Source organism: Streptomyces sp. NPDC104381, assembly GCF_055583745.1.
Genome location: NZ_JBVJNK010000007.1, coordinates 454233 through 510954 on the forward strand (window position 1 = coordinate 454233; position 56722 = coordinate 510954).

The following is a 56722-nucleotide window of genomic DNA, read 5'->3' on the forward strand; positions in this document are numbered from 1 at the left end:
GGCCGCGCAGGTAGTCCTGGTTCGCCGCTCCGGCGGTGCCGATCACCGCGATACCGCGGTGGCGGGCGATCTGCAGCACCGCTGATCCGACGCCGCCGGACGCGCCGCTGACCAGGAGCGTCTGCCCGGGCCGGACCCCGACCTCGCGGATGACGCGCAGCGCGGTCTCCACCACGGAGGGATACCCGGCCGCCTCTTCGAACGTCAGCCCCTCGGGCATGCGGGCCCAGGCCGACAGCACGGCGAACTCGGCGTACGTGCAGGCCCCTTCGCCGAAGACATGGTCGCCGACAGCGAGGCCCTCGACGCCCTCGCCGATCTCGTCCACCACCCCGGCGGCGTCCTGCCCGACTCCGGAGGGAAGGACCGTCGGATGGGCGCCGAGGACCTGGCCTTCGCGGATCCTCCAGTCGACCGGGTTCACGCCGGCGGCCCGCACGGTGATGCGTATCCGGCCGGGGCCTGCATGGGGCTCCTCGGCGTCCACGAGTCGGAGGACGTCCGGGCCGCCGAACTCGGCGAAGCTCACTTTTCTCATGTCGGCGACCGTAGCACTAACGGTTAGCGTTTTGGAACGGTTGTTATTTTGTATTTGGTAGCCTCATGGCATGACCGTGCCGACGACCGGACGCCGTGAGCGCAAGAAGGCCGCGACCCGCCAGAAGATCGCTGACACCGCTCTGCGCCTCTTCCTGGAACGCGGGTACGGCGCGGTGGGTATCAGGGACGTGGCCGCCGAGGCCGACGTGGCCGTCACCACGCTCTTCTCCCACTTCGCCTCGAAAGAGGCCCTGGTGTTCGAGCGCGACGACGACTTCGAGCAGCGCCTCACGCGTGCCGTCACCGGCCGGGCACCGGGCGAGCCGCTCATGCCCGCGCTGCGCCGTGAGATCCACGCGCTGGTGAACCATTGCCTGGCCGACAGTGCCGCTCCTGTCCGGCGGATGATCGACGGGTCCCCAGCCCTGCGGGAGTACGAGGAATCGATGCGGCTGCGTCATGCGCAGTCGCTGGCGGAGACGCTCGTCGACGCCCCTGATCTGCCCCGGAGTTCGACGGCCTGCCGCACGATCGCGAGATTCGTGATCGATGCCTACGCGCTGGCTCGCGAGGCGGCCGACCCCCGGGCCGCGGTGGATGAGATCTTCGAGATGATCGAGGCCGCCTGGGAGGTCGCCTCCCGGTCGCCGGGCGGCCGTCCGGATGACCGGAGCGGGGTCGGCGCGTAACCGGCACGAGGAGGTGAGCGGGGCGTGCCGCCCGGATCCTTCGTGGGGGCCGGAGGATCAGCTCAGGGTCGCGGCCTTCTCCGTGCGCCGGGCGAAGACGTCCTCACGACGGGCCTCCATCTGCCGCAGCGCTTCCTTGCGGTCCCGCTTGGAGAGGCGGTCCAGGTACGTGTGCCCGGCGAGGTGATCGGTCTCGTGTTGGAGGCACCGGGCGAAATAGCCCCGTCCTTCGATGACGAGAGGACTGCCGTCCTGGTCGAACCCGCGGACGACGGCGCGATCGGTACGGGGGACCGTCATCGTGGCGCCCGGCACGGACAGGCAGCCCTCGCCCTCGTCGACGAGCCGGCGAGTGCCGGGGTCGGGCAGATCCAGCACCGGATTGATGAGGTGACCGACGTGCCGGACCCCGTCGTCGTCCGGGCAGTCGTACGCGAACAGCCGCAGGTCGACGCCGACCTGATTGGCGGCCAGTCCGGCCCCGTCGGCCACGTACATCGTCAGGAACATGTCGTCGATCAGCGTGGCCAGCTCGGCGGAGCCGAATGCGGTGACCTCCCGGCACGGCCGGCGCAGGACCTCTTCTCCCACGACCGTGATCCGGCGCACCGACCCCCGCGGGACTTCGGGCGGCAGATCCGGATACGAGTCGACGGGCCGGCCCTGCACCTGGACCCGACGGTCGACGGGACGGGACCGCTCATGACCTACGGACATGGCCATCTCCTTTTTCTGCGTGCCGGGGATCGCGGTGTGCCAAGGGGTGCTGCTTGCCAAGCGCTTTGCAAAGTAGCAGACTTTGCAAAGTGACTGAAGATGACCTCACCGCCCCGCACGGCCGGGCAGACGGCGGCTCCGGTGCGGAGCTGCGCGAGCACGAGGTCCGTACGGCCCTCCTGGATCTGCTCGCCGAAGTCGGGACCCTCACGGCTACGGAAGCCGCCGCCCGCCTGGGCTACAGCTCCGGGCTCTGCTCCTTCCACCTGCGGCAGCTCGCGCGCCATGGATACATCGAGGAGGCGCCCCACAGCGGGGGCCGCGCACGCCCCTGGCGTCTGAGGCAGGGCGACCGGGTTCTCGGTGGAGCCACGGACGAGCAGTTCGGCGACCTGGCCCGAGGGCTGGAGGACGAGAGCTGGCAGCGGTGGCTGAGCCGGCGGGACGAGGCGCCGTCGGAGTGGCGCCGTGACGAAGCGTTCAGCGCGGTCGCCTACCTGACACCCGAGGAGATGGCCCAGGTGGCAGAGGTGGTGCGACGGGCGCTCGCGCCCTTCCAGGACCGCGAACAACGCCCCCTGGCCCGCCCCCACGGGGCCCGGCCGGTAGCTCTCATCACCCGGCTCTTCCCCTTGCTGCCCCACACGCCGGACCGGACGGAACACGACTGAGCAGCCTCGGCAGGCCTCCTGCGCAGCCAAATGGGTTCGTCAGGCCCCGAGGTGCGGGTCATCCTGGAGCATGACTTCTTCCGACATCCTGCTCCCCGGTACCCGGCGCGCCCTGCTGCACCGTGTCGCCACCGCGCAGTCCGAAGGCCGGACCCCTTCCCTCGTCGCCGCGGTGCAGCGGGACGGGCAGATCGCCTGGAGCGGTGCCCGTAGCTGTGTGGACGGCCATGAGCCCAATGGCGATACGCAGTTCAGGATCGGCTCCATCACCAAGACGTTCACCGCCGTGCTGGTGATGCGCCTGCGCGACGAGGGGCTGCTGGACCTGGACGATCCTCTGGAGAAGCATCTTCCGGGCACCGACGCGGGGCAGCTGACCGTCTTCCAACTGCTCGGCCACAGCGGCGGCCTGGGAGCCGAGACCCCTGCTCCCTGGTGGGAGAGGACTCCTGGCGCCCTGCGCCCCGAGCTGTCGGATGTGCTCGGGGAGCGACCCGCCATCCACCCTTCCGGCCACCGGCATCACTACTCGAACCCGGGATACACACTGCTCGGCTCGCTCGTGGAGGAGCTGCGTGGCGATTCCTGGGCCGAGGTGCTTCGCCGGGAGATCCTCGAACCGCTGGGGATGGACCGTACGGCTCCGCAGGCGAGCGCCCCGCATGCGGGCGGCTGGGCCGTCCACCCGTGGGCGGACGTCATGCTGCCCGAACCGGCCGAGGACCTCGGGCTGATGGCACCGGCCGGTCAGCTCTGGTCGACGACCACCGATCTGCTCCGCTTCGCGGCCTTCCTGGCGCAGGGCGACGAGCGAGTGCTGCGTGCTTCCTCGGTGGAGGAGATGCGCGCTCCCGCAGCTCCGGCCGAAGCGGGTGACTGGGCGGGGACGTACGGCCTCGGCCTTCAGGTCGTACGGCGCGGAAACCGTACGCTCCTCGGGCACACGGGATCGCTGCCCGGCTTCCTGGCCACGCTGTGGTTCAGCGTCGAGGACGATGTCGCGGCCGTGGTGCTCGCGAATGCCACCTCGGGCCCCCTGGTGGGGACGGTCGCCGCGGATCTCCTGCAGATCGTCGCCGACGCCGAGCCGAGGATCCCGGAGCCCTGGCGCCCGCTGCCCGAGGTCGACAAGGAGCTGCTGGCTCTGACCGGCCCCTGGTACTGGGGCACACAGGTCCACGCCCTGAAGCTGCTCGCGGACGGCGGGATCGAGTTCCAGCCGTTGCGGGGTGCCGGCCGGGCCGCCCGCTTCCAGGCGCGTCCCGACGGAACCTGGACCGGTCTCAACGGCTACTACGCGGGGGAGACGCTCCGGGTCGTACGCGCGGCTGACGGCACGGTGGACCATCTCGATCTGGGGTCGTTCGTCTTCACGCGGGAGCCGTACGACCGGAGCGCGGCCATCCCGGGGGGCGTGGACGAGGACGGCTGGCGAGGTCTCGCCCTCTGACGAGTGAGGGGCGGCGTTTCACGTGAAACACGCTCAGGCCGTCAGCTCGCGTTCCAGAGGCGTGCGGAAACGCGGAGTGATCCGGGCGTCGCCCACCCAGGCGGACAGCCGGGCAGCCTCTGCCTCGATGAGCTGTGAGGCCTCCCGGCCCACGTCGGACAGCAGACGCCACACCGGTTCGCCGTCCGCGCGCTGAGCCCAGCCCCCGACGACCGTGCCGTTCCACCACACCGTCGGCCCGATGTTGCCCGCACGGTCGAACAGGGCGGCACGGTGATCGGCGGGCAGGTGGAAGCCGCGGTCGGCCCAGCCCATGGCGCTCGGATCGAGACCGGGCAGCAGGGCCGCCCAGGGCTCCGGAGCGGGTTCGTCGGCGAGGTCCCCCGGGGCGACCCAGCCGACGGCCCCGTTGCCGAGGAGGACCTCCTCGGCGCCGGCGGCTGCCAGGGCCGTACGCGTCTCACGCACGCCCCAGCCCGTCCACCACTTCAGATCGCCTTCGGTCGCGGGGCCGTAGGACAGGAGCCAGCGTCCGGCCAGTTCCGCGCGCGCCTGCGCGGGGTCCGACGGGGGCCATGGCTCGGCGGCCGTCCAGCGGAACTGGCTGGAGGTCCATGAACCGCGCGGTCGGTCCCGCCGGATGCGCCCGTCGGCGGCCAGTACCCGGATCACCCGGGAGGCGACACCCTGCACCGTCTCCTGCCTCGTCCCGGGGAAGACGGTGATCTTCGTGCGCAGCGCGGGTACGGCGGTCGACAGCTCGCTCCCCGTGGCCTGGCCCCGAGCGGTCAGAGCGGCGAGCGTCTGCCTCTCGGTCTCGGCGAGCCAGCGCTCGTCCAGCCCGTTGCCGTCCTCCCGCAGATGCTTGAGGAGCTTTCTGCGCTCCTTGGCCGCCACGGTCCGCGCGCTCGACGCGTCCACGGAGGGTGCCACCTCCGTGGACACGGTGAACAGGGTGTTCCGCATGGAGAGCAGCCGCACCAACGAGACGTCCTCGTAGAGCGCCCGCTCCACCGCTCCGGATCCGGGTTCGGCCAGCCGCGCGCAGACGGAGAGGAAGACCGTGGCGGCATCGGTCGCGTGCAGGGCGACGAGGGAGTCCGCCACGGCGACGGCGGACGCGGCCCGTGCCGAGGGGGCCAGCAGATGGCGTCGGCCGAGCCTGGCCCGGCGCTGATCGTCATCGACGCGGTGCACGTGATGCCTCCCGGAGTACGGAGTACGGCGGCCTACGGGGCTGAGCGGAACGCGCGCGTTCAGAGGGTGAGCTTGAAGCCCACATGGCTCGCGGTGAAGCCGAGGCGCTCGTAGAAGCGATGGGCGTCCGTACGCGTGGCGTCCGACGTCAGCTGCACCAACTGGCAGCCCTGACGCCGGGATTCGTCGACCGCCCACTGGATCAGCTGGGTACCGAGGCCGCTGCCGCGCTCGTCCGCGTGGACACGGACGCCCTCGACGATGGAGCGGGTCGCGCCACGCCTGGACAGCCCCGGCACGATCGTCAGCTGGAGGGTGCCCACGACCTTGCCCTCGCGCACCGCCACGGTCAGATGCTGATTCGGGTCGTCGGCGAGGCGCCGGAACGCGGCGAGGTACGGGTCGAGATCATCCGGGGATTCGCGCCGCGCGCCCAGCGGGTCGTCGGCGAGCATGGCCACGATGGCGGGGATATCGGTGGGCGCGGCGGGACGTATGTCGAGATCGCTCATGATCGGCAGACTACGCAACCCATCGGCTCAGGCGGGGACCTTCAGGGCCTCGACCGTCCGGACCAGCGGAGCGAGCTCCGGGTTCTCGGCAGCCTCGTCGAGCGCGGCGCGGAGCGCGGTGTCGTTGGTCGGCCTGGCCTCGCTCAGCAGCGCGAGCCCCGCTTCGGTGACGTCCGTGTAGATGCCTCGCCGGTCCGTGTCGCAGAGGTACCGGGTGAGCAGGCCGCGGTCCTCGAGCCGGGTGACCAGCCGGGTGGTGGCGCTCTGGCTCAGCACCACGGCGTCCGCCACCTGCTTCATCTGCAGGTGGCCGCCCGTGCCGCTGTGCTGGCGGCTGAGGACGTCGAGCAGGGAGAACTCGCGCGCGCTGAGGCTGTGGTGGGACTGCAGGGCCCGTTCGATGCGGGCCTCGATCTTCCCGTGGAGCAGGGAGAGGGCGCACCAGCTCTGGGCGAGGGCCGTCAGGGCGGGGTCTGTCGCTGTCATGTTCTCTCCTCCGTACGGGAGCGGCTTCCCTCCAGGATAGGGCACGTACGCAATAGCCCGCGCTTGCAATTAATGAGCGTCTGCAATTATTGTGGACGCTCGTAAGACGCAGGCGCACACTTCAGGGAAGGTGGCATCCATGCCGCTCGCGCTCCTAGCCCTCGCCATCGGGGCATTCGGTATCGGCACCACCGAGTTCGTGATCATGGGGTTGCTGCCCGATGTCGCTGCGGACTTCCAGGTCTCGATCCCGACCGCAGGCTTTCTGGTCACCGGCTACGCCCTGGGCGTGGTTCTCGGTGCTCCGCTGATGACGATTCTGGGCACCCGCGTGACCAGGAAGCGGATGCTGATGCTCCTGATGGGGCTGTTCATCGTGGGGAACGTCGTCTCCGCACTCGCTCCCGTCTTCGGCGTGATGCTGGCCGGACGGGTGGTCGCCTCGCTCGCGCATGGTGCCTTCTTCGGTATCGGGTCGGTCGTGGCGGCGGACCTGGTCGCTCCGGAGAAGAAGGCCAGCGCCATCGCCATGATGTTCACCGGGCTCACCGTCGCCAACGTCGTAGGCGTTCCGCTGGGGACCTTCATCGGCCAGAGCCTCGGCTGGCGCGTCACGTTCTTCGTCGTGGCGGGGCTCGGTGTCCTGGGCCTCCTCGGAGTGGCGAAGCTCGTACCTGAGCAGCCGAAGCCCCAGGGCGTACGGATCCGCCACGAACTGGCCGCGTTCCGCAATGTCCAGGTGCTGCTCGCCATGGCGATGACGGTGCTGGGCTTCGGTGGCGTCTTCGCGGCGATCACCTACATCACCCCGATGATGACGGAGACCGCCGGCTTCGCGACGTCTTCCGTCACCTGGCTGCTGGTCCTCTTCGGCCTCGGCATGGTCGGAGGGAATCTGCTCGGAGGGAAGTTCGCCGACCGTCATCTGATGCCGATGCTGTACGTGGCGCTCGGTGCCCTCGCCGTGGTCCTGGCCCTGTTCACGCTGACCGCGCACAACAGGATCGCCGCCGCTGTGACCATCGTCCTCATCGGAGCTCTCGGCTTCGCGACCGTACCGCCGCTCCAGAAGCGCGTACTCGACCAGGCGGCGGGCGCGCCCACCCTGGCCTCGGCCGTCAACATCGGGGCCTTCAACCTCGGCAACGCGCTCGCGGCGTGGCTGGGCGGCATCGTCATCGCGGCGGGCTTCGGCTACACCGCACCCAACTGGGTCGGCGCCGCGCTGGCGGCCTCGGCGCTGGTGCTGGCGGTGCTCTCCGGTGCGCTCGAGCGCCGGACCGTCACCGCCGGCCGGCTGGTTGCCGCGCAGGCTGCTGAGCCGGTCGTAGCCGCCAGCCACGGCGAGTCGGCCCCCACGGCTTCAGTACCGATATCGCGGTGATGAAGAGGTACGTGGCCGTGGCCACCGAGGGTGCGATCACCAGATCGATGCCGGTCGCACCCCGGGCCGCGGCTTCGTCGATGCCGGGGCGGAGCGAGAAGACCGAGAGCCCTGCGGTGATGAGCGTCAGCCAGAACTTCGTCCAGACCCAGCGGTGCCGGGCCAGACCCCAGGGGGTGCCGAGCGCCAGCACCAGACCGCTGAGCAGCGAGAGCAGAGCGACCGGTACGACGAGCCAGTCGCCGAAGACCTTCATGGAGCGGGTGGCGGCCTGAGCCAGCGAGGCGTCGTGGGTGAGGAACGCGGTGAGGCCGAGAGCCAGCAGGCCCACGGTGAGGCCCAGCCAGCTCACGGACACGGCTACGTGGGCGACGAGGATGCTGCGGCGCACAGGACGCTTGAGTGGTTTCACGTGAAACACGGTGCCAAGCGCGCGGTGTCCGGGCATCTGACAGCGGGAGTATCCCCGGATACGCGCCTCGGCGTAGGTGCCGTACTCCTGACCGTGAACCCGCTGAGCCCGTCGCGGTCCTGGGGCTCAGCCCAGATCGGGTGCGTGCAGCGCCCGTACACCCTCGATGTTGGCGTCCAGATAGTGCCGGAGGGACAGGGGAACGAGGTGTACGGCCGCGATTCCGACGCGGCTGAAGGGCACCCGGACGATCTCGTACTCCCCGCAGGGTTCGTCGATCTCGGGGCCGTGCCGACGCGAGGGATCCATCGAAGCCAGATGGCAGACGAAGAAGTGCTGCACCTTCACGCCTTTGACGCCACCGCCCGCGATGTGTTCGACGGTGTCGACGAAGCAGGGCACGATATCGACGATCTTGGCGCCGAGCTCCTCGTCGATCTCGCGGTGCAGTGCGTCGACGACGCTGGCGTCCTCCGGCTCGACGCCCCCACCGGGCGTGAGCCAGTACGGGTCGACGCCGGGCTTGGTGCGCTTGATCAGGATGAGGTCATCGCCGTCGAGCAGGACGGCGCGTGCTGTGCGCTTGACCACCGGGCGTTCGGTCATGGCAAGAGAGTGGCCCAGGAAACCCGATCTGAAACTCCTGTCGGCCGACCGGTCACCAGTCCACGGCAGCGCGCACCAGCCACTCGTGTGCCCGCGCGATGTGCGGAAGGCCGAGTGTGCCGGTCCGCGCCACCAGGAAATACGTGCGCAGCGGGGGGATCGGAGGGTCCAGCAGGGCCACGACCTCACCCCGTTCCAGCGCACCCTCGCAGAGATAGCGCGGCAGCACGGCCAGGCCGGCGCCCGCTGCCGCGCACCCCAGAACCGTGCGGAGATCGGGTGCGATGACGGCGGCGGACGCGGCGGGCCGGCTGTCGAAGACCGACGCCCAGTAGCGGGAGACCAGCGGGAGGCTCTCGTGCACCTCGACCACCGGTAACTGCTCCAGCAGGACCGAGCCCTTGTGCCGCAGCGCCCCGGGCCCCAGACGCCCTGCCCAGCGAGGCGAGGCGACCAGGACGTGCTCCTCGTCGCAGAGGGTGGTCGACGTCAGCAGCCCGCCCCGGGGACGGGCGGTGGTGATGGCCAGATCATGATGTCCGGCGGACAACCCGTCGAGGGTCTCCTCGGTCTTCGCGACGAAGCTGCTGCGCAGTGCGAGACCCTGGGAGACCAGCGGGGTCAGGGCGGGCAGCGCCCGCAGCGAGGTGAACTCCGGGGGGCCGGCCAGGTGCAGGGTCCTCGTCCCCGACTCCTCGTCGAGCCCCACCTCGACGATGTCGACCAGCGCGTCCAGATGCGGGGCGGCCCGCTGGGCGAGCTCGTCGCCGACGGTGGTCGGGGTCACCCCACGGGCCCTGCGCAGGAAGAGCGGCCGGCCCAGTTGCCGCTCCAGAGTGCGTATCTGCGAGGTGACGGCGGGCTGGGAGAGTCCGAGCAGGGCGGCGGCCCGGGTGAACGATCCGGCCCGGTGCACCGTGACGAACGTGCGCAGCAGGGCCAGGTCCATCGTTCGCCCCCTCCCCCTCGCGGACGTGGCGCCGTCCCGCACCGCCCTTTGCAACCGCCTCAACTATAAATATGTCGATAGGTCTCTGTCGCTACTGTGATTGGACACTGACGCACAGTCAACTAGCCTTGTCCAGGCGGTTCTCGGCGCAGGAACCGGGGCGGTCCGAGTCACGAGGGGGGAGGCTCGGGCCGCTCGTCCCGGGCGGGACCGGTCCGGTCGACGGGGACGCCTGTCCCGGACCGGTCCTGCCAGGACCGAGGGGGAGGACTCAGCGCGCGGCCGCGTCCAGCGCGCGTTCCACGTCCGCCAGCAGATCCTCGGGGTCCTCGGCGCCGACGGAGAACCGGACGAAGCCCTCCGGCACCGCGTCCCCGCCCCAGCGGGCCCGGCGCTCGGCCGTGGACCGCACTCCTCCGAAGCTCGTCGCGTCGTCGACCAGGCGCAGCCCGTCCAGGAAGCGCTCGGCGGTGTCCTTGTCCGCCAGCACGAACGAGACCACGGAGCCGAAGCGCCGCATCTGCCGGACGGCCGTCGGGTACGAGGGGTCGCCGGGCAGCCCCGGATAACGGAGCCCCGCCACGTCCGCACGCTTGGACAGGGCCTCGGCCAGCGCCAGCGCGGTCGTGCACTGGCGGTCGATCCGGAGCTGCAGTGTCGCCAGCGAACGGTGCGCGAGCCAGGCCTCCATGGGACCGGGAATGGCACCGACCACCTTGCGCCAGCGGCGCACACCGGCGCCGAGCTCCGGGTCCAGGCAGCTGACATGGCCGAGCAGGATGTCCCCGTGCCCGGTCATGCCCTTGGTGTCGCTGGCCACCGAGAAGTCCGCTCCCAGCTCCAGGGGGCGCTGACCGATCGGAGTGGCCAGGGTGTTGTCGACCGCGACCAGGACCCCCTTGGCGTGCGCGGCCTCCACGAGCCTGCGGACGTCACAGACGTCGAGGCCCGGGTTGGAGGGGGTCTCGATCCACAGCAGCTTCGCCCCGTCGAGCAGGGCGAGCTGGGCGTCCCCGCCGGTCGGGGCGGTCCGCACCTCGACGCCGTACGCCTCCAGCTGCTCCCGCAGGAGCGGAAGGGCCTGGTAGCCGTCGTCGGGCAGCACCACGGCGTCGCCGGTGCGTGCCTGGGAGAGCAGTACGGCCGAGATGGCGGCCATCCCGGAGGCGAAGACCGTGGTCGTGACCTGCTCCCCCGGTGCCTCAAGCTCGCCGATGGCGCGCTCCAGGTGGGTCCAGGTCGGGTTCGTCTCCCGCCCGTACGTATAGGGGCCGACCGGTTCGCCCGACAGATGGAAGTGCGCGGCGAAGACCGGACCGGGAAGGGTGGGTTCGTACTGCTCGGGTTCGGGCAGTCCCGCCCGTACGGCCCGTGTTCCGTCGCCCATGGTGCTCATGTCGTCTCCTCGTCTCTCCCCGGCGTGCACCGGTCCGTTCCGCACTGTGTCATCGAGGGACGGATCAGTCCTCGTCGGGGAGCACCACATTGAGCGCCCAGGACACGACGGAGATGATGAGGCCGCCCAGGACTGCCGTCCAGAAGCCCTCCACGTGGAAGCTCACATCGATGACGCCGGCCAGCCAGGAGGTCAGCATCAGCATCAGGGCGTTCACCACCAGGGTGATCAGCCCGAGGGTCAGGATGAACAGGGGGAGTGTGAGCAGCTTCACCACCGGCTTGACGATGAAGTTCACCAGACCGAAGAGCAGCGCCACCACGATCAGTGTGAGCACCTTGCGCCCGGTGCTGTCCCCGGTGAGCGTGATGTCCTGGAGCAACCAGATGGCCACCGCCAGCGCACCCGCGTTGGCGATCGTCTTGACTACGAAATTCTTCATGTGTCTGATCGTGGCAGACATGATCGGTGGGGAACACCGGCGGTACTGACCGGCACGGGTGCGAGGGGCGGACGGACGATGAAGGCATTCAGACTGGACGAGCTGGAGGCGGAACGTGCCGCCAACGACGGTGCGTATCTGCAGTTCGTCCGGGAACGCAACATGTCCGTCGGCCTGTACGCCCTGGACGCCGGCGCTCTCGACCCCCAGCAGCCGCACCAGCAGGACGAGGTGTACTTCGTCGTGAGCGGCCGGGCCTCGATCACGGTCGGCACCGAGACCACCCAGGTCGGGCGGGGGAGCGTCGTCTACGTACCGGCGGGGACCGCCCACAAGTTCCACCACATCACCGAGGACCTCAGGGTGATGGTGGTCTTCTCCCCGCCCGAGGGCTGACCGGCCCTCCCAGGGTTTCCACCCGCGCCGGGCCCCGGCGGACCCCGGGTTCCCTAGGGGATCGCTCAGGGGACTACAAGGGCTCCCGGGCCCCCGTCGGCCGTTCCGCGCCTCTAGCATCGAAGCAGGAACTCACAGAGACGAGGTAACGGCGATGGCGGTGCGGGAGATTTTCGCGGGGATGCCCTGGTGGGTGAAGTGGGTCGCGGTGCCGCTCATCGCGATCGTCGTGTTCGGCGGCCTGATCGCCAGCGTGGTCGGGTTCGTCATCGGACTGCTGTTCAAGGCGTTGGTGTTCGTCGTGCTCGTGGGCGGTCTGATCTTCGTCGTACGGAAGTTCATGTCCTCGTCGGAGCGCAGCGACTGGTAGAGCGACCGGGCGGATGCCGGGTGCCCGTGGTGCCCGGAGTCCGCGTGACGGGCCGCGAGTTCCGGCGATTAGCCCAGCTGAGCTAAGTCGCAGTCGAAACCTTACTCGTGACAGAACGTGCCGATACAGTGGCGTACCGCTGCCGCCAGCTGGGAAATGACGGCCCGTCACCATCCTGCCCAGTGGTTTGTGCGACCGTCCGGTCTCCGGACCCCAGGCTCGCGGCGGGCCCGTGGGGGCGGCCCCCGCGGGAGGGCTGAGAGCCCGTCACCATGCCTGGGGGTGACCTGTGACCACGGCATCGCGTACCGCTGTCCCGACGTTGATCGGTTCGGTTCAGCGGGCGTTGAGACTTATGGAGGCTGTGGGCACCCATCGGGACGGGGCACCGGCCAAGCAGCTCGCCCGGGAGGCCGGGCTTCCCCTCCCCACCGCCTATCACCTGTTGCGGACCCTGACCCATGAGGGATATCTCCGCAGGGAGAACGGCGTCTTCCTGTTCGGGGCCGCGGCCGAACGCCTGGGCGGGGGCCCGGCGACGCCGCGTCCCGGTGTGATCGTCGAATCGCTCGCCCACTGGGCCGACGCCATCGGCGCCCCCGTGTACTGCGCCCTGTACAAGGACGGCGAGATCGAGATGGTCGCCGTCGCCGACATCCCCGCCGTTCCCGCGGTCCACGAATGGGCTTCCTTCCGTGAGACGGGCCATGCCCACGCCCTCGGGCAGTGTCTTCTCGGGCAGTTGGACGAGCGTGCGCGCGAGGACCACCTGGACCGGCACCCCGTCCGTCCGCTGACGCGTTACTCCGTCAGGGACCGCCAGGCGCTGCTCGACCGACTGAGAACGATGAAGCACACGGAACCCGTCGTCGAGCGGCAGGAGTACGCCCTGGGGACGGTCTGCGCGGCCATTCCGATCACTGTCGGTTCCGCCGTCGCGGCCATGGCTGTATCTCTCCCCCTCCACCAAGAAGAACGGTTGCTCCCCGCAGTCGAACAACTACGCTGCGAAGTGACCACTCTCTTGCGCTCGTTCGTGTTCTCTATCAGTATCTGAAAAATCACTCCTTGTGATCTGCTATCGCGTGCATCACGATGGCGTCAATAGGGCCATGGGGGATCATTCCTGGCCAGTTTCATCTACTGCGGGGTTGAACGATGCGCGAGTCGGTTCAAGCAGAGGTCATGATGAGCTTCCTCGTCTCCGAGGAGCTCTCCTTCCGTATTCCGGTGGAGCTCCGGTACGAGGTCAGTGATCCGTATGCGATCCGGATGACCTTCCACCTGCCGGGTGACGCCCCCGTCACCTGGGCATTCGGCCGTGAGCTGCTGCTCGACGGCCTCAACAGCCCCAGCGGTGACGGCGATGTGCACATCGGCCCGATCGAGCCCGAAGGGCTGTCGGATGTACACATCCGGCTTCAGGTCGGCGCGGACCGGGCGCTCTTCAGGGCCGGCACCGCGCCTCTGGTGGCATTTCTCGACCGGACGGACAAGCTGGTGCCGTTGGGACAGGAGCACACGCTGGGTGACTTCGACGGCAATCTGGAAGAGGCGCTGGGCCGCATCCTCGCCAAGGAACAGAACGCCGGCTGAACAGAAGATCCGGCTGAACACCGATCACCGGGAGCCCGGGGCCATGTGTCCGGTGCCCCGGTTCACGCCTTGCGGCGGCGTCCCCTCCCGGTCCGTGCGGGTGCAGGAGCTCCGGCTTCCGCGCCGAGCCCCGTACGGTCCGCGGAGACCACCAGGGCCGCGAGCGCCGTCGTCACCGGCACCGAGGCGACCAGCCCGATCGATCCGACCAGCGTGCGGACGATCTCCTCGGCGACCAGCTCGCTGTTGGCCACCGTGCCCACACTGCTCTGCGCGATCGAGAACAGCAGCAGCAGGGGAAGCGCCGCGCCCGCGTAGGCGAGGACGAGTGTGTTGACGACCGAGGCGATGTGGTCGCGCCCGATGCGGATACCCGCCCGGTAGAGCTGTCGTGCGCTCATCGTCGGGTCGGCCTGGTGCAGCTCCCAGACCGCTGATGTCTGGGTCACGGTCACATCGTCGAGCACACCGAGCGAACCGATGATCACACCGGCGAGCAGCAGGCCGCTCATGTCGATGTCCGGGTACAGCCCGTGGATCAGGCCGGTGTTGTCGTCCGTGTTCCCGGACAGGCTGGCCCAGCCGATGAAGAGCGAGCCCAACAGCCCGATCAGCAGCAGCGAGATGAGTGTGCCGATGACGGCCACGGAGGTGCGGGCCGTCAGCCCGTGGCACATGTAGAGGGCGATCAGCATGATGGCGCTGGCCCCGATCACCGCGACGACCAGGGGGTTCGAGCCCTGGAGGATCGCCGGCAGGATGAACAGCGTCAGTACGGCGAAGGAGACGGCGAGAGCGATCAGCGCCATCAGTCCGCGCAGCCTGCCCACGACGACGACCGCGAGGGCGAAGATCCCGGCGAGCAGGGCCATCGGGAACGAGCGGTCCACGTCGGTCACCGAATACTGCAGGTCCCGGGGCGCGTCGGGGGCGTACGCCACGACCACCCCCTGGCCCTCGCGCAGTTGCCGCGGGGCGTCCGGCTGGACGACCTCGACGAACGTACGGCCCTTGTCCTCACCCGTGGTGACTTCGACCGTGGCCTTCTTGCACTGCCCCGTCTGCTCGTTGACGGCCTCCCGCCCCGACGGCGTCGAGGTGTCTCCAGTCGCCGGCACCTGGGAGGCGTTGACGTCCGCGCAGTCGACCGACACGACCTTCGTGACCCGTCCGTCCTGGGTCTGCCGGTCGAAGCCGACACCTGTGCGCTCGTGGGCGGGGGCGCCTCCTGGCCAGAGCACCGCGAGGCCCACCAGGACCGCGGTGGCGAAGGGGATCAGCACGGCCGCGATGACCTTGCGCAGATGCTTGGACACGGGTGCGGCCGGTCCGTGGCTGTGGGTGTGGCCGTGCGCATGACTCTGCGTGCTGCCTGATGCGGGACCGGTGGGTTCGGGGGCGCTTCCGGGGGACGTCACCCGCCGATCATCCCAAGAACGAGGGAGGCCCTCTGGCCAGCACGCCAGAACGGAGGTTAGCGTGGAGGCACATCTGTACACGCGGGAGCTCGGAGCACCGGGCTGAGAGGGCGCTGACCTCCGTACATCCGTACGGGACACGCTGCGCCGACCGCCGAACCTGTTACCGGGTAATGCCGGCGTAGGGAGTAGGTCTCATGACCACAGCGGACGCACGCACGCCTGCCTCGACGCGGAACGCGCCGAACGCGCACCTCGCGACGGACACCGCGGACACCGCCGTCGACGGCGGCGCGGGGAGCGACGAGGCCGGGAAGTCCATCGGCTGGCACAAGGGGTATGTCCAGGGCTCACGCCCTGATCTCCGGGTGCCGGTCCGTCAGGTGCACCTCACCAACGGCAAGGACGTGACGCTGTACGACACGTCGGGGCCGTACACCGATCCCACCACCGACACCGATGTACGCCGGGGGCTCGCCCCGCTCCGGGAGAACTGGATCATCGCCCGCGGCGACACCGAGGAGTACGCGGGCCGTCCCGCGCGCCCCGAGGACGACGGGCTCAAGCACACGTCGCCACGGGGTGGTCTGCGCAATCTGGACGCGGTCTTCCCCGGCCGCCCGCGGCAGCCCCGCCGGAGCCGTGACGGCCGGCCCGTCACCCAGCTCGCGTACGCCCGCCGGGGGGAGATCACCCCGGAGATGGAGTACGTCGCGATCCGGGAGAACGTCGAACCCGAGGTCGTGCGCGAGGAGATCGCCGCGGGCAGGGCCGTGCTGCCGGCCAACGTCAACCATCCGGAGATCGAGCCGATGATCATCGGCAAGCGGTTCCTGGTGAAGGTCAACGCCAACATCGGCAACTCCGCGGTCACCTCGTCCATCGAGGAGGAGGTGGACAAGATGACCTGGGCCACCAAGTGGGGCGCCGACACGGTCATGGACCTCTCCACCGGCCGCAACATCCACACCACCCGAGAGTGGGTCCTGCGCAACTCCCCCGTGCCGATCGGCACCGTCCCCCTCTACCAGGCACTCGAGAAGGTCGACGGCCGGGCGGAGGAGCTGACCTGGGAGATCTACAAGGACACGGTCATCGAGCAGGCCGAACAGGGCGTCGACTACATGACGGTGCACGCCGGGGTCCGGCTGCCGTACGTCCCGCTGACGGCCCGCCGCAAGACCGGCATCGTCTCGCGCGGCGGGTCCATCATGGCGGCGTGGTGCCTGGCCCACCACAAGGAGTCGTTCCTGTACGAGCGCTTCGAGGAGCTCTGCGAGATCCTCGCGGCGTACGACGTGACGTACTCGCTCGGTGACGGGCTGCGCCCCGGATCCATCGCCGACGCCAACGACGAGGCGCAGTTCGCCGAGCTCAGGACGCTGGGCGAGCTCAACACCGTCGCCAAGCGGTTCGGGGTGCAGACGATGATCGAGGGCCCGGGGCACGTCCCGATGCACAAGATCAAGGAGAACATCGACCTCCAGCAGGAGATCTGCGAGGAGGCGCCGTTCTACACGCTGGGCCCCCTCACCACGGACGTCGCGCCCGCGTACGACCACATCACCTCGGGTATCGGCGCGGCGATGATCGCCTGGTGGGGGACGGCGATGCTCTGTTACGTCACGCCCAAGGAGCACCTGGGGCTGCCCAACCGTGACGACGTGAAGACCGGGGTCATCACGTACAAGATCGCGGCGCACGCGGCGGATCTCGCCAAGGGGCACCCGGGGGCGCAGGAGTGGGACGACGCCCTGTCGGACGCCCGGTTCGAGTTCCGCTGGGAGGACCAGTTCAACCTGGCGCTCGACCCCGACACCGCGCGGGAGTTCCATGACGAGACGCTGCCGGCCGAGCCGGCGAAGACGGCTCACTTCTGCTCGATGTGCGGCCCGAAGTTCTGCTCGATGAAGATCTCCCACGACATCCGGCGTGAACACGGGGACGAGCAGGCCGAGATCGAGGCGGGGATGGCCGAGAAGTCCAGGGAGTTCGCGGCGAGCGGCAACCGCGTGTACCTGCCGCTGGCGGACTGACCGGGCGGCCGTGGCGGGGGCTCCGGAGAGGCCCCGCCACGGCGGAGGCCGGACCGGCAGGCAGCCGGTCCGGCCTCCGCCGTTTCGCGTGCGGGGGCCGGAATCCGTGCTGCCGGGATCACTCCGGCCGGTGATCCGGGCCGCCGAAGTCCGGGCTGGTGAAGTCGGGGCTGGTGAAGGTCGGGCGCGGACCGGCCGAGGGGCCGTCCTCGGGACCGGAGAAGTCCGGCCTGCTGTAGCCGATCTTCGGGATGCGGTCGGCCGACCGGTGCGGCGTCCGTGAGGCGGGGCCGGCGGTCGGGTCGGCCAGCGCGTCGCGGAGGAAGGGCAGAATGCCGCGCTCCAGCAGGGCGTGGCGCCAGGCCTCCCGGGCGCGCGCCACGTCCTCCGGGAGTTCTTCCTCCTCGTCCACCGCCGGGAGCGCCGTGGCTCCGTTGCGCAGGGCGGTGACGAGGAGCCCCACTGCGGCGACGAGGATGGCGGCGGCGGCGACGGCCGCGAAGAACCACCCGGCGGCGACCATGGTCCCGGCGAAGGCCGGGGCGGGGTTGAGCGCCTTCAGGGGGTAGCCGACCACCAGGAATATCAGCGCGGCCGTGCCCGCGAGGACGGGCGCCAGCACGGCGATCACCGCGAGGGTGCCCGCGCCCGCCGGGTCGGGCTCGGCCACGGGCGCGAGGACGGAGGTCTCGGCGTCCGGGTCCCCCGGCCCGCGCAGCTCGCCGCGGACCTTCACGTAGTGGTCGTACTCGGTGGCCGCCGCCGCGGTGATCAGGGGCGTGGCGTTGAGAGCCATCGTCCGCAGCTGTTCCGCGTTGAGACGGTCGCCGACTCCGTCCAGATCCGGTCGTTCGTGAGCATGACGCAGCGCGTCGGCAAGGATCCGCTCGTACTCGGGGCGGTCCTCGGCCAGCAGGTGCGGAGCGCTTTTCATGTGCATCCCCCGATGCTCCGTAGGGCCTGACCGACCGTACGGGCCGGGCGATCGGGCGGAAACGGAGGAGAGCCTGCGACTGGTACGCCGATGGTAGAGCGCCTACGGCACGGCGTGACAGGGTGTTTCCGGAAATAGGCCCAGCCGCTGACGGTGTCGGGTCGTGATGCGTCTTCCCCGGCGAAGGTCAGTCATGCAGGGGGAGTTGGACCACCAACAGCTTTCCGGCCATGGTCACCCCGCCGTCCATGGCGATGGCGAGCCCCTCCGCGTAGACGTGCGGACCGTCCACCACGGGCCGTGCCACGTCCTCACCCTCCTCCGATCCGACCTCGCCGAGCAGGTACGGAATGGGGCTGTGACCGTGGACGACGCGCTGTCCGCCGTACGTCGTCATCAGTTCGCGGACGGCCTGTGCGCCCTCGTCGCGGAAGGCGAACCGCTTGGTGAGCTTGCGGAAGAGGTCCCAGCACTCGTCGGCGTCGTTCCGCGTCAGAATGGCGTGCACCGTGTCGTTGACGTCCTCGATGGTGGATCCGTAGTCGAGGTAGGCGGTCGTGTCGGAGTGCATCAGCAGATGCCCGTCCTCCTCGACGACGGCGTCGAGCCGGGCCATCCACTGGAGATGGACGTCCTGGAGCCGCTCCATGTCCGTCTTCTGGCCGCCGTTGAGCAGCCAGGCGGCCTGGAAGGTCGCGGTTCCCGCGCCGGAGTTCACCGGGGTGTCGCCGAACCTCTTCGCGCCGAGCAGCAGCAGCTCGTGGTTGCCCATGAGGGCCTTGCAGTACCCGCCGGCGGCCGCGGCCTCCGCGGAGAGGCGCATGACGAGGTCGATGACCCCGATGCCGTCCGGACCGCGGTCGGTGAAGTCGCCGAGGAACCAGAGCCTGGCGTTGCCCGCGGCCCACCGGCCGTCGGCGTCGACGAGGCCCTGCTCGCGCAGGGCGGCCAGGAGCTCGTCCAGGTAGCCGTGGACGTCGCCGACGACGTACAGCGGCCCTCGGCCGGACCCGGCGGCGGGCCGGGGCTCCGGCACCGCTTCCACCTGGACGGTGTCGCCGCGGTTGATCACCGGAAGATCGCGCTCGGTGGGGGTGTACCCCTCCGGCGGTTCGCCGCCCGGCGCGGCGTTGCCGGGGTGCGGCAGAGGCGCGGGCATCGGCACCTGCGCATACGGCGGTACGCGGAAGTCACGCAACGTCGCTGTCCGCACCACGGGTTCCTGACCGGCCCCCTGAGTCATCGACCCCTCCACCACCGTCGCGCCTCCGTACACCTGACGGGCCCTGCCTGGTAGAGGTGGTCCGCGGTGTCGTGCGCCCATCATAGGAATGCGGATCGTGCTGTGTGACGCACCAGGGGTGGTGAATCCGTGCGAGCATCCGGTCCATCGGCCGTTTGGTCCGGATTAATCCGATCAGTCCCCGGCCGGTGATCGCGGAGCGCTGACCGTGGTGCGTGGCGGACGCCGTTGCGAGGACGTCCGGACGATGAGCTCCGTCGGTATCACCTGCTCCACCGGACCGTCGTGTTCGACCCCTTCGATGGCGTCGATGAGGAGCTGGATGACCGCCGTGCCGATTCTGCGCGGCTTCAGCGAGAGCGTGGTGATCGGCGGCTCGGTGGACGCGTACACCGTGGACTCGCTGCAGCAGACCAGCAGAAGGTCCTCGGGGACCCGCAGGCCGTAGCGCCGGGCGGCGGCGAGCAGATCCGTGCCGTTGGGGTCGAAGAGCCCGTAGACGGCGTCGGGGCGGTCGGGACGGGCGAGGAGGCGGTCGGCCGCGACGGCGCCCGCGCAGGGGTCGTGGGCCGGGTAGGACTCGTAGACCGGATCCTGGCCGACCCGCTCGCACCAGTGGAGGTAGGCGGTGGTCGAGAGCCGTGTGTACGTGTCGGTGGTGGTGCCGGTGAGCAGACCGATCCGGCGCGCTCCGGCGGCCGCGAGGTGGTCCAGGAGGTCGAGGACGGCCGCCCGGTGATCGTTGTCGACCCAGGCCGTGACCGGGAGCGTGCCCGCCGGGCGGCCGTCGGAGACGACGGGCAGGCCCTGGCGCACGAGTTCGGTGACCACCGGGTCCTGGTCGGAGGGGTCGATGACCACCGTTCCGTCCAGCGCGACGTTGGACCACACGTCGTGCCGGGAGGTGGCCGGGAGGATCACGAGGGCGTAGCCACGGGCGAGCGCGGCCGATGTGGCGGCTCTCGCCATCTCCGCGAAGTACGCGAACTCGGTGAAGGTGAAAGGTTCATCCCCGTACGTGGTCACGGTCAGGCCGATGAGCCCCGACTTGCCGGTACGGAGGGTTCGGGCCGCCGCGGACGGGCGGTAACCCAGCCGTTCGGCGACCTCGCGGACATGGCGGCGGGTGGCGTCCGGGAGCCTGCCCTTGCCGTTGAGGGCGTCGGACACGGTCGTGATGGAGACCCCGGCCGCCGCGGCGACGTCCCGGATCCCCGCCCGTCCCGACCGGCCGCTGCGGCGGGGCGTCTCTGTCCGGCTTACCTGGTGCTTCCCTGCTGCTGTCATGGCGAGCCGATAGTAGGGCTCTGACGCCTGGTCAGGCCGGTCGCATATGCCCACGTCGACAGGCACGTTTCTGCATGATCATAAACTGTTAAATGCCTTGTGATGCAAGGGCGTTGGTCCTGTCGGGAGTGATGTGTCATGCGTCGAGCCGCAGGAACCTGCTGAATGGCCCATGTCTCGAAGAGGTCTCAACTCACCTGTTCGAGGGATGCGCGCCACGGAGTGAGCGACCGGCGCGCGGCGGGATCCGCAGCGCTCCCCCCTCTCGGGGCCTTCCGTCGCCGTGAGCGGCAGGCGTTTCCCGCCGGGGCGGGCGATTTCGGGTCCTGGCCGTTCGCACGGGTGCCCAATCCTCATAAGGTGAGCAGTATTGAACTGTACGGACGGTCGAGGAGGACCTGCGGTGAGCGAGACGAGCCCCAAGCTGCGCGCCGAGCTGGACGGCGTCCCTGCGTATGTGCCGGGCAAGCCGGCGTCCGCGGAGGGACCGGTGGCCTTCAAGCTGTCCTCCAACGAGAACCCGTATCCCCCGCTGCCCGGCGTCATGGAGTCCGCCCTGGCCGCGGCCGCGAGCTTCAACCGGTACCCGGACATGGCCTGTACCGGCCTGATGAACGAGCTGGCCGACCGGTTCGCCGTGCCGGTCTCCCACCTGGCCACCGGCACGGGCTCGGTCGGTGTCGCCCAGCAGCTGCTCCAGGCCACCTCGGGCCCGGGTGACGAGGTCATCTATGCCTGGCGCTCGTTCGAGGCGTACCCGATCATCACGCAGGTCAGCGGCGCCACGTCGGTCAAGGTTCCGCTGACCGACGGCGAGGTGCACGACCTCGACGCCATGGCCGGCGCGGTCACCGACCGCACGCGGATGATCTTCGTCTGCAACCCCAACAACCCGACCGGCACGGTGGTGCGCCGGGCCGAGCTCGAGCGGTTCCTCGACCGCGTCCCGGACGATGTCCTGGTCGTGCTCGACGAGGCGTACAAGGAGTTCATCCGGGACGCCGACGTGCCGGACGGCATCGAGATCTACCGTGAGCGGCCCAATGTCGCGGTGCTGCGGACCTTCTCCAAGGCGTACGGCCTCGCGGGCCTGCGGGTCGGCTTCGCGGTGGCGCACGAGCCCGTGGCGGCCGCGCTGCGCAAGACGGCCGTGCCCTTCGGTGTCAGCCAGGTCGCGCAGGACGCTGCGGTCGCCTCGCTGCGTGCCGAGGACGAGCTGCTCGGGCGGGTCGGATCGCTGGTCGTCGAGCGGTCCCGGGTGTACGACGGGCTCGTGCGGCAGGGCTGGACCGTTCCGGAGTCCCAGGCGAACTTCGTCTGGCTGCGGCTGGGGGACCGCACGCTCGAATTCGCCGGGGTCTGTGAGCGGGCGGGTGTGGTCGTCCGGCCGTTCGCCGGCGAGGGGGTGCGGGTCACGATCGGGGAGGCCGAGGCCAACGACGTGTTCCTGAAGGTGGCGGAATCCTTCCGCCAGGAGCGGTAGCCGCACGACTGCTCCCGGACCTCCGGCGGCCCCGGACCTCGGCGACCGAGGTCCGGGGCCGCCGTGTTCTCCCTGCTCCGACGGCCCCCGCCCGTGCCCGGAGGCCTGTCCGGTTTCGGGTGGCTCGGCCGGGTCGGCCGGAAAGCACCCCCCACTCGATGGGCTCGAAGGCATGTGCGCCATAATTGCTTGTGAATGTGAACGCGTTCACAAGCGCATCCCGTTTCCTCCCGTGATCGGGTGGTTCGACGGGCGGCCCGTGGGTGTGATCGCGGCGACGTAAGGAGAAGAGTCGTGGACCTGGCTCTGGCACCAGAGACCCTGGCGCGCTGGCAGTTCGGCATCACCACCGTCTACCACTTCCTGTTCGTCCCCCTGACGATCTCTCTTGCCGCGCTCACCGCCGGCCTGCAGACCGCCTGGGTGCGCACGGACAACGAGAAGTACCTCAGGGCCACCAAGTTCTGGGGCAAGCTTTTCCTGATCAACATCGCCATGGGTGTGGTCACCGGCATCGTCCAGGAGTTCCAGTTCGGGATGAACTGGTCCGACTACTCGCGGTTCGTCGGCGACGTCTTCGGCGCCCCGCTCGCCTTCGAGGCGCTGATCGCGTTCTTCTTCGAGTCCACCTTCATCGGGCTGTGGATCTTCGGCTGGGACAAGCTGCCGAAGAAGATCCACCTCGCCTGCATCTGGATGGTGTCCATAGGCACCATCCTCTCGACGTTCTTCATCCTGGCCGCCAACTCCTGGATGCAGCACCCGGTCGGCTACCGGATCAACGAGGAGCGCGGGCGCGCCGAGCTGACCGACTTCTGGCACGTGCTCACGCAGAGCACCGCGCTCGCCCAGTTCTTCCACACGATCACCGCCGCGTTCCTCGTGGGCGGCGCGTTCATGGTCGGTATCGCCGCCTTCCACCTGGCGCGGAAGAGGCACATCCGTGTGATGCGGACCTCACTGCGGCTCGGACTGGTCACCGTCGTGATCGCCGGCCTGCTGACCGCCGTCAGCGGTGACGTCCTCGGCAAGGTGATGTTCAAGCAGCAGCCCATGAAGATGGCCGCGGCCGAGGCCCTGTGGGAGGGCGAGGACGGAGCACCCTTCTCGCTCTTCGCGGTGGGCGACGTCGCCAAGGGGCACAACACCGTGGAGATCTCGATCCCCGGCGTGCTGTCCTTCCTCGCGGACGACACCTTCACCTCGTACATCCCCGGCATCAACGACATCAACAAGGCGGAGCAGGAGAAGTACGGCCCTGGCGACTACCGGCCCAACATCCCGGTCGCGTTCTGGAGCTTCCGCTGGATGATCGGCTTCGGCATGGCCTCCTTCAGCCTCGGCATCCTGGGGCTCTGGCTGACCCGGAGAAAGTTCATGCTCCCGGAGGCGATGCGCACCGGCGAGGACGACGTACCGAATCTGGTGCTCTTCAAGAACAAGGCCCTGAGCCCCAAGCTCGCCAGGCTCTACTGGATCACCGCCCTCTGGACCATGCTCTTCCCTTTGATCGCCAACTCCTGGGGCTGGATCTTCACCGAGATGGGACGCCAGCCCTGGGTGGTGTACGGCGTCTTCCAGACCCGCGACGCGGTCTCCCCGGGCGTCTCACAGGCGGAGGTGCTCACCTCCATGATCGGCTTCACGGCGCTCTACGCGGTGCTCGCCGTCGTCGAGGTCAAGCTCCTCCTGAAGTACGTCAAGGCCGGACCGCCCGAGCTCACCGAGGCCGACCTCAACCCGCCCACCCGGATCGGCGGTCACGACCAGGACGCCGACCGGCCGATGGCCTTCTCCTACTGAGAGCAAGCGGAGCTGAGAGATGGAACTCCACGACGTCTGGTTCGTGCTCATCGCCGTCCTGTGGACCGGCTACTTCTTCCTGGAGGGATTCGACTTCGGCATCGGGGTCCTCACCAAGCTGCTGGCCCGCGACCGCAAGGAGCGGCGGGTCCTGATCAACACGATCGGGCCGGTCTGGGACGGGAACGAGGTGTGGCTGCTCAGCGCGGGCGGCGCGACCTTCGCGGCCTTCCCGGAGTGGTACGCCACCCTGTTCTCCGGTTTCTACCTGCCCCTGCTGCTCATCCTGCTCTGCCTGATCGTGCGCGGGGTGGCCTTCGAGTACCGGGCGAAGCGGCCCGAGGAGCGGTGGCAGACCAACTGGGAGCACGCGATCTTCTGGACCTCGCTGATCCCGGCCGTCCTCTGGGGCGTGGCCTTCGGGAACATCGTCCGCGGCGTGAAGATCGACGCCGACATGGAGTACGTCGGCAACCTCTGGGACCTGCTGAACCCGTACGCCCTCCTCGGCGGGCTGGTCACGCTGTTCCTCTTCACCTTCCATGGCGCGGTGTTCGCCGCGCTGAAGACCGTCGGGGACATCAGGGCGCGTGCCCGGGGTCTGGCCCTCAAGCTGGGCCTGGCCACCGCCGTACTCGTACTGGGCTTCCTGGCCTGGACCCAGGCGGACAACGGCAACGGCTGGAGCCTGGCCGCGATGATCACGGCGGTGGTGGCGCTGGTCGTGGCCATCGGCGCCATCGCGGCGGGACGCGAGGGCTGGTCGTTCGCGTTCTCCGGGGTGACCATCACGGCGGCGGTGGCCATGCTCTTCCTGACGCTCTTCCCGAACGTGATGCCCTCCTCGCTGAACGACGCCTGGAACCTGACGGTCTCCAATGCCTCGTCCAGCCCGTACACCCTCAAGATCATGACGTGGTGTGCCGGGATCGCCACCCCTGTGGTGCTGCTCTACCAGGGCTGGACGTACTGGGTGTTCCGCAAGCGCATCGGTACGCACCACATCGCCGACGCGCACTGAACGAGCGAACGACATGAGTCCACTGGGGAGCTGTTTCACGTGAAACCGATCGACCCGCGCCTGCTCCGGTACGCCCGGGCCACCCGGTTCTTCCTTGCGGCCGTGGTGGCGCTGGGTCTGGTCGGGGCGGGCCTGGTCATCGCCCAGGCCATGCTCGTCGCCGAAGTGGTGGTGGGCGGGTTCGAGGACGGCCTGACCGTTTCCGGGCTCCGCACACCCCTGCTTCTGCTCGCCGCTGTCGCTCTGGGGCGGGCGCTCGTGGCCTGGCTGACCGAACTGGCCGCGTACCGGGCGAGTTCCGCGGTCAAGTCCGAGCTGCGTGGGCGGCTCATGGAACGCGCCTCGGGCCTGGGGCCGGACTGGCTGGGCGGGCAGCGCACGGGTTCGCTGATCGCTCTGGCCACCCGGGGTGTCGACGCCCTCGACGACTACTTCTCCCGCTATCTCCCCCAGCTCGGCCTCGCGGTCGTCGTACCGGTGGCCGTGCTGGCCCGGATCGTCACCGAGGACTGGGTCTCGGTGGCGATCATCGTGGTGACGCTGCCGCTGATCCCGCTCTTCATGATTCTCATCGGATGGGCCACCCAGTCCCGGATGGACCGTCAGTGGAAGCTGCTGTCACGGCTCTCCGGGCACTTCCTGGACGTGGTCGCCGGACTGCCGACGCTGAAGGTGTTCGGGCGGGCGAAGGCGCAGGCGGAGTCGATCCGCAGCATCACCTCGCAGTACCGCAGGGCCACGCTGAAGACGCTCCGGATCGCCTTCCTCTCCTCCCTCGCCCTGGAACTGCTGGCGACCCTCTCGGTGGCCCTGGTCGCGGTGACGATCGGGATGCGGCTCGTCCATGGCGAGCTCGACCTCTACACGGGCCTGGTGGTCCTCATCCTGGCGCCGGAGGCGTATCTGCCCATCCGCCAGGTCGGCGCCCAGTACCACGCGGCCGCGGAAGGGCTCTCGGCCGCGGAGGAGATCTTCGCGGTGCTGGAGACCGAGCCCGCGGCCGGCGGATCCCTGGACGTACCCGCGTCCCTCCGGCTGGAACTTGAGAGCGTGACGGTCCGGCACGAGGGCAGGACCGAACCCTCGCTGGACGGGGCCTCGCTCGTGGTCGAGCAGGGCGAGACCGTCGCCCTGGTCGGCCCCAGCGGCATCGGCAAGTCCACGCTCCTCGGCGTGGTGCTGGGGTTCACCACGCCCGACGAGGGTCGGGTCCGGGTCGGCGGGGCCGATCTGTCCGCCCTCTCCCCCGAACGCTGGCGCGAGCAGATCGCCTGGGTGCCCCAGCGCCCCCACCTCTTCGCGGGGACGATCGCGGAGAACGTGCGCCTGGCCCGCCCGGACGCGGACGACGCGGCCGTCATGGCGGCGCTGCGGGAGGCGGGCGCGTACGACTTCGTGGCAGCGCTGCCGGACGGTGCGGAGACGGAGCTGGGCGAGGAAGGCGCCGGGCTCTCCGCCGGGCAGCGCCAGCGCCTCGCGCTGGCGCGGGCCTTCCTCGCCGACCGGCCTCTGCTGCTGCTCGACGAGCCGACGGCGAGCCTGGACGGCGAGACGGAGGCGGGCATCGTCGAGGCGGTCCGGAGGCTGGCGGCGGGGCGTACGGTGCTGCTGGTCGTGCACCGGCCGGCGCTGCTCGCGGTCGCCGACCGGGTGGTGACGCTGGAACCCGTACGGGCCGGGCGGCAGACGGCGGATGGCGGAGCGGCTGAGGGTGCCCACGCAGCACCGGGCGGGCCGGAGAGCGTCGAGCCCGGTGCTCGGCACGGCGCCGGGCGCCCGCCCGCGCTGTCCCCCGCGCTGTCCCCCGTGCTGTTCAGGGAGACCGCGCCCAGGGCCGGGGGCCGGGTGCTGGCCCGGGTGCGGGAGGCCGCGGGGTCCCAGCACGGGAAGCTCGGCCTGGCGCTGCTGCTGGGCAGCCTCGCCGTGGGGTCGTCGGTCGGCCTCATGGCCGTCTCCGGCTGGCTGATCTCACGCGCCTCCGAGCAGCCCCCGGTTCTGTATCTGATGGTCGCGGTCACCGCGACCCGGGCCTTCGGCATGGGCCGGGCCGTCTTCCGCTACGCGGAGCGGCTGGTGTCCCACGATGCCGTGCTCAGGATGCTCGCCGATCTCAGGGTGGCGGTGTACCGCGGCCTGGAGCGGATCGCGCCCGCCGGCCTCCGGGCCACGCGGCGGGGCGACCTGCTGTCCCGGCTGGTCTCCGACGTGGACGCGTTGCAGGACTACTGGCTGCGCTGGCTGCTGCCCGCCGCGACCGCGCTCCTGGTCGGGACCGGGGCTGCCGCCTTCACCGGCTGGCTGCTGCCGGAGGCGGGCGCGGTCCTGGCCGCGGGGCTGCTCCTCGCGGGCGTGGGCGTGCCGTGGCTGAGCGGCGTCTGCGCACGTCGTGCCGAGCGCCGGCTGGCGCCCGCCCGGGCCGCGTTGGCCGTACGCGTCGCCGATCTGCTCGGCGGTACCGCCGAGCTGACCGTCGCCGGTGCGCTGCCCGCCCGCAAGGAGGAGGTGCGTGCGGCGGACGGCGTCCTGACACGGATCGCCTCGCGCGCGGCGACCGCGACCGCGCTGGGGGGCGGGCTGTCCGCCCTGGTCTGCGGGCTCACCGTCGTGGGCGCGGCGATCGTGGCGCTGCCCGCGGTGGCGGACGGACGGCTGGCCGGGGTCGAACTCGCCGTGGTCGTCCTCACGCCCCTGGCGGCGTTCGAGGCCGTGACGGGACTCCCGCTGGCGGTGCAGTACCGCCAACGGGTCCGGCGGAGCGCGGAGCGGGTCTACGAGGTGCTGGACGCTCCCGTGCCGGTCGTGGAACCGGCGGAGCCCGCCGAGGCGCCCGCCTCGCCCTTCCCGCTCGACGTACGAGGGCTGTCGGCCCGGTACGAGGGCGCGGAGCGCGACGCACTGCACGCGGTCGACCTGACGCTCCACGCCGGCAAGCGGGTCGCCGTCGTCGGCCCGTCCGGTTCGGGAAAGACCACGCTCGCCCAGGTCCTGCTCCGCTTCCTGGACGCCCGGGAGGGGACGTACCGTCTCGGCGGTGTCGAAGCGGCCTCGCTGGACGGCGACACGGTCCGGACCTTCGTGGGACTGTGCGCCCAGGACGCCCACGTCTTCGACAGCTCCATCCGCGAGAACCTGCGGCTCGCCCGCACCGACGCGACGGACGGACAACTGCGGGACGCCCTGGCCGCCGCCCGCCTGCTGGACTGGACCGAGGCGCTGCCCCACGGTCTCGACACGCTGGTGGGTGAACACGGGGCCCGGCTGTCGGGCGGCCAGCGGCAGCGGCTGGCGCTGGCCCGCGCGCTCCTCGCCGACTTCCCCGTGCTCGTGCTCGACGAGCCCGCGGAACACCTGGACCTGGCCACGGCGGACGCGCTGACCGAGGATCTGCTGGCCGCCACCCAGGGGCGTACGACCGTGCTGATCACCCATCGGCTGGCGGGCATCGAGGCGGTGGACGAGGTCCTGGTGCTGGACGGGGGCCGGGTGGTGCAGCAGGGGCCGTACGCCGCCCTCGCCGCGCAGGACGGGCCGCTGCGCGGGATGCTCGCTCGTGAACAGGAGCCGGTGGGCACGGAGCCGGCGCGGACGCGGCCGGTGGAGGCGGTGGCTGCGCCGGCCTGAGCACGACGAGCGGCACTGATCCCGACTTTCCGGACCATTGCGCACTTATTAGGCTCAGGCCATGGCAGAGCAGGAGCCGCAGGACCCGGAAGGTGCTCCCGAAAACGCGCAGCAGCGCGCCGGGCCCCTGCGGGGGCTCTCGGCGGAACTGACCGCGCGGGTGCCGCAGCTGCTGGAAGCCACCAGGTCCGTCGGCACGGGCCTCGAACTGCACTCCACGCTGGAGCGCATCTGCGAGACCGCGGCGGAACTCGCCCACGCCCGCTACGCGGCCATCGGCGTCGTCGAACGGCCCGGTGAGAGTCTCTGCGACTTCATCACCCACGGGGTGCCCGACGACGTCGCCCGGGCGATCGGCCGGCCGCCCGACGGGCACACGGGTCTGCTGGGCGCACTGATCGAGGACGGTGTGCCGATCAGCCTGGAGGATCTGGCGGCGGATCCCCGCTTCGCCGGATTCCCGGCCGCCCACCCGAAGATGCGCACGTTCCTGGGGGTCCCGATCCGGGTCCAGGGGAAGATCTTCGGCAACCTCTATGTGATGGAGAAGCACGGCGGGGGCGCGTTCGGCGACGACGAACTGCACATGCTGCGCGTGCTGGCCACGGAGGCGGGCATCGCCATCGGCCACGCCCGGACGTACGACGCCGCGCGGCAGCGGGAACAGTGGATCGACGGTTCGGTGGCCGTCACCACCGCCCTGCTCTCGGCCGGGGACGCCGACGAGGCGCTCGGTGTCGTCGCCGAGCAGGCGCGCCGCCTCGCCGACGCCGCGGCCGGGATCGTGCTGCTGCCGGCCGCGGAGGGAGGCCTGGAGATCGTCGCCGTCGCCGGGGACAAGCCGTCCGCGTCCCTGGGCGTCATCATCCCGCCGCAGAGCCCTGTGGTGGCGGCGCTCCTGAGGGGTGAGGAGGTCTTCCTGGACGACTCGGCGACCGATCCCCGCATGCTCACCAGGCTGGCCGACCGGTTCGGCCCGCACATGCTGCTCCCCCTGCGCAGCGGCGGCCGGGTGCTCGGGGCGCTGTCCATCCCGCGGGTCCGGGGCGGCCGGCCGTTCACACGGGCGGAGAGGACGCTGGCCAGCCACTTCGCCGCGCAGGCAGCCCTGGCGCTGAAACTGGCCGAGGCGCAGCGCGCACGGGAGAGGCTCGCCGTCTACGAGGACCGCGACCGTATCGCCAGGGACCTCCACGACCTGGTCATCCAGCGGCTGTTCGCCACCGGCATCATGCTGGAGGGCGCTCAGCGACGCTCACCGGTCCCTGCCGTGCAGGCCGGCATCGGGCGGGCCGTGGACGAACTGGACGTGACCATCCAGGAGATCCGTACGGCCATCTTCGCGCTCCAGCAGGAACCGTCGGAGGCGCCCTCGGGGTTGCGGACCCGGGTGATGCGGGAGATCAACATGGCCGCGGTGCCTCTGGGGTTCATGCCCTCGCACCGTTTCCTGGGGCCCGTCGATTCGCTGGTGGGGGAGCTCGCCGGCAAGAACCTCATCGCGGCTCTGCGCGAGGCCCTGTCCAACACGTTCCGTCACGCGGGGGCCTCGCGCGTCGAGGTGACGGTGGACGCGACCGCCGTGCTGCCGGACGGGCGGGACGCGGTCCGGCTGACGGTCGCGGACGACGGGGTGGGGATCCCGGACGGAGGCAGGCGCAGCGGCCTGCGCAACCTGGCGCGGCGTGCCGAGTCGCTCGGCGGTGCGAGCTGGTTCGGGCCGGGGCCCGGTGAGGGGGCCGGCGGCACGACGGTGACCTGGCAGGTTCCGCTCTGACGCGGGTTCCGGCAGTCCCGACCCCGGCGGCGTACGTCCTCGGAGCCCGCTCAGCGCGCTGCGAGGATCCGCTCGATGACGACCGCGACGCCGTCCTCGTCGTTGGTGAGGGTCACACCGGACGCGGCGGCGACGGCGGCTGGGTGGGCGTTGCCCATGGCGAACGAGGCGCCGGCCCAGCTCAGCATCTCCACGTCGTTGGGCATGTCCCCGAACGCGACGACCTCACCGGCGGTGATGCCGCGTTCCGCGCAGCAGGCGGCGAGCGTACGGGCCTTGGAGACGCCGAGTCCGCTGATCTCCAGCAGTGCGGTGGGGCTGGACCGGGTGAACGACGCCTGGTCCCCCGCCAGTTCGCGAGCCAACGTGAGGAAGGCGTCCGGGGCCAGTTCGGGGTGGTGCGCGAGGACCTTCAGGACCGGCGTACCGCTGCCGGGGACCTCCTCGTGGAGCAGCTTCTCCGCGACGGCGACCGTGGCACCCGGGTCCATGTGGAACGGGGGGTAGGCCGGTTCGTAGTGGATGCCGGTGGCGAGCTCGACGGCGAAGGACACCCCGGGCGCGGACTCACGCAGGATGTCGACCACGGCCAGGGCGATCCCCCGGTCCAGCGGGTGGACGTCGAGCAGCGTCCCGTCGTGGAGATCGACGACCGCGGCTCCGTTCGCGCAGATCGCCATGCCGTGGCCCTGCACATGGGGGCTGACGACCTCCATCCAGCGGGCGGGCCTTCCGGTGACGAAGAAGACCTCGATGCCGGCCTCCTCGGCGGCTGCCAGGGCGGCGATCGTACGGTCCGACAGGGTCTTGTCGTCCCGTAGGAGGGTGCCGTCCAGATCGGTGGCGATCAGCCGGGTCACGGCAGGCAGAGGCGAGTCGGTAGCTGAGGTCACGCGCCCATTCTCCCGTACGGAGTCGCACGGGCGTGCAGAGGGGCGCCCATCTGAGAGCGCGAGTCCGTGAGCTGCGGAACATGCCGCAGGCATATGCCTAGGGCTCCCGGAGCGAGATCGCCCAGGCCGGAGGGTCGGAGCGCTCTTCCCTCCGGGCCGGCGACGGCGGCCGAGTGGTCAGCCGAGCTGCGCCAGGGCGTCGGTGGCGATCCGTTCGAACAGGTCGGTGTCCATGGCGAAGACCGAGTCCGGCACCGGCCAGTGGACGACGATCTCGGTGAATCCGAGGTCGAAGTGCGTCCCCGCGAAGTCCACGAACGCGTCGAAGGACCGCAGCGGCCGGCCGGGGGTGAAACCGGTCAGAAGGATCTTGTCCAGCTCGGAGACGTCCCGGCCGGTCTCCTCGCAGGCCGCGCCGAGCCGGCTGATCTGCCCGCGGACAGCGGCCACGGACTGCTCGGGGGTGCCGTTCTCGTACAGCTTCGGGTCACCGGTGGTCACCCATGCCTGGCCGTACCGTGCCGCGAGCTTCAGGCCGCGCGGCCCGGTGGCGGCGACCGCGAAGGGCAGCCGGGGGCGCTGTACGCAGCCGGGGATGTTCCGGGCCTCGTTCGCGGCGTAGAAACGGCCCTCCTGCGTCACGGACGGCTCCCGGAGCAGCCGGTCGAGCAGCGGGACGAACTCGTCGAAGTGGTCGGCGCGTTCACGGGGTGTCCACGGCTCCTCGTCGCTCCCGCGCAGTGTGGTGGCGTCGAAGCCGTTGCCACCGGCGCCGATTCCGAGGGTGATCCGGCCGTCGGAGACGTCGTCGAGGGTGATGAGGTCCTTGGCGAGTGTCACCGGGTGGCGGAAGTTGGGGGAGGTGACGAGCGTGCCCAGGCGCAGCCGCTCGGTGGCCGCGGCGGCGGCCGTGAGCGTCGGAACGGCCCCGAACCACGGGCCGTCGCGGAACGTCCGCCAGGACAGATGGTCGTAGGTGTACGCCGCGTGGAATCCCAGCTCCTCGGCGCGTACCCACAGGGGCCGGCCGCCGTCGTGCCAGCGACGGATGGGCAGGATCACGGTGCTCAGTCGACGGGAGGAGGTCATGGCCCCGACTCTACGGCGATGTCTCCGGGGCTCCGTAGGACACCTGCGGCGGGGGCGACGGGAGGAACGTCAGAGGCCCGGGCGACCTGTGGGAGGTGTCATTCCCGCAGGCGCAGGAAGGCCGGCGGGACGGCGTCGGTGAGCCACACGCCGTTCGCGCTGACATGGAAGAGGTACCCGGCCCGGTGCATCGCTCCCGCGTCCACGGCGAGGACGACCGGGGCGCCCCGCCGGGCGCCGACACGGACCGCGGTCTCGCGGTCGGGCGAGAGGTGGACATGGTGGCGGTTCATGGGCCGGAGCCCTTCGGTGCGGATCGCGTCGAGCACCCGCGCCACGGTGCCGTGATAGAGGTACGCCGGCGGCTCGGCCGGTGGCAGGCCGAGGTCGACGGTGACGGAGTGGCCCTGGTTCGCGCGGATGCGGTCGCCGTCCAGAGTGAACCGCTGCTTGTCGTTGACCGCGACGACGTGGTCGAGGTCGTCGCGGGTGAGGGTGAAACCGTGCCGGGCGCAGGCCCGCAGCAGTTCGTCGACGGCTACCCAGCCGTGAGGGTCGAGACTGATCCCGATCCGGCCGGGTTCATGCCGCAGATGCTTCGAGAGGTACTTGGACACCTTGACGGTGCGTCGTTCGTCCATCGCGCCAGAGTGCCTGTGCCTCTCCTCCCGACGCACCTCGATTTCATCCGGCGTTCGCTGCGTCCATTGGTGTGAACAGGTTTGATCCACAGCCAACTCATGTTATCCACAGGTAGTTTGGCGATTCTGTGGACAAGTCCTGTCGCATATGCGGTATTTGTCCAACTGGGCGGCCTGCGAAGCCTTTTCATATCCACAGAGGGCGGCGGCAGGTCGAACGAGCCTGAAGGACAAGGGACATGGGCAAGTGAGCTGCTGGCTATGGGCAGTTCAGCAAAGCGGTCGCGCGCCGGGGGCGTTGGGAGATTCACACCCTCAACGCCCCGCGCTACAGCGGTGGCTTCACCCGCGCGAGTCCGCGCAGGAGCCGAGGGCTGAGCGATGACAGCAGTCGGGCCCCACGCGCCTCCGGTGTCACCGGCACCACCGCGCGGTTGTGCACCACCGCCCCGAGGATCGCCTGAGCCACCTTCTCCGCAGGGTAGTTGCGCAAGGAGTAGAGCCGGGCGGTCCGCTTCCGGAGACGGGCTTCCTCCGCCTCGTCGACCCCGGCGAAGTGCGCGGTGCCGGTGATCCCGGTGTTGACGACACCCGGGCAGATGGCGCTGACCCCGATGGACTGCTCGGCCAGTTCGGCGCGCAGGCATTCACTGAGCATCAGCACCGCTGCCTTGGAGGTGCTGTACGCGGGCAGCACGCGTGAGGGCTGATAGGCGGCAGCCGAGGCGACGTTGACCATGTGGCCGCCCTGACCACGCTCGGCCATCTGCCGGCCGAAGATCCGGCAGCCGTGGATGACACCCCAGAGATTGGTGTCGAGGACCTTCCTCCAGTCCTCGCTCGTCGTGTCGAGGAAGGCACCGGACAGTCCGACACCCGCGTTGTTCACCAGGACGTCCACGACGCCGAGTTCGGCGGCGACCTTCGCGCCGAGCTTCTCCATCGCCTGTTCGTCGCCGACATCCACCACCTCTCCCCACGCGGCGGGTGCACCGGCGAGGAGGGCGTCTTCCACTGTCCGGGCAACGCCCTCGGCGTCCAGGTCCACGGCGATCACCCGCGCGCCGGCCTCGGCGAAGGCCAGCGCCGTCGCGCGCCCGATGCCCGAGGCGGCACCGGTCACCAGGACCAACTGCCCGCCGAAGCGGTCCGCATGGGCGCCTGCGGCCACCGCCACCGGTGCCGCCGAGCCGTCGGAAGCGTCCAGGCCGCCGGACTCCACGCCGTCGGCGAACTCACCGATCCAGGAGGCCAGCTGATCCGGCCGGGTGCGCGGGACCCAGTGCTTCGCGGGCAGGGTGCGTCGCACCAACCGGGGCGCCCAGGTGTCCAGTTCGTCGTAGAGGGACGGCGAGAGGAAGGCGTCACCGGTCGGCGTGATCAGCTGCACCGACACATGGGCGTGCGCGTCCGGACGCGGGTGGCGCAGACGGGAGCGGATGTTGTCGCGGTAGAGCCAGGCCCCGTGGGACGCGTCCCGGGGGAGCGACGCCGTCGGATAGCCGTCCGCCGGCACCTTCTCCATCCGCTGCAGAATCCGCGGCCACCGCCTGCCCAGCGCCCCGCGCCAGGCCATCTCGGGCAGGGCCGGTGTGTGCAGCGCGTACACGTACCAGGACTTGGCGCCCTGGCCGAGCAGCTGCGCCACTCCACGCGGGTCCGGGTGGGCCACGCGCCGCTTGATCCAGTGCCCGAAGTGGTCGAGGGAAGGGCCGGACATCGATGTGAACGAGGCGATACGGCCCTGGGTCCGCTCCACCGTCGCGAACTCCCAGGACTGGACCGAACCCCAGTCGTGGCCGACCACATGGACGGGCCGGTCCGGGCTCACGGCATCCGCGACGGCCAGGAAGTCATCGGTCAGCTTCTCCAGCGTGAAGCCTCCACGCAGCGGCTTGGGCGCCGTCGACCTGCCGTGGCCCCGGACGTCGTAGAGGACCACGTGCCAGCGCTCGGCCAGCCGTCCCGCGACCTCCGACCAGACCTCCTTGCTGTCCGGATAGCCGTGCACCAGCACGATCGTCGGCTGTGCGGGATCGCCCAGCTCGGCGACACACAGCTCGATCCCGCCCGTACGAACCCAGCGCTCACGCGCGTCTCGCAGCTCCACGCCGCCTCCTCGTCCAGTGCCGGCGTTGCGGTACGCGTCCGTAACGTGACACCGCTGAATGTGGCAACCGACGTACGACCGCGTCAAGGGGTGCCCCGGACCTGTGGACAACCGTGTGTGGACCGACCCCCTTCGGGAGGGGCCCCTACGGGTCCGTACACCTGGAGGCTGACGTGGATACAGCCGTCTGGTCTGACGACTCCTGTGGCGCGCGCCACTACCGTCGAGGACGTGACTGTGATCGCAACCGAAAGCCTGAGCAAGCGGTTCCCGAGGGTGACCGCGCTTGACCGGCTCTCCTTGGACATCGGACCGGGCGTGACCGGCCTGGTGGGTTCCAACGGGGCCGGCAAGTCCACACTGATCAAGATCCTGCTGGGTCTGTCCCCCGCCACCGAAGGCCGGGCCGCGGTGCTCGGGCTCGACGTGGCGACCGAGGGCGCCGCCATCCGGGAGCGGGTCGGGTACATGCCCGAGCACGACTGCCTGCCCCCGGACGTCTCGGCGACCGAGTTCGTGGTCCACATGGCGCGGATGTCCGGGCTGCCGCCCACCGCGGCGCGCGAGCGCACCGCCGACACCCTGCGCCACGTCGGGCTGTACGAGGAGCGCTACCGCCCCATCGGCGGCTACTCGACCGGCATGAAGCAGCGGGTGAAGCTGGCCCAGGCCCTGGTCCACGACCCGAAGCTGGTCCTCCTCGACGAGCCGACCAACGGTCTGGACCCCGTCGGCCGGGACGAGATGCTCGGCCTGATCCGCCGTGTCCACAGCGACTTCGGCATCTCGGTGCTGGTCACCTCGCACCTCCTCGGAGAGCTGGAGAGGACCTGCGACCACGTCGTCGTCATCGACGGCGGCGCGCTGCTGCGCTCCAGCTCCACCAGCGACTTCACCCAGATCACGACGACTCTGGCGGTCGAGGTGACCGACAGCGACACCCATCCTGACGGCACGGACGCCCTGCGCCGGGCTCTCACCGGGGCCGGGGTCAAGCTCGTCGGGCACGACGGCCTCGACGCCGCGGGGCTGCCGGGCGCCGGCCACATCCTCCTGGTGGAGGCGACGGGCGAGGAGACGTACGACGTGGTGCGTGACAGCGTCGCCGGCCTCGGACTGGGGCTCATCCGGATGGAACAGCGGCGCCACCACATCGCCGAGGTCTTCCGTACCGAAGAGGCACCGCGGGCGGCCGTCGCCGCGACCGCGGGTGTCGGACAGCAGAAGGGGAGCGGTCGCGATGAGCACTGAGACCGGGACCGTGGCCGGGAGCGACACCTCCCGGATCCACAACATCGGGTACCGCTCCTACGACGGCGTGCGCCTGGGCCGGGCCTACGCCCGCCGGTCGCTGTACTCGCAGACCCTGCGGGGTTCGTTCGGACTGGGCAGGTCCGCCAAGTCCAAGGTGCTGCCGATGCTGCTGTGCGGGGTGATGTGCCTGGTGTCGCTCATCCTCGTCGCGGTCGCCATCGCCACCCCCGGCATGACGAAACTCCCCATCAAGTACACGGACTTCGCGATCTATCTGCAGGCCGTGATCGGTCTCTTCATCGCCTCCCAGGCGCCGCAGGCCGTGTCCAGGGACCTGCGCTTCAAGAGCGTGCCGCTGTACTTCTCACGGCCGATCGAACGCGTCGACTACGTGCTCGCCAAGTTCACGGCCATGACGTCGGCCCTGCTCATCCTGACCGGGCTGCCCCTGGTCATCCTCTTCGTGGGCGCGCTGCTGGCCAAGTTCGACTTCGCCGATCAGGCCAAGGGCTTCGGACAGGGGATGGTCTCGGTGGCACTGCTCTCCGTGCTGTTCGCCGGGCTGGGACTGGTGGTCGCCGCGCTGACACCGCGCAGGGGCTTCGGTGTCGCCGCCGTGATCGCCGTGCTGACCATCACCTACGGTGCGGTCTCCACGGTCCAGGCGATCGCCTGGCAGACCGATTCGGTCGGCGCCATCACCTGGCTCGGACTGTTCTCGCCGATCACGCTGATCGACGGGGTGCAGACCGCGTTCCTCGGCGCCACCTCCGCCTTCCCCGGCGGCGAGGGGCCCGGAGCCGGGGCCGGCGTGGTCTATCTGCTCGTTGTTCTCGCGCTCGTCGCCGGCTCGTACGCCGTACTGATGCGCCGCTACCGGAGGGTCGGGCTGTGACCACCATCGAGATCGACCACACCTCCCGCTGGTTCGGCAACGTGGTCGCCGTCAACGACGTGAGCATGACCGTGGGGCCCGGAGTCACCGGGCTGCTCGGGCCCAACGGGGCCGGGAAGTCCACGCTGATCAACATGATGGCCGGGTTCCTCGCGCCGTCGACCGGCGAGGTGACGCTCGACGGCACCCGGATCTGGCGCAACGAGGCCGTCTACAAGGCGATCGGGATCGTGCCGGAGCGGGAGGGGATGTACGACTTCCTGACCGGCCGCGAGTTCGTCGTCGCCAACGCCGAGCTCCACGGGCTCGGGGACGCCGCCGCTGCCAAGGCGCTGGCCACGGTCGAGATGGAGTACGCGCAGGACCGCAAGATCTCGACGTACAGCAAGGGCATGCGCCAGCGCGTGAAGATGGCGTCCGCGCTGGTCCACGACCCCTCCGTGCTGCTCCTGGACGAACCGTTCAACGGCATGGACCCGCGCCAGCGGATGCAGCTGATGGAGCTGCTGCGCCGGATGGGGGCCGAGGGCCGTACGGTGCTCTTCTCCTCCCACATCCTCGAAGAGGTCGAGCAGCTGGCCTCGCACATCGAGGTGATCGTGGCCGGCCGCCACGCCGCGTCGGGCGACTTCCGGAAGATCCGCCGGCTGATGACGGACCGGCCGCACCGCTACCTCGTCCGGTCCAGCGACGACCGCGCGCTCGCCGCCGCGCTCATCGCCGATCCGTCGACGGCGGGTATCGAGGTCGACACCACCGAGGGAGCGCTGCTGATCCAGGCCGTCGACTTCGGACGCTTCACCGTGCTGCTGCCGAAGGTCGCGCATGAGAACGGCATCCGGCTGCTCACCGTCTCCCCGTCCGACGAGTCCCTCGAATCGGTCTTTTCCTATCTCGTAGCGGCCTGAGTAGTGGCCTGAAAGGAGCTGTGAAGCGTCATGTACGACCCCACAGTCGCCCGGCTCACCTACCGGGCCCTGCTCGGCCGGCGCCGGGCCGCCATCCTGTTCGTCCTGCCGGTCCTGCTGGTGGCCATCGCCGTGGCGGTACGGGCGTTCGCCGGAGCCGATGACGGCGTCGCCTCCGGCGTGCTGGGCGGTTTCGCCATCGCCACGATGGTCCCGCTCATCGGCGTCATCGCGGGTACCGGCGCCATCGGGCCGGAGATCGACGACGGTTCGATCGTCTACCTGCTCGCCAAGCCGGTGAAGCGGCCCACGATCATCTTCACCAAGCTCATCGTCGCCATCGCCGTGACGATGCTGTTCTCGGCGCTGCCCACGTTCGTCGCGGGCCTGATCCTCAACGGCAACGGGGGACAGATCGCCGTGGCCTACACGATCGCGGCGCTGGTCGCCTCGATCGCGTACAGCGCGCTCTTCCTGCTGCTCGGCACCGTCAGCCGGCACGCCGTCGTCTTCGGCCTGGTGTACGCGCTGGTGTGGGAGGCGCTCTTCGGCAGCCTGGTGCCGGGGGCCAGGACGCTCAGCGTGCAGCAGTGGTCCCTCTCGGTCGCCGAGAAGGTCGCCGGAGAGGGCGTGGTCACCTCGGACGTGGGCCTGCCGCTCGCTACCGTCCTGCTGGTCGGTGTGACGGTCGTGGCCACCTGGTACGCGGGTCAGAAGCTGCGGGCGCTGAAGCTCGCCGGCGAGGAGTGAGACCTGGCCCGCCGCGCCTTCCCGCAACCCCCGCCCCTCGGGCGGGGGTTGTTCCGTGTCCGGGCGGGCGGGTCGCGTGACTGTACGCTTTTCGGCTCGTTGTACAGGGTGCGTGGAGGCAACTGGAATCTGTGGCGTCGAGCTTTCGTGAATTCGGGGAATGCCGGCAGCGGTGAGGCGAGCGCCCGCCCGGCCGGTCATCGAGTGAGTGGCAACCGTGAGCGACCTCCGCCCTCGCAGCCCGGGGACAGGGCGGTCCTTGCCATTCCCACGTACGCACGAGAGGCACAGCCATGCCCACGGAAGTCGCCCTGCTCGAATCCCAAGCCCTCCGGGTCGAGCAGATGGGGCGCGTCGAAGTCCTCGACAAGGTCAAGAGCCTTGTCATGCTCCCGGACGGAATTCACCTTCGCACAGAAGAGGTGGCTCGCTACTTCGAAGTATCCACAACCTCGGTCAGGAGGCTGACGGATCGGCACCAGAAGGAGTTGGTCAGCAACGGCATGACGGTGCTGCGGGGTGCTGAGCTGCACTCCTTCCATAGCGACATGCTGTCGCTATGGAAGGGGGAGGGGTCGGAAAGTTATCCACAGGCAGCGACCCAGCTTCGGCTCTACACCCGCAGGACCGTGCTCAACGTCGCCATGCTTCTTCGCGACAGCGACATCGCGCGCAGTGTCCGTACCCACCTGCTCGACGCGGAGGAGGAGCTCAGGGCCTCCTATGTCTCGCTGGACCGCCGCGTCACCCGCATCGAGGGCTGCCTCGCCGATGTGGGAAGCGCGCTCCAGGAGCTGGGTCCGGTGCTCGGCCGGATGTCGCAGCGGCTCGACTCCCTCGATCGGAAGCTCGATGTGACGTACCAGGTCGTCGGGGCGATCAGCCTTCGGCTCACCGATGTCTCGCAGGACGTCATCCGGCTCGATGCCCGCATGGACGACCTCGCGCACCGGCTGAGGGATCTGGGCCGCCGCAGGAGCGGCTGACCGCAGGGCCGGGGGCCACCGGATAAATGGGTGGTCCCCGGACGCCGGTCTCGGGCACAGTGAGGGGGACGGCGCGGTACGGCGCCGTTCACTCGGACCGGGAGAGGAGCGCGGCGATGACCAGGAGTCCGAGTCCGTCGTGTTCCCGACAGGGCGGTCCGCAGCCGGCACCGCGGTAGCTTCATCAGCTGCCTGCGCAGTCGCCGCGGCAGGACCCCCGGGTGGCCCTTCGCGCGTTTCGCGCGCCGGCCACCTCCCGGAGGATTGGCCGAGTGGGAAGGCAGCGGCTTGCTAAGCCGTCGTCGGGGTGCGAGCCCCGCGCGCGTTCGATCCGCGCATCCTCCGCCGAAGCCGAAGCCGAAGCCGAAGCCGAAGCCGAAGCCGAAGCCGAAGCCGAAGCCGAAGCCGAAGCCGAAGCCGAAGCCGAAGCCGAAGCCCGGCGACGGCCCGGCCTCAGGCGCGCGTGGCCGTCCGGAGCAGCTCCTCCAGGACCACCGCGATGCCGTCGTGCTCGTTCGACGCGGTGATCTCGTGCGCCACGGCCTTCAGGTCGTCGTGCGCGTTGGCCATGGCGACGCCGTGCTGCGCCCAGCCGAACATCGGGATGTCGTTCGGCATGTCACCGAACGCCAGCGTGTCCGACGCCTTGAGCCCCAGCCGGCGGGCGGCCAGCGAGAGGCCGGTCGCCTTGCTCAGCCCGAGGGGCAGGATCTCCACGACGCCCGGACCCGCCATGACGACGTTCACCAGGCTGCCGACGGCCTGCCGCGCGGCGTGCGCCAGGGCGTCGTCGTCGAGCTCCGGATGCTGGATGTAGACCTTGTTCAGCGGGGCGGTCCACATCTCCGCAGGGTCGGCCATGAAGACAGCGGGCAGCGGCCCCTCCTGCACCTGGTAGCCGGGCCCGACGAGCACCTCCCCCTCCAGACCGTCACGGCTCGCGGCCAGCGCGAGCGGACCGACCTCCGCCTCGATCTTGGACAGCGCGAGCCCGGCGAGCTGCCGGTCCAGCGTCAGGGAGGTCAGCAGCTTGTGCTCACCCGCGTGGTAGACCTGCGCGCCCTGACCGCAGACCGCGAGGCCCTGGTAGCCCAGGTCGTCCAGGATGTGCCGGGTCCACGGCACGGCCCGCCCCGTGACGACGATGTGCGCCGCGCCGGCCGCGGTCGCCGCGGCCAGCGCCTCCCGGGTGGGAGCGGACACGGTGTGGTCGTCACGGAGCAGCGTGCCGTCGAGATCGGTCGCGACGAGCTTGTACGGGAAGGTCACTTGGAGACCGGCTCCAGAAGTTCACGGCCGCCCAGGTACGGACGCAGGACCTCCGGCACCCGCACCGAGCCGTCCGGCAGCTGGTGGTTCTCCAGGATCGCGACGATCGTGCGCGGTACGGCGCAGAGCGTGCCGTTCAGCGTGGCCAGCGGCTGGACCTTCTTGCCCTCGCGCATCCGGACGGAGAGCCGGCGGGCCTGGAAGCCGTCGCAGTTCGACGCGGAGGTCAGCTCGCGGTACTTGCCCTGGGTCGGGATCCACGCCTCGCAGTCGAACTTCCGCGAGGCCGACGCCCCCAGGTCACCGGTGGCGACGTCGATCACCTGGAACGGCAGCTCCAGCCCGGTGAGCCACTGCTTCTCCCAGTCCAGGAGCCTGCGGTGCTCGGCCTCGGCGTCCGCCGGGTCGACGTACGAGAACATCTCGACCTTGTCGAACTGGTGGACCCGGAAGATGCCCCGGGTGTCCTTGCCGTACGTGCCGGCCTCCCGGCGGAAGCAGGGCGAGAAGCCCGCGTACCGCAGGGGCAGCTTGTCGGCGTCGATGATCTCGTCCATGTGGTAGGCCGCGAGCGGGACTTCCGACGTGCCGACGAGGTAGTAGTCGTCCTTCTCCAGGTGGTACACGTTCTCCGCGGCCTGGCCGAGGAAGCCCGTGCCCTCCATGGCGCGCGGGCGCACCAGCGCGGGAGTCAGCATGGGGACGAAGCCGGCCTCGGTGGCCTGGGCGATCGCCGCGTTGACCAGGGCCAGCTCCAGCAGGGCGCCGACGCCGGTCAGGTAGTAGAAGCGCGATCCGGACACCTTGGCGCCGCGCTCCATGTCGATGGCGCCCAGCGCCTCGCCGATCTCCAGGTGGTCCTTGGGCTCGAAGCCCTCCGCCCCGAAGTCACGGATCGTGCCGTGCGTCTCCAGGACGACGAAGTCCTCCTCGCCGCCGACCGGCACGTCCTCGTGGACGACGTTGCCGAGCAGCAGGAGAAGGCGCTTGGCCTCGGCGTCGGCCTCGTCCTGCGCGGCGTCGGCCGCCTTGACCTCGGCCTTCAGCTGGTCGGCCTTCTTGAGGAGCTCGGCACGCTCCTCGGGAGTGGCCTTGGGGATCAGCTTCCCGAGCGACTTCTGCTCGGAGCGGAGTTCGTCGAAGCGGATGCCGGACGACCTGCGCAGCTCGTCGGCGGAGAGCAGGGCGTCGACGAGCGCGACGTCCTCTCCACGGGCGCGCTGGGAGGCGCGAACACGGTCGGGGTCCTCACGGAGCAGGCGAAGGTCAATCACCCCTCAAGGCTACCGGTGCGGGGATCCACCGCTCGAACCGATATCGACGAGCGTGGCGCTTTGCCCGAATTGCCGGAATCCATAATCCTGAGGGAGTCGCGGGCCGGGCGTGGGGCGGAGGGCGTCAATAAAAAGGGCCCGATTGACTCGAAAAGGGATCAAGATGCCCTGTTGCTTGACGCATCGCCGGTGTCTGCGCGGGGAGTTGGGCCGCCGGGGAGGGCGTGTTGTCCACAGGTCTTCGTTGATCGAATTAGTTATCCACAGGCTGTGAAGAAGATCTGTGGATGCCGGAAGAGATCGTTCCGAAAGCGGCATGACGGGACAGCGATTCGCGACTCAAACCTCACCCGCGCACTCATTCGGGTGGGTATTCCACGTTCCAATGAGTTGATCAAGGGAATTGGAGGGACACGGGGGGACCTGCAACCCCATGGGGGATCCAGGAGCACTGGGGCGATTTGTCGACCATGTCGTGTTGCGGTGTCGACTTGTCCCCAGGTTCAAGAGGTGCCCTGTGGATAACTCTGTGTGGAATGAAAATCCGCAGGTAGGACCGGCGGATACATGGCCGGCCCTCCCCCGGAGGTTCAGACCCGGCCGTCCTGGCTGCGGGCGAGCCAGTCGGAGGCCTCGGTGAAATCCCTGTCCGACGTCCCGGCGCGCAGGGCCCTCACGTCTTCGGGAGCCACTCCCGCACGCGGGTAGGAACCCAGGAACCGCACCTTCGGGCAGATCCGCTTGAGCCCCATCAGTGCCTCGCCGACGCGCCGGTCCGCGATGTGTCCCTCCGCGTCGACGGCGAAGCAGTAGTTCCCGATGCCCTCCCCGGTGGGGCGGGACTGGATCAGCATCAGGTTGACGCCGCGGACGGCGAACTCCTGGAGCAGTTCGAGAAGGGCGCCCGGATGGTCGTCGCCGAGCCAGATCACCACGGAGGTCTTGTCCGCCCCCGTGGGCGCGGAAGGCCTGGCCGGGCGGCCGACCAGCACGAAGCGGGTCTGGGCGTTGACCGCGTCGTGGATCTCCGTCACCAGCGGTTCCAGTCCGTAGGTCGCCGCCGCGAACTCACCGGCGAAGGCGGCGTCGTAGCGCCCCTCCTGGACCAGCCGGGCGCCGTCGGCGTTCGACGCAGCCGACTCCCACACCGCGTTCGGCAGGTGTTCCGCCATCCAGTTGCGCACCTGGGGCTGCGCGGCCGGGTGGGCGGTGACCGTCTTGATGTCCGACAGCTTCGTCCCCGGACGCACCAGCAGCGCGAACGTGATGGAGAGCAGCACCTCGCGGTAGATCATCAGCGGGGCGCCACTGGTCAGTTCGTCGAGGGTCGCGCTGATCCCGCCCTCCACGGAGTTCTCGATGGGGACGAGCGCGGCCGCGGCCTCCCCGCTCCGTACCGCGTCCAGCGCGGCCGGCACCGAGACCATCGGGACGAGTTCACGGGTGGCGGCTTCGGGAAGCGTACGGAGGGCCACCTCGGTGAAGGTGCCTTCGGGGCCGAGGTAGGCGTAGCGCGTGGCTGACATACGGTCACCCTAATGGGCCGACGGACGAGGGCGTGTGCGCGTGGGACGGGGCCCGGGCGGGCCGGGACCCCCCGTCCGTACGACCCGTCGAGGTACGCACGGACGGATGCGAGGTCTCACGCCTCCAGCAGCCGCTGCCCCACGTACTCCCCGGACGGGGCGCCCCCCGGTACGGCGAACAGACCGCTGGCCTCGTGCCGGATGAACGGGGAGAGCGCGTCCCCCCGGTCGAGCTTTCGCTGGACCGGGATGAAGCCCTTGAACGGATCGGCCTGCCAGCAGATGAAGAGCAGACCGGCGTCCGGGGTGCCGTCGTCGGAGATGCCGTCGTGGTACGAGAACGGGCGGCGCAGCATCGCGGCACCCCCGTTCTTCTCGGGGGAGGAGATCCGGGCGTGGGCGTTGTCCGGGATCAGCAGCTTGCCGTCCGCCCCCGCCTTGTCCAGGTCCATCGCGGTGTCCTCCGAGCCGCCGCTGAGCGGGGCGCCGTCCGCCTTTCGCCGCCCGATGACCTGTTCCTGCCGCTTGACCGTGAGCTCTTCCCAGTCGTCCAGGAGCATCCTGATGCGCCGGACGACGGCGTACGACCCACCGGCCATCCAGGCGTACGCCGATGAGCCGCCGGACGGCACGAAGATCCGCTCCTCGAAGTCGCTCTCGGCCGGCTTCGGGTTGTTGGTGCCGTCCACCTGGCCCATCAGGTTGCGCGTGGTCATCGGGCGGCCCGTCGCGCCCGGGGTGCGGTTGAAGCCGTTCATCTGCCACCGCACCCGGGCCGTCGAGCCCGCCTCCTTCTGGAGGGCGCGCAGCGCGTGGAAGGCGACGAGCGCGTCATCGGCGCCGATCTGTACCCAGAGGTCGCCCTCGGACCGTTGGGCGTCGAGGTGGTCGGAGGAGAAGGCCGGCAGCGGGTCCAGGGCGGGCGGCCGGTGCCCGGTCAGACCGGTGCGGGTGAAGAAGGTCCGGCCGAACCCGAAGGTGACGGTCAGGGAGGACGGTCCGGCGTCCAGGGCCACCCCGGTGTCGTGCCCCTGGCCGCCCTTGGTCGGCTCGCCGGCCATCAGCCGTGCTGCCACCGCGGACCAGCGGCGCATCAGGGCGGCCGCCTCCTTGCGCCCCGCGCCGGGCGTCAGATCGAAGGCCACCAGGTGCCCGCGTGCCTGAAGCGGAGTGGTGATCCCCGCTTGATGTTTCCCGTGAAACATCGCCTCGGTCGAACCGACCGTGGTCAGCGGGGTCGGGGCGTCCCCGCGCGTCGCGGCATAGCCGCCCGCACCGCCCGCCGCGCCCAGGACAAGGCCTGCCGCACCGGCCGCTCCCGCGCTTCCGAGCAGCCGCCTGCGGGAGACGACGCTCACCCCATCGGAGCCGGAGCCGGAGTCGGAACCGGAGCCGGAGTCGGAACCGGGGCCAGGTGCGGGGGCTGCTGGGCCGGCCCCGGTCCTGTCGCGACGGCCGGCCGCGATGCCGCTCTTTCCGGGGACCTTCTTCTTGCTCACCCTGCTCAGCCGATCTTCACGTTCTTGGAGATGGTTGTCTGGTCGATGTCCGAGGTGCGCACCGTCACGGCGACCTTCCAGTCGCCCGCGATCGGGATCTGGACGCCGCTCGCGGTCCAGTGCCCCTCGGTGAGGCGGTCCGGGGCGACCGGCAGCGGGCCGATGTCCTTGGACTCCAGCGTGAAGGCGAGCTTCACCTCGGGGACGTCCAGCGGGCGTTCATCCGTCCCGTCGATCCAGAGGTGCACGCTGTTCGAGCCGGTTCCGCCCGGCGAGATGTCCAGGCGGACCGTCCCCTTGCCGTTCTGGCCGCCGGTGTCGAAGGGCAGGCTCAGATTCACCTGCCCGCCGGTCACGGGCGCGGGCGCCGCCGCCGAGTTGCCGCGCGCGGCCTCCTCCTCGGTCCGGCCGGGCTCGGTGGACGTCAGGATCGTGGTGACGATGAGGAGCACCACGGCGATGGCCGTCTCCACCATCACGGAGCGACGCAGACCGGAGCGGTCCGGATCGGCGTCCCTGGCGCGCTTCTCCTTCGTCGCCGTCAGGGCGGCGCGCTGCCGGGAGAGCTGGGCGGCGCGCTCCGGATCGACCGTCCCGTCGGGGCCGTCGTCGACCGTTCCGCCCGGCCCGTCGACGTCAGCGGTGTCAGCAACATCAGTGGCCGGGGGAGCCGAAGAAGCCGGGGAGGCCGAGGGAGCCGGGGAGGCCACGGACACAGGCGCGGACACGGCCCGCTCGGTCAGCCGTCCTGTCCACCGCCGCGATATCCACGCCACACCCACGAGCACCGCGACGAGCGCCACCTTGAGGAGCAGCAGCTGCCCGTACCGGGTGCCGGTCAGCGCGGACCAGGTGCCGACCTGGCGCCAGGACTGGTAGAGCCCGGTCGCGGCGAGGACGAGCACGCTGCCGAACGCCATGCGGGAGAAGCGGCGTACCGCACCGCTCGTGATGTCCGGCGTCCGGTACAGGGCGACCAGCAGCGCGACGAGTCCGCCGAGCCAGGCGGCCACGGCGAGCAGGTGGAGCACGTCGACCGGCATGGCGATGCCCGGCTGGATCCCCGTGGAGGCGTGCTCGGCCAGGGCCCACGTACCGGCGATGCCCGTGGCGATGACCGCTCCGCCCGTGGCGAGCCCGAAGGTGAGGTCCTGCTTCTCCTTCTCGTCCTCGCGCTTGGCGTACGCCCCGAAGAGCACGGCGATGAAGAGGGCGGAGGCACCCAGGAGCAGCAGCCGGGAGACCAGGGCCGCCCCCGGTTTGGTGTCGAGGACGGCTTGGAGGCCGTCGAGGTCGAAAGCGTCACCGAGCTTGCCGGAACCCGTGTACGGACTGCGCAGGAGCAGCATGGCGAGGGTGGCCGCGGTCAGCGTGATCCAGCCGCGTACGACGAGCCGCTGCAGCGGGAGCGCCCCCGCCCCGCGCTGCCAGCAGGCGAGCACGAAGGCCGAACCGCCCGCGAGCAGGATGAAGCCGGCGTACGCGGCGTAGCGCGCGATGCCGTAGAGCGCGCCCACGAGCCCGCCGCCGGCCTCGTTCGAGGGCAGCGCCACGGTGGTCTCCGAGGGGGCGCCGACGGAGAAGGTGAAGGCTCCCGAGACCGGATGGCTGTCCGCGGACACCGCCTGCCAGGCCACGGTGTACGTGCCGTCGGGCAGACCGCTGTGCAGCTGGACGCCGTACCGCACGGCCCCGCCGCTCGTGAGGTCACGGGGAGCGCCGTCGTCGGCCCGCTTCCCGCTGGGGTCGAGGATCCGGATCGAGTCGTCGCCCATGGCGATCTGTTCGGAGAAGGTGAGCGTGACCTCCTCGGGTGCGGTGGCGACCACCGCCCCGTCCTGCGGGTCGCTCCCCGTGAGGGCGGCGTGCGCGGACGCGGGGGCCGCGCCCGCCAGCACCAGGCCGAACAGCAGGCTGATCAGCGCGGCGAGGAGCGCGACCGCGGCGAGCGGCCGTCGTATCGGAGAAGGCCCGAAGCGCGGGGCGGTGGCTGTCATGGGGTGTCAGTACCTCACTGCTTCTTCGGGTTGTAGGTGGTCTCCTTCACGGGGATGTCGACCGTGATGGGGTCGGCCTTCTCGAAGTGCAGTTCCACGGAGACCGTCTCTCCCCGCTTGGGCTGCTGCTTCAGCTCCGTGAACATGATGTGGTTGCCGCCGCGTTCGAGGTCGAGCTCGCCACCGGCGGGCACCTCGAAGGACGTGACCATCCGCATCGTCCGGTTCTTCGTCTCGTGGATGGAGACGTGGTCCGACAGCGAGCTGGTCACCGAGGTGAGCCGGTCGGTGGCGTCGCCGCTGTTCTTCACCAGGAGGAAGCCGGCGGCCATGTCGCTGACGGGCTGGGGCATGAACGCCCCGGTCACCTCCAGCTGCGGGACGCTGTCCGAGGAACACGCCGTCAGCGCCAGCCCGGTGGTGAGGGTCAGGGCGCCGGCGACGGCCGTGCGGCGGTTCACGGGGTCTCCCCCTTGACGAGCTCCGGGAGGTCCTCGGTGTAGTCCTCGGCCGTGGTGTCCTCGCTGTAGAGCACGTAGCCCTTGTCGGTCTTCGGGGAGAACGCGATGACCTGGGCGCCGTGCATCGAGACGACCGTGCCGTCCTTCTCCTTCTTCGGCGGGTCGATGCCGATGCCGATCTGCCGTGCTCCCGCCTGGATGGTCGGGAAGTCGCCGGTGAGACCGGTGAAGTCGGGGTCCTGGGCCTTGAGCCAGCTGCCCAGCGACGCCGGGGTGTCCCGCTCGGGGTCCGTCGTCACGAAGACGACCTGGAGCTTGTCCTGGTCGGCCTTGGGCAGCGCGCGCTTGGCGACGGCGATGTTGCTCATGGTCAGCGGGCACACGTCGGGGCAGTTGGTGTAGCCGAAGTAGATGAGCGTCGGCTTGCCCTTGGTCTGCTCGCGCAGGTCGTACTTCTTGCCGTGGGTGTCGGTGAGGACGAGGTCGGGCTTGGTGAAGGGCTGGTCGAGCACGGTCGCGGGCTTGGACTCGGTCCCGGAGGAGACATCGGCGACCGAGTCGTCCGCCGAGTCTCCGCCGCTGCCGCAGGCCGACAGGGTCAGTGCGGCCACGGCGGCGAACGCCGCGGCCAGCACCGTCTTCTTGCTGTGCATGGAGAGCTGATTCCTGATCTGTGGAAATACGGGTGGTGGAACCGGTGGGATCAGGCGCTGCGGCGACGGCCGGCGAGTACGCCGAAGGCGACCCCCGCGACGCCGACGACGATCCCGACGATGCCCAGGACACGGGCGGTGCCGTCGGTGCTCGACGACGCCTCGTCGGAGGAGGCCGTCGTCTCCGTCTTCCCCGCCTCGCCGCTCTTGGCGTTCTTGTCGTCCGCGGGGGCACCGTGGGCGTCGGCCGCCGGGGCGCTCAGCGCGAGGACGGGAGCCGGGTTCTCCGGCTCTTCGCCGCCCTCGGTGGGCTCCTCGATCCAGCGGACGACCTCCTTGTTGCTGTACGTCTGGAGGGCCTTGAAGACGAGCTGGTCGGCGTCCTCGGGAAGCTGCCCGACGGAGAGCGGGAACTGCTGGAAGAAGCCGGCCTTGATGCCGTCGCCCTCCGCGGTCCAGGTCACTTTGGAGACGGCCTCGTTGATCTTCTTGCCGTGCACCTCGAGCGGCTCGGCCAGCTTGCTCTTGGTGACGTCGATCTTCCAGCCGGCGACCGGCTGCGGGCTGACGGACGCCAGCGGGTGGTCGGTCGGGAAGTTGACCTCGAGCTTGACGGTGGAGGCGTTGTCGCGCTCGTTGGGGACCTTGAAGTTCACCGTGGCGTAGCCGCCCTTGGCGGCCTCGCCCTGCGGCTGCACGCTGACGTGCGCGGAGGCGGTGCCGGCGAGCAGCAGGACGGTGGACGCGGCGACGCCGCCGGCGAGGGCGATGCGGGAAACGTTCATGACAGGGATCACTCCACAGGACACGAAGGAAAGGTGGTCCGGCGCGCGGAGGCGCGACGGCATCACGACCGCCTCGTCCCGGGATTCCCGGCGGAGGGGTCGTGTCAGGCTGCGCGTACGTATACGGGCGGCGGCCCGCGCCTGATCACCATGTGCTGCAGAGGGTCCCCGGAGGCCGGCGCGGGAGCGTCGACGGCGCTGCGGAGAGGACGCGGCCCGGTCGTGGGCCGTCCCGGGAGTCCCGCACGCAGGGTGCGTACGAGTGCCATGGCCGCCCGAAGCGCGCGCAGCCTGGCCCCGGCCGCGAGCTGCCGGCCGCCCTGCGCCGAGAGCCTCGCCAGCCGGAAGAGCGCGATCTCGCCGCGGCGCAGCAGCCAGCCGGTGGCGAGGGCCGCGAGAAGGTGCCCCAGGAACATGGAGAGGCTGGGCAGCCCGGACATCAGCGTGTCCAGGACCGACGGACCGGCCGCGGAGGCGGCGTCCGGGGCGGCTGCCGCTCCGGACGCGAGGTGCGTGTGCCCCTGGGCGACGGTCGCGGGGTCCAGGCCCGCCGTGGTCACGATGCGGTGGGCCTCGCCGGCGCTCAGCTGCGCCGGTCCGGCGCCGCACACGAGCCCCGCGGCGAAACGGATCAGCGAGTCGTCGCCGCTCCCCGCCGGGGCGGCCGGCATGTGCCGCCCGAGTCCGAAGAGGACGTGCAGGGCGACCTGCCCGGCTGCGAGGGCCGCGGTGATCGGGAGGAGGGTGCGCTCACGTCCGGCGAGCAGCGCCGCGATCGCGAAGACCCCGGCGAAGCCGGCCAGCAGTGTCCAGCCCGGCACGACCGCACCCGCGGCGAAGCCATGTCCGGCGGCGGCGAGCACGACGCAGACCGCGGTGAACACCGCGGTCCTCAAAAGCCGCATACCGGCTCCGGCGCGTGCGACAGACATAGACATGGCCGGGTCATCATCCCACTGAGCCCCCCGTCTCCGTACGGCAGGTCCGGAAGGTCGGCATCCGTCCCCATCGGGGGGTGATCAGGGGGTGTTGCACCTGTTCATGGGGGCTCCAGGGCCCCGGCCGGCGCCGGGCATACACCGGTGGACGGAGTATCCGCATCCGCCGAACGAGCGCTGTCACAGCCGTTCCGTGCTTACGACGCGCCGAACGCGGCAATACGTATCGGTATGTCGAGCCGCAGCCAGGAGGCTGGAGCATGAGCATGTGGTGGTCACTCCATTTGCGGCGCGAAGCTGCGAGCGTTCCGCTCGCCCGTCGTTTTCTGCTCGGCACCATGGAGACCGCGGGGGTGGACCCGGACATCTCCTACGACCTCTCGGTCGCGCTCAGCGAAGCCTGTGCGAACGCCGTCGAGCACGGCGGCGACCTCGGGGACGCGGGTGAGCCCGGAGAAGCCGGCCTCGTCCCCGTCGGTGGCGGGCGCCCGGGACGCGCCTGCGGGCAGTACCGGGTCACCGCGTATCTGGACGGCGAGACGTGCCGTATCGAAGTCGCCGACTCGGGGCCCGGTTTCCCCGCCCGGCGCACGCTTCGCACCGCCGCACATCCGTCGGCCGCTCACACGGCGGGCGACCCCTCGCACCCGCGTACCGCGGTGCACCCGCCGGCCACGGCCGAGAGCGGGCGCGGGCTCTGCCTGATCGAGGAGCTCGCCGATCACGTCCACTTCGGCAACCGGCCGGGGCACGGCGCGGTCGTGAGCTTCGACAAGGTCCTGAAATGGCGGGAGGGCGCGCTGCTCATGGTGTCCTGAGCAGCGCGCCCTCCCGGCGCACGGGGCACGGGCCCGTCGGCCCCGGAGGTCAGCCCTTGAGGCGGGCCATCCACGCCTCGACCTCTGCGGCCCGGCGCGGCAGCGCGGCGGAGAGGTTCCGGTTGCCGTCCTCGGTCACGAGGATGTCGTCCTCGATCCGGACGCCGATCCCGCGGTACTCCTCCGGGACGGTCAGGTCGTCGGCCTGGAAGTACAGTCCGGGCTCGACCGTGAGGCAGACCCCGGGCTCCAGGGTGCCGTTGACGTACGACTCCGTGCGGGCGACGGCGCAGTCGTGGACGTCCATGCCGAGCATGTGCCCCGTGCCGTGCAGCGTCCAGCGGCGCTGGAGACCCAGCTCCAGGACCTTCTCCACGGACAGGTCGCCCAGCAGGCCCCACTCGACCAGCTTCTGTGTGAGGACCCGCTGAGCCGCGTCGTGGAAGTCGCGGAAGGCGGCGCCGGGCTTCACGGCGGCGATGCCCGCCTCCTGGGCCTCGTACACCGCGTCGTAGATCTTCCGCTGCAGCGGCGAGAACGTGCCGTTGATGGGCAGCGTCCGCGTCACGTCGGCGGTGTAGAGCTCGGTGGTCTCCACGCCCGCGTCGAGCAGCAGGAGTTCGCCGGCGCGGACCGCGCCGTCGTTGCGGACCCAGTGCAGGGTGGTGGCGTGGGGGCCGGCCGCGCAGATCGAGCCGTAGCCGATGTCGTTGCCGTCGACGCGGGCCCGCAGGAAGAAGGTGCCCTCGATGTAGCGCTCGCTCGTCGCCTCGGCCTTGTCGAGGACCTTGACGACGTCCTCGAAGCCGCGCGCCGTGGCGTCGCAGGCCCTCTGCAGCTCGGCGATCTCGAAGGCGTCCTTCACCAGCCGCGCCTCGGAGAGGAAGACGCGCAGTTCCTCGTCGCGCTCCGCGGTGACCTTGTCGGTGAGCGCGGCCTCGATGCCCGCGTCGTGCCCGCGGACGTTGCGCACCGGGCCGGTGGCCTCGGCCAGCGCGGCCGGGAGCTCGCGGACGTCCTTCGCCGGGATGCCGAGCAGCTGCTCCGCCTCGGTGAGGGAGTTGCGGCGGCCCACCCAGAGCTCGCCCTGGCCGTCGAGCCAGAACTCGCCGTTCTCACGGTTGGAGCGGGGCAGCAGGTAGAGCGTGGCCTCGTGCCCGCCGTCGGAGGGTTCGAGGACCAGGACGCCGTCCTGCGTCAGGTCACCGGTGAGGTACGCGTACTCGGTGGAGGCGCGGAAGGCGTACTCGGTGTCGTTCGAACGGGTCTTCAGGTTGCCCGCGGGCACGACGAGCCGCTCGCCGGGGAAGCGCGCGGAGAGCGCGGCGCGCCGGGCGGCGGTGTACGAGGCCTGGGCGATCGGCTCCAGACCGTGCAGCTCGGTGTCGGCCCAGCCGGACTTCATGCTCTCGGCGAGCTCCTCGGAAATGCCCGGGTACAGGCCGTTCTTCCGCTGCTTGATCGGCTCTGCTTCTGCTGTTTCCGGGGTCTCCGGGGCGAGCTCCTCAGACACGTTATGTCCTCCTTGTGCGACACTGGGCCCTCTCCATCGTACGGGCGTACGGAAGGGGGCCCGGAGCCGGAAGACCTCTTACACGTCCGGAGCCGTCGCCGGGGCCGGTGAGGTGCGGTCCGTGATCTCAGTCGAAGCGTGCGGCGAGCACGGCGACATCCTCGGAGGCGCCGCTCCGGGCCGTGCCGTCGGCCGGCAGGACGGTGCGCAGGACGTGGTCCGCGACCGCTCCGGGATCCTGGCGCAGGACCTTCGGTACACCGGCGGCCGCCGCGTGCAGCCGCGCGAACGCCCGGTCCCTGGTGTCCCCGGTCCGGCGCAGCAGCCCGTCGGTGTAGAACAGCACCGTCTCACCGCGGCGGGCCGTGAACTCCACGCTCGGCGCCTCCCAGTAGGAGAGCATGCCCAGCGGCGCGGAGAGTGTCGTCTCCACGAATTCGGTGCGCAGCTCGCCGGTCACCAGCGGCGGGGTGTGCCCGGCTCCGGCGAGCACGACGGTGCGCCGGCCGGGTTCGCAGTACGCGTAGAGGGCGGTCGCCGCGGCGGCGGGCTCGGTCAGCCGCAGCAGCAGTTCGAGGTCGGAGAGTACGGCGACGGGGTCCTCGCCCTCCATCACCGCGTAGGCCCGCAGACCCGCGCGGAGCCGGCCCATGGCGGCCAGGGCGGCCGGCCCGGATCCGCCGACCGAGCCGATGGCCAGGCCTAGCGTGTTGTCCGGGAGGGGCAGTGCGTCGTACCAGTCGCCGCCGGCTCCGGCGGCGGGGCGGCGGCGGGCGGCCAGCCGTACGCCGGGGATCCGCGGCAGTCGGCGGGGGAGGAGCTCCTCGGCGACGACGGCGACGTCGGCCCTGGCGCGTTCGAGTTCGAGCAGGCGGGCGAGGTGCTCGGCGGCGTAGCGGGCGTACACCCCGACGAGATGGCACTGGCGTTCCAGCGGTTCGGCCGGTTCGTCGTACAGCCAGACGGCCGCACCGAGCCGGCCGGTGGTCCGCGCGGTTCCGTCCGACGGGGGGCCGGCCGCTCCGGTGGTCGCGGTCGCGAGGGGTTGCGCGTAGCTGGCGGCGTATCCGAGCCGGGCGGCGACCTCGCGGCAGCGGGGGTCGAGGGCGGTGTCGCCGAGGATGTCGGGGCTGGCCAGGGGCGCGTGGGTATCGGGGAGGCCGTCGAGGAAGCGGCCGTACGCGGTGGCGCTGCGGGGCACCGTCTCGATGTGCCCCAACTCGGCGTGGCTGAGGCCGAGGCCGATCGTGCGGGCCGGTCCGCGGCCGTCGGCCGGTTCGAGGACGAGGAGCCCCCGGGCGGCGCCCACGAGGGCCGCCCCGGCGACCAGGAGTTCGTGCAGGGCGCTGTCCAGGGTGCTGGTCCCGGCCAGCCGCTCGGTGAGTTCGTGCAGGGTGGTGAGATCGGAGACCCAGCCGGCCAGCCGGTCCTGGATGAAGGCTCCCGGCGCGGAGGGAATGCCTTCCGTGGGTGCGGCAGTGTGCGTTGAAACGGGAACCATGGGATCGATTCCAGCCACTTTCGGAAGGTGGGGGGCGCTCATGGCAGTCGGCTTTCCGACCGGTGCGTTGTGTCGAATAGCATCGCAAACCCCCATGTCGTTCTGCGCCGCTATCGGTGCAACCACATGTACACGCACCCACATCTACACGCACAACTGAGGTGATGTCCAGCATTGTCCTTACGGTATTTATGGTGTCCGTGAGACACTCAACTTGGCCGAAAAATGCACCCCCGGAACGTTTTTTGCGATCGACTGGGCGTGCTCGACAGGGGGCGCCCTCGGGGTGAAATGCCGGAGGGAGCGTCATCCCGGTCATGCGGGGTACGTAATCGTGGATGGCCAGGGGCAGTTGTGACCGCCCTGGAACCCGACAGCGAGCCCGGGCGTCCTCATGGATGACGGCCGCCCGCCCACCCCCCGATCGGCGGGGTTGCACAAGGGACGGCACGCGCCCAGCGCACGCCGACCGCGCGATGTATTGACTGGACTCGGCTCGGCTCAACCCGGTTCGACTCGGCTCAGCTCGATTCTGTTCGGTTCCACTCTGCTCGGCTCAAGCTCACGCTCGGCACCGACCACTCGTCCGTACCGCAGACCCGATGAGCAAGCGCGCACAGCGAAGAGACGCACACGTGGTGTAACGAGCACGTGGTGCGATGTGGACCTCGGCGTTCAACGGAAAGGAACGAGCGCTCATGCGCGAGATCCTCGGAAGGCGACGCAGGCACCGGCCCCGGCGCAAGGGAAGTTCCGCCCAGCTCGACGCGGCGCTGGCCTGTGCGACCGTCCGGAAGTGGCCCGTGCTCCCCGGAGCAGGGCTGGCGACGGGTGCCGTACGCGGCGAACGCGGCCGCGGCTGCGCCTGTCCCGACCCCGAGTGCGCCGTACCCGGCGCACACCCCTTCGACCCCGGTCTCCTCGCGGCGACCACCGACGCGCGCATGGTGCGCTGGTGGTGGACCAACCGGCCCACCGCGCCCGTCATCCTCGCCACCGGAGGCCAGGCGCCCTGCGCGCTGAGCCTGCCGGCCGTCGCGGGCGCCCGGGCGCTCCCCGCGCTCGACGGCATGGGGGTGCGGCTCGGCCCCGTGGTGGCGACGCCCACCCGGTGGTCGCTGCTGGTCGCCCCGTACACCCTGGAACGTCTGGGCGAGCTGCTGCACGCCCAGGACTGGGTGCCCAGCTCCCTGCGGTTCCACGGCGAGGGCGGCTATCTCGTCCTGCCCCCGTCCGAGGTGGGCACGGGGCAGGTGCGCTGGGAGCGTGCCCCGGAGACCGGGAACGCCGCACCCTGGCTCCCGGATGTGGAGACGGTCCTGGACGCGCTCGTCGAGGCGAGCAACAGCGCACCGGACGGCGGCAGCCGGCTCGCGTACTGAGCGACGCCGGACGACGACGCGGAACAGCGGGCGGCTCACTCGTTCAGGGGTGTGGGGCCGCCCGGTTCCGCGTGACCGCGCAGCGTGAGCGAGCAGGATGTAATTGCATCCCCGCAAAGTCCGGTGTTCGCAGGCTTATGACGGCCTTTTCGCGGATTGCCGAAACGGTGCGCGCGGTGATGCCGGTGTGAATGTTCCCCAGGTGCAGGAGGCGCATTCCCGGTACCCGGCGGTGAACCCGGAGTTCTGTCCGAAAGTGCACGCCCGTACGGACGGGGGCACCGGGGGCGCACGCCGCGAGGGCGCGGCGCGTGGCCTGACCCGTACGGAGGACCTGGGAGGCCGCGGCCTGGGGAGGCACGGGCGGCGAGGGTGGGACGCAGGTGAGGGGCCGGGCGGTCGCCGCAGGTGGCCGATGCGCCGAGTGCTCCGGCGTGCGCCCCGGCCGAAGAGGTCCGGAAACGAGGACGCCCGGCCGCTGGCGACGGGGGATGCACCAGCGACCGGACTTCCAGAACCGTAACAAGAGATCTGCCGTTAGCAAATTCGATCTCGCTTATTCGGACATCGATTTACCTACGTGCACGGGGAGTTGTGACGGGTGTCACCGCCGGGCCCCGGTCCTCGTCACTGTCAGCTGAGCGTCACTTGGCGGTTGGTGAGCCCCCCGCGCGCCCGGCGCTCGTCGGCCGTCAGCGGGGCGTCCGAGGCGAGTGCCTCGGCGAGCCTCTCGGCGAACTCCGCCGCGGGCTTCTCGCACTCCTCGGCGCCCATCGCGCTCGGCAGGTCCCAGACCGGCACCATGAGCCCGTGGGCGCGGAACGAGCCCACCAGGCGGGTGTCTTCGCCGAGCGACGAGGTACCCGCAGCGTGCAGCCGGGCGAGAGCGTCGAGGAGCTGCTCCTCGGGGTGCGGCATGACCCAGCGCAGGTGGTTCTTCTCGGGCGTCTCGCACCAGTAGGCCGCGTCCACGCCGGAGAGCCGGGTGGTGGGGATGGCCGCCGCGTTGGCGCGCTCCAGCGATGCGGAGACCTCCGCCGTGGCGTTCTCCGCGTCGGGCACCCAGAACTCGAAGCCGGAGTGCACGACCGGCTCGAACGCGGCGCCGGGGTCGAGGATGTCCTGCAGACGGGGCCCGTCGGCC

51 protein-coding genes and 1 tRNA gene (2 of these 52 only partly in view) are annotated in these 56722 nt (G+C 70.5%); 22 read left to right on the plus strand and 30 right to left on the minus strand.

The window, feature by feature from the left end; genetic code table 11:
* On the minus strand, positions 1 to 538 hold the 5' portion of the coding sequence (locus tag ACZ607_RS26375; protein ID WP_469738416.1) for an NADP-dependent oxidoreductase. The gene continues 356 nt to the left of window position 1, outside the view; 538 of the gene's 894 nt are visible here — the first part of the coding sequence; its start codon is at positions 536 to 538; its stop codon lies off the left edge, out of view.
* A gap of 70 nt (positions 539 to 608) precedes the next feature.
* On the opposite strand from ACZ607_RS26375, the gene ACZ607_RS26380 reads away from it, so the two are divergent.
* Positions 609 to 1229 (plus strand): TetR/AcrR family transcriptional regulator, encoded by a 621-nt coding sequence (locus tag ACZ607_RS26380; RefSeq protein ID WP_469738418.1) that lies wholly within the window; start codon positions 609 to 611, stop codon positions 1227 to 1229.
* A 57-nt stretch (positions 1230 to 1286) separates the two neighbouring features.
* On the opposite strand, the gene def is transcribed toward ACZ607_RS26380, so the two are convergent.
* Positions 1287 to 1946 carry a peptide deformylase gene (def, locus tag ACZ607_RS26385; protein WP_469738420.1) on the minus strand — a complete coding sequence of 220 codons (660 nt, stop codon included), beginning with the start codon at positions 1944 to 1946 and terminating at the stop codon, positions 1287 to 1289.
* An 89-nt stretch (positions 1947 to 2035) separates the two neighbouring features.
* Here def and ACZ607_RS26390 point away from each other — a divergent pair, with 89 nt between their 5' ends.
* Both ACZ607_RS26390 and ACZ607_RS26395 read left to right on the plus strand, forming a co-directional pair.
* Entirely contained in the window at positions 2036 to 2617 is a 582-nt protein-coding gene (locus ACZ607_RS26390; RefSeq protein WP_469738422.1) for a winged helix-turn-helix domain-containing protein, read from the plus strand.
* A gap of 70 nt (positions 2618 to 2687) precedes the next feature.
* Positions 2688 to 4067, plus strand: a complete 1380-nt coding sequence (locus ACZ607_RS26395; RefSeq protein ID WP_469738424.1) for a serine hydrolase domain-containing protein — start codon at positions 2688 to 2690, stop codon at positions 4065 to 4067.
* Between the two features lie 33 nt (positions 4068 to 4100).
* On the opposite strand, the gene ACZ607_RS26400 is transcribed toward ACZ607_RS26395, so the two are convergent.
* From ACZ607_RS26400 to ACZ607_RS26410, 3 genes are read right to left on the minus strand one after another with little or no spacing between them, the layout of a single operon-like run.
* Positions 4101 to 5264, minus strand: coding sequence for a winged helix DNA-binding domain-containing protein (locus tag ACZ607_RS26400; RefSeq protein WP_469738426.1), 1164 nt, complete (start codon positions 5262 to 5264; stop codon positions 4101 to 4103).
* 59 nt (positions 5265 to 5323) lie between these two features.
* On the minus strand, positions 5324 to 5776 hold the full coding sequence (locus ACZ607_RS26405) for a GNAT family N-acetyltransferase (RefSeq protein WP_469738428.1): 453 nt from the start codon (positions 5774 to 5776) through the stop codon (positions 5324 to 5326).
* 27 nt (positions 5777 to 5803) lie between these two features.
* The gene (locus ACZ607_RS26410; RefSeq protein WP_469738430.1) at positions 5804 to 6262 is read right to left on the minus strand and encodes a MarR family winged helix-turn-helix transcriptional regulator; all 459 of its coding nucleotides are present in this window, start codon (positions 6260 to 6262) and stop codon (positions 5804 to 5806) included.
* A gap of 139 nt (positions 6263 to 6401) precedes the next feature.
* Between ACZ607_RS26410 and ACZ607_RS26415 the strand changes: the two genes are divergently transcribed.
* Complete coding sequence (locus ACZ607_RS26415; RefSeq protein WP_469738432.1) at positions 6402 to 7646, plus strand: MFS transporter; 1245 nt, start codon at positions 6402 to 6404, stop codon at positions 7644 to 7646.
* On the opposite strand, the gene ACZ607_RS26420 is transcribed toward ACZ607_RS26415, so the two are convergent.
* The 5 genes from ACZ607_RS26420 to ACZ607_RS26440 all read right to left on the minus strand — a co-directional run bounded on the left by ACZ607_RS26420 (position 7546) and on the right by ACZ607_RS26440 (position 11451).
* Positions 7546 to 8058 (minus strand): DUF2269 domain-containing protein, encoded by a 513-nt coding sequence (locus tag ACZ607_RS26420; RefSeq protein WP_469738434.1) that lies wholly within the window; start codon positions 8056 to 8058, stop codon positions 7546 to 7548. The genes ACZ607_RS26415 and ACZ607_RS26420 overlap by 101 nt on opposite strands.
* 126 nt (positions 8059 to 8184) lie before the next feature.
* Positions 8185 to 8664 (minus strand): NUDIX domain-containing protein, encoded by a 480-nt coding sequence (locus ACZ607_RS26425; RefSeq protein ID WP_469738436.1) that lies wholly within the window; start codon positions 8662 to 8664, stop codon positions 8185 to 8187.
* 52 nt (positions 8665 to 8716) lie between these two features.
* Entirely contained in the window at positions 8717 to 9613 is an 897-nt protein-coding gene (locus ACZ607_RS26430) for a LysR family transcriptional regulator (protein WP_469738438.1), read from the minus strand.
* A 271-nt stretch (positions 9614 to 9884) separates the two neighbouring features.
* Entirely contained in the window at positions 9885 to 11009 is a 1125-nt protein-coding gene (locus ACZ607_RS26435) for a cystathionine gamma-lyase (protein WP_469738440.1), read from the minus strand.
* 64 nt (positions 11010 to 11073) lie between these two features.
* The gene (locus ACZ607_RS26440; protein WP_099173236.1) at positions 11074 to 11451 is read right to left on the minus strand and encodes a phage holin family protein; all 378 of its coding nucleotides are present in this window, start codon (positions 11449 to 11451) and stop codon (positions 11074 to 11076) included.
* A gap of 78 nt (positions 11452 to 11529) precedes the next feature.
* On the opposite strand from ACZ607_RS26440, the gene ACZ607_RS26445 reads away from it, so the two are divergent.
* The 4 genes from ACZ607_RS26445 (at position 11530) to ACZ607_RS26460 (ending at position 13813) form a co-directional block, all read left to right on the plus strand.
* Positions 11530 to 11847, plus strand: coding sequence for a cupin domain-containing protein (locus tag ACZ607_RS26445; protein WP_469738442.1), 318 nt, complete (start codon positions 11530 to 11532; stop codon positions 11845 to 11847).
* A gap of 160 nt (positions 11848 to 12007) precedes the next feature.
* Positions 12008 to 12217, plus strand: a complete 210-nt coding sequence (locus tag ACZ607_RS26450) for a DUF5326 family protein (RefSeq protein ID WP_099173639.1) — start codon at positions 12008 to 12010, stop codon at positions 12215 to 12217.
* A 289-nt stretch (positions 12218 to 12506) separates the two neighbouring features.
* Entirely contained in the window at positions 12507 to 13274 is a 768-nt protein-coding gene (locus ACZ607_RS26455; RefSeq protein WP_469738444.1) for an IclR family transcriptional regulator, read from the plus strand.
* 101 nt (positions 13275 to 13375) lie between these two features.
* Positions 13376 to 13813, plus strand: coding sequence for an SsgA family sporulation/cell division regulator (locus ACZ607_RS26460; RefSeq protein WP_030123081.1), 438 nt, complete (start codon positions 13376 to 13378; stop codon positions 13811 to 13813).
* A 62-nt stretch (positions 13814 to 13875) separates the two neighbouring features.
* On the opposite strand, the gene ACZ607_RS26465 is transcribed toward ACZ607_RS26460, so the two are convergent.
* A complete protein-coding gene (locus ACZ607_RS26465; protein ID WP_469738446.1) occupies positions 13876 to 15231 on the minus strand; it encodes a YibE/F family protein in 1356 nt (451 codons plus the stop codon).
* Positions 15232 to 15428: 197 nt separating this feature from the next.
* Here ACZ607_RS26465 and thiC point away from each other — a divergent pair, with 197 nt between their 5' ends.
* The gene (thiC, locus tag ACZ607_RS26470; RefSeq protein WP_469738448.1) at positions 15429 to 17267 is read left to right on the plus strand and encodes a phosphomethylpyrimidine synthase ThiC; all 1839 of its coding nucleotides are present in this window, start codon (positions 15429 to 15431) and stop codon (positions 17265 to 17267) included.
* Positions 17268 to 17385: 118 nt separating this feature from the next.
* Here thiC and ACZ607_RS26475 read toward each other — a convergent pair whose 3' ends face one another.
* The 3 genes from ACZ607_RS26475 to ACZ607_RS26485 form a co-directional block, all read right to left on the minus strand.
* Positions 17386 to 18207 (minus strand): hypothetical protein, encoded by an 822-nt coding sequence (locus ACZ607_RS26475; RefSeq protein WP_469738450.1) that lies wholly within the window; start codon positions 18205 to 18207, stop codon positions 17386 to 17388.
* Between the two features lie 181 nt (positions 18208 to 18388).
* Positions 18389 to 19444: a metallophosphoesterase gene (locus ACZ607_RS26480; RefSeq protein WP_469738454.1), complete on the minus strand. Its 1056-nt coding sequence runs from the start codon at positions 19442 to 19444 to the stop codon at positions 18389 to 18391.
* A 174-nt stretch (positions 19445 to 19618) separates the two neighbouring features.
* A complete protein-coding gene (locus ACZ607_RS26485) occupies positions 19619 to 20731 on the minus strand; it encodes a LacI family DNA-binding transcriptional regulator (protein ID WP_469738456.1) in 1113 nt (370 codons plus the stop codon).
* Between the two features lie 403 nt (positions 20732 to 21134).
* Between ACZ607_RS26485 and hisC the strand changes: the two genes are divergently transcribed.
* The 5 genes from hisC (at position 21135) to ACZ607_RS26510 (ending at position 30436) form a co-directional block, all read left to right on the plus strand.
* On the plus strand, positions 21135 to 22214 hold the full coding sequence (gene hisC, locus ACZ607_RS26490) for a histidinol-phosphate transaminase (RefSeq protein ID WP_469738458.1): 1080 nt from the start codon (positions 21135 to 21137) through the stop codon (positions 22212 to 22214).
* A gap of 294 nt (positions 22215 to 22508) precedes the next feature.
* Positions 22509 to 24017 (plus strand): cytochrome ubiquinol oxidase subunit I, encoded by a 1509-nt coding sequence (locus ACZ607_RS26495; protein WP_469738460.1) that lies wholly within the window; start codon positions 22509 to 22511, stop codon positions 24015 to 24017.
* A gap of 19 nt (positions 24018 to 24036) precedes the next feature.
* A complete protein-coding gene (gene cydB / locus ACZ607_RS26500) occupies positions 24037 to 25038 on the plus strand; it encodes a cytochrome d ubiquinol oxidase subunit II (RefSeq protein ID WP_469738462.1) in 1002 nt (333 codons plus the stop codon).
* A 39-nt stretch (positions 25039 to 25077) separates the two neighbouring features.
* A complete protein-coding gene (gene cydD / locus ACZ607_RS26505; RefSeq protein WP_469738464.1) occupies positions 25078 to 28659 on the plus strand; it encodes a thiol reductant ABC exporter subunit CydD in 3582 nt (1193 codons plus the stop codon).
* A 61-nt stretch (positions 28660 to 28720) separates the two neighbouring features.
* Positions 28721 to 30436 (plus strand): sensor histidine kinase, encoded by a 1716-nt coding sequence (locus tag ACZ607_RS26510; RefSeq protein ID WP_469738466.1) that lies wholly within the window; start codon positions 28721 to 28723, stop codon positions 30434 to 30436.
* 50 nt (positions 30437 to 30486) lie between these two features.
* On the opposite strand, the gene ACZ607_RS26515 is transcribed toward ACZ607_RS26510, so the two are convergent.
* From ACZ607_RS26515 to ACZ607_RS26530, 4 genes are all read right to left on the minus strand, one after another.
* Positions 30487 to 31329 (minus strand): Cof-type HAD-IIB family hydrolase, encoded by an 843-nt coding sequence (locus ACZ607_RS26515; protein WP_469738468.1) that lies wholly within the window; start codon positions 31327 to 31329, stop codon positions 30487 to 30489.
* Positions 31330 to 31506: 177 nt separating this feature from the next.
* Complete coding sequence (locus tag ACZ607_RS26520; protein WP_469738470.1) at positions 31507 to 32418, minus strand: LLM class flavin-dependent oxidoreductase; 912 nt, start codon at positions 32416 to 32418, stop codon at positions 31507 to 31509.
* A 98-nt stretch (positions 32419 to 32516) separates the two neighbouring features.
* Complete coding sequence (locus tag ACZ607_RS26525) at positions 32517 to 33059, minus strand: RNA 2'-phosphotransferase (RefSeq protein ID WP_469738472.1); 543 nt, start codon at positions 33057 to 33059, stop codon at positions 32517 to 32519.
* Positions 33060 to 33387: 328 nt separating this feature from the next.
* Complete coding sequence (locus ACZ607_RS26530; protein WP_469738474.1) at positions 33388 to 35169, minus strand: SDR family oxidoreductase; 1782 nt, start codon at positions 35167 to 35169, stop codon at positions 33388 to 33390.
* 237 nt (positions 35170 to 35406) lie between these two features.
* Between ACZ607_RS26530 and ACZ607_RS26535 the strand changes: the two genes are divergently transcribed.
* The 6 genes from ACZ607_RS26535 to ACZ607_RS26560 all read left to right on the plus strand — a co-directional run bounded on the left by ACZ607_RS26535 (position 35407) and on the right by ACZ607_RS26560 (position 40307).
* Positions 35407 to 36420 carry an ABC transporter ATP-binding protein gene (locus tag ACZ607_RS26535; protein WP_469738558.1) on the plus strand — a complete coding sequence of 338 codons (1014 nt, stop codon included), beginning with the start codon at positions 35407 to 35409 and terminating at the stop codon, positions 36418 to 36420.
* A complete protein-coding gene (locus ACZ607_RS26540) occupies positions 36410 to 37318 on the plus strand; it encodes an ABC transporter permease (RefSeq protein ID WP_469738476.1) in 909 nt (302 codons plus the stop codon). The genes ACZ607_RS26535 and ACZ607_RS26540 overlap by 11 nt, the downstream gene beginning before the upstream one ends.
* Positions 37315 to 38226, plus strand: a complete 912-nt coding sequence (locus ACZ607_RS26545; RefSeq protein WP_469738478.1) for an ABC transporter ATP-binding protein — start codon at positions 37315 to 37317, stop codon at positions 38224 to 38226. The genes ACZ607_RS26540 and ACZ607_RS26545 overlap by 4 nt, the downstream gene beginning before the upstream one ends.
* A 30-nt stretch (positions 38227 to 38256) precedes the next feature.
* Positions 38257 to 38976 carry an ABC transporter permease gene (locus ACZ607_RS26550; RefSeq protein ID WP_469738480.1) on the plus strand — a complete coding sequence of 240 codons (720 nt, stop codon included), beginning with the start codon at positions 38257 to 38259 and terminating at the stop codon, positions 38974 to 38976.
* Positions 38977 to 39269: 293 nt separating this feature from the next.
* Positions 39270 to 39962 carry a hypothetical protein gene (locus tag ACZ607_RS26555; protein ID WP_469738482.1) on the plus strand — a complete coding sequence of 231 codons (693 nt, stop codon included), beginning with the start codon at positions 39270 to 39272 and terminating at the stop codon, positions 39960 to 39962.
* Between the two features lie 258 nt (positions 39963 to 40220).
* Positions 40221 to 40307: transfer RNA gene (locus tag ACZ607_RS26560), tRNA-Ser, on the plus strand.
* 108 nt (positions 40308 to 40415) lie between these two features.
* Here ACZ607_RS26560 and ACZ607_RS26565 read toward each other — a convergent pair.
* From ACZ607_RS26565 to ACZ607_RS26605, 9 genes are all read right to left on the minus strand, one after another.
* Complete coding sequence (locus ACZ607_RS26565) at positions 40416 to 41231, minus strand: HAD family hydrolase (protein WP_469738484.1); 816 nt, start codon at positions 41229 to 41231, stop codon at positions 40416 to 40418.
* Positions 41228 to 42505, minus strand: a complete 1278-nt coding sequence (serS, locus tag ACZ607_RS26570) for a serine--tRNA ligase (RefSeq protein ID WP_147984551.1) — start codon at positions 42503 to 42505, stop codon at positions 41228 to 41230. The genes ACZ607_RS26565 and serS overlap by 4 nt, the downstream gene beginning before the upstream one ends.
* A 590-nt stretch (positions 42506 to 43095) precedes the next feature.
* Positions 43096 to 44031 carry a prephenate dehydratase gene (gene pheA / locus ACZ607_RS26575; protein ID WP_469738486.1) on the minus strand — a complete coding sequence of 312 codons (936 nt, stop codon included), beginning with the start codon at positions 44029 to 44031 and terminating at the stop codon, positions 43096 to 43098.
* 116 nt (positions 44032 to 44147) lie between these two features.
* Positions 44148 to 45389: an iron uptake transporter deferrochelatase/peroxidase subunit gene (gene efeB, locus ACZ607_RS26580; protein ID WP_469738560.1), complete on the minus strand. Its 1242-nt coding sequence runs from the start codon at positions 45387 to 45389 to the stop codon at positions 44148 to 44150.
* Between the two features lie 146 nt (positions 45390 to 45535).
* Positions 45536 to 47527: a copper resistance CopC/CopD family protein gene (locus ACZ607_RS26585; protein WP_469738488.1), complete on the minus strand. Its 1992-nt coding sequence runs from the start codon at positions 47525 to 47527 to the stop codon at positions 45536 to 45538.
* 14 nt (positions 47528 to 47541) lie between these two features.
* Complete coding sequence (locus ACZ607_RS26590) at positions 47542 to 47988, minus strand: copper chaperone PCu(A)C (RefSeq protein ID WP_469738490.1); 447 nt, start codon at positions 47986 to 47988, stop codon at positions 47542 to 47544.
* Positions 47985 to 48641, minus strand: a complete 657-nt coding sequence (locus tag ACZ607_RS26595) for an SCO family protein (protein ID WP_129264637.1) — start codon at positions 48639 to 48641, stop codon at positions 47985 to 47987. Before ACZ607_RS26595 ends, ACZ607_RS26590 begins: the two co-directional genes overlap by 4 nt.
* A gap of 50 nt (positions 48642 to 48691) precedes the next feature.
* Positions 48692 to 49426: a YcnI family copper-binding membrane protein gene (locus tag ACZ607_RS26600; protein WP_469738492.1), complete on the minus strand. Its 735-nt coding sequence runs from the start codon at positions 49424 to 49426 to the stop codon at positions 48692 to 48694.
* 104 nt (positions 49427 to 49530) lie between these two features.
* Entirely contained in the window at positions 49531 to 50364 is an 834-nt protein-coding gene (locus ACZ607_RS26605; protein ID WP_469738494.1) for a hypothetical protein, read from the minus strand.
* A gap of 260 nt (positions 50365 to 50624) precedes the next feature.
* Here ACZ607_RS26605 and ACZ607_RS26610 point away from each other — a divergent pair, with 260 nt between their 5' ends.
* Positions 50625 to 51182: an ATP-binding protein gene (locus tag ACZ607_RS26610; protein WP_469738495.1), complete on the plus strand. Its 558-nt coding sequence runs from the start codon at positions 50625 to 50627 to the stop codon at positions 51180 to 51182.
* A 49-nt stretch (positions 51183 to 51231) separates the two neighbouring features.
* Here the strand turns inward: ACZ607_RS26610 and ACZ607_RS26615 are convergent, their stop codons facing one another.
* Together ACZ607_RS26615 and ACZ607_RS26620 are read right to left on the minus strand one after the other, a co-directional pair.
* Positions 51232 to 52695 (minus strand): aminopeptidase P family protein, encoded by a 1464-nt coding sequence (locus ACZ607_RS26615; protein WP_469738496.1) that lies wholly within the window; start codon positions 52693 to 52695, stop codon positions 51232 to 51234.
* A 127-nt stretch (positions 52696 to 52822) separates the two neighbouring features.
* Positions 52823 to 54196, minus strand: a complete 1374-nt coding sequence (locus ACZ607_RS26620) for a PP2C family protein-serine/threonine phosphatase (RefSeq protein WP_469738497.1) — start codon at positions 54194 to 54196, stop codon at positions 52823 to 52825.
* A 698-nt stretch (positions 54197 to 54894) separates the two neighbouring features.
* On the opposite strand from ACZ607_RS26620, the gene ACZ607_RS26625 reads away from it, so the two are divergent.
* A complete protein-coding gene (locus ACZ607_RS26625; protein WP_469738498.1) occupies positions 54895 to 55578 on the plus strand; it encodes a bifunctional DNA primase/polymerase in 684 nt (227 codons plus the stop codon).
* Positions 55579 to 56211: 633 nt separating this feature from the next.
* On the opposite strand, the gene ACZ607_RS26630 is transcribed toward ACZ607_RS26625, so the two are convergent.
* Positions 56212 to 56722: the 3' portion of a DUF5926 family protein gene (locus ACZ607_RS26630; RefSeq protein ID WP_469738500.1), read on the minus strand. 455 nt of this gene lie beyond the right edge of the window; 511 of the gene's 966 nt are visible here — the last part of the coding sequence; its start codon lies beyond the right edge, outside the window — the gene reads right to left on this strand; the stop codon is at positions 56212 to 56214.

Bases quoted from the DNA above. Each gene is read 5' to 3' on its own strand.
- ACZ607_RS26380 (WP_469738418.1), top strand. From the start codon at position 609: ATGACCGTGCCGACGACCGGACGCCGTGAGCGCAAGAAGGCCGCGACC.
- def (WP_469738420.1), bottom strand. From the start codon at position 1,946: ATGTCCGTAGGTCATGAGCGGTCCCGTCCCGTCGACCGTCGGGTCCAG.
- ACZ607_RS26395 (WP_469738424.1), top strand. From the start codon at position 2,688: ATGACTTCTTCCGACATCCTGCTCCCCGGTACCCGGCGCGCCCTGCTG.
- ACZ607_RS26405 (WP_469738428.1), bottom strand. From the start codon at position 5,776: ATGAGCGATCTCGACATACGTCCCGCCGCGCCCACCGATATCCCCGCC.
- ACZ607_RS26410 (WP_469738430.1), bottom strand. From the start codon at position 6,262: ATGACAGCGACAGACCCCGCCCTGACGGCCCTCGCCCAGAGCTGGTGC.
- ACZ607_RS26415 (WP_469738432.1), top strand. From the start codon at position 6,402: ATGCCGCTCGCGCTCCTAGCCCTCGCCATCGGGGCATTCGGTATCGGC.
- ACZ607_RS26425 (WP_469738436.1), bottom strand. From the start codon at position 8,664: ATGACCGAACGCCCGGTGGTCAAGCGCACAGCACGCGCCGTCCTGCTC.
- ACZ607_RS26430 (WP_469738438.1), bottom strand. From the start codon at position 9,613: ATGGACCTGGCCCTGCTGCGCACGTTCGTCACGGTGCACCGGGCCGGA.
- ACZ607_RS26435 (WP_469738440.1), bottom strand. From the start codon at position 11,009: ATGAGCACCATGGGCGACGGAACACGGGCCGTACGGGCGGGACTGCCC.
- ACZ607_RS26440 (WP_099173236.1), bottom strand. From the start codon at position 11,451: ATGAAGAATTTCGTAGTCAAGACGATCGCCAACGCGGGTGCGCTGGCG.
- ACZ607_RS26445 (WP_469738442.1), top strand. From the start codon at position 11,530: ATGAAGGCATTCAGACTGGACGAGCTGGAGGCGGAACGTGCCGCCAAC.
- ACZ607_RS26460 (WP_030123081.1), top strand. From the start codon at position 13,376: ATGCGCGAGTCGGTTCAAGCAGAGGTCATGATGAGCTTCCTCGTCTCC.
- thiC (WP_469738448.1), top strand. From the start codon at position 15,429: ATGACCACAGCGGACGCACGCACGCCTGCCTCGACGCGGAACGCGCCG.
- ACZ607_RS26475 (WP_469738450.1), bottom strand. From the start codon at position 18,207: ATGCACATGAAAAGCGCTCCGCACCTGCTGGCCGAGGACCGCCCCGAG.
- ACZ607_RS26480 (WP_469738454.1), bottom strand. From the start codon at position 19,444: ATGACTCAGGGGGCCGGTCAGGAACCCGTGGTGCGGACAGCGACGTTG.
- ACZ607_RS26485 (WP_469738456.1), bottom strand. From the start codon at position 20,731: ATGACAGCAGCAGGGAAGCACCAGGTAAGCCGGACAGAGACGCCCCGC.
- cydB (WP_469738462.1), top strand. From the start codon at position 24,037: ATGGAACTCCACGACGTCTGGTTCGTGCTCATCGCCGTCCTGTGGACC.
- ACZ607_RS26510 (WP_469738466.1), top strand. From the start codon at position 28,721: ATGGCAGAGCAGGAGCCGCAGGACCCGGAAGGTGCTCCCGAAAACGCG.
- ACZ607_RS26520 (WP_469738470.1), bottom strand. From the start codon at position 32,418: ATGACCTCCTCCCGTCGACTGAGCACCGTGATCCTGCCCATCCGTCGC.
- ACZ607_RS26525 (WP_469738472.1), bottom strand. From the start codon at position 33,059: ATGGACGAACGACGCACCGTCAAGGTGTCCAAGTACCTCTCGAAGCAT.
- ACZ607_RS26540 (WP_469738476.1), top strand. From the start codon at position 36,410: ATGAGCACTGAGACCGGGACCGTGGCCGGGAGCGACACCTCCCGGATC.
- ACZ607_RS26550 (WP_469738480.1), top strand. From the start codon at position 38,257: ATGTACGACCCCACAGTCGCCCGGCTCACCTACCGGGCCCTGCTCGGC.
- ACZ607_RS26555 (WP_469738482.1), top strand. From the start codon at position 39,270: ATGCCCACGGAAGTCGCCCTGCTCGAATCCCAAGCCCTCCGGGTCGAG.
- pheA (WP_469738486.1), bottom strand. From the start codon at position 44,031: ATGTCAGCCACGCGCTACGCCTACCTCGGCCCCGAAGGCACCTTCACC.
- ACZ607_RS26585 (WP_469738488.1), bottom strand. From the start codon at position 47,527: ATGACAGCCACCGCCCCGCGCTTCGGGCCTTCTCCGATACGACGGCCG.
- ACZ607_RS26595 (WP_129264637.1), bottom strand. From the start codon at position 48,641: ATGCACAGCAAGAAGACGGTGCTGGCCGCGGCGTTCGCCGCCGTGGCC.
- ACZ607_RS26600 (WP_469738492.1), bottom strand. From the start codon at position 49,426: ATGAACGTTTCCCGCATCGCCCTCGCCGGCGGCGTCGCCGCGTCCACC.
- ACZ607_RS26605 (WP_469738494.1), bottom strand. From the start codon at position 50,364: ATGTCTATGTCTGTCGCACGCGCCGGAGCCGGTATGCGGCTTTTGAGG.
- ACZ607_RS26610 (WP_469738495.1), top strand. From the start codon at position 50,625: ATGAGCATGTGGTGGTCACTCCATTTGCGGCGCGAAGCTGCGAGCGTT.
- ACZ607_RS26620 (WP_469738497.1), bottom strand. From the start codon at position 54,196: ATGGTTCCCGTTTCAACGCACACTGCCGCACCCACGGAAGGCATTCCC.
- ACZ607_RS26625 (WP_469738498.1), top strand. From the start codon at position 54,895: ATGCGCGAGATCCTCGGAAGGCGACGCAGGCACCGGCCCCGGCGCAAG.